The organism is Pseudoalteromonas luteoviolacea (genome assembly GCF_001750165.1).
Classification (GTDB): domain Bacteria; phylum Pseudomonadota; class Gammaproteobacteria; order Enterobacterales; family Alteromonadaceae; genus Pseudoalteromonas; species Pseudoalteromonas luteoviolacea_G.
In genome coordinates this window covers 2,288,775-2,346,445 of the sequence record NZ_CP015411.1, presented here as the reverse complement: position 1 = coordinate 2,346,445, position 57,671 = coordinate 2,288,775, and the positions used below count along the sequence as shown (strand labels likewise).

Here is a 57,671-nt window from a genome sequence, read left to right as displayed (position 1 = left end):
TCTTGCGCCATATCATTCTCTTTTTTCATGATTAAAGTCGAAATGGCATTCATAGTATTAAACATAAAGTGTGGATTTAACTGATACCTTAACATTTGCAGCTGTGCATCTTTTGCCGCAGTTTGGGCTCTAAGCAACATTTCATGCTCTTTTTGCAAACGCGCGTTGTAAAGCATAATAAAAAATATCGCTGTCCACACAAACATGGTAGAAACAGAGAACAAAAACCAGCCACCGAATTCAAGCATATTAAGTTCTTGATACCATACTTGGTTGTAAACAATGGTTTTGTATGAAGCCAGTTTAATGACATTAAACACCAGACCTAAAATAGCCGCGCTGACAAAGCTCGTTATCAACGTACGCTTGAGTGGCCAATGTACAATGCGCCTAATGATAGACCACTGTAAAAATGACAAAATAAAACCAAAACCCACCTCAACAGCCAGATTCAATAATTGGCCCGCTAAGTTAAAGTTACTGTCATCAAACTGTGGATGAATAATCGAGATAAACACAACGACGGTATAACCGAGCCAGCCTAAGATCTGTAAAGACCAAAATTGATGGCTTTGCTTTGAAAAAGCTTGCAGTGAAATGGTTAATTCTGACTGGGTTTGCGCATTCATTATTGTTGTACGTTATAAACTTATCCTGCTTGAGTATAAGCGCACATGTCAGGGGAACCCAAATCAGCAACAAATGTTATTGAGCATGCTCAGTTTATTCTTTGGAAAAAGAGATTATTTTTAACCCATTGAATTTATATGGTTTTACAAGGATGGGAAAAGCATCGTGACTCAAAAAAACAAAAACGCCCTCGGCCATATGACCGAGGGCGTTAAAAGTCGTTATTGCTTTTTAAAAGCTAGGGCAAATTAAGCTGATTGCTTACGCTGCGCTTCTTTTTGCGCTTGTTTTTGCTCTTTGCGTTGACGAAGTGCTTCTTGCGCTTCATGACCGATATGGCCTTCACCACGCTCTTTTGCCAGTTCCATTTGCTTTTGGCGCTCTGCAAAACGTGCTTTTTGCTCTTCAGTCACATTATCGAAGCAGTGGTGGCAAGAAACCCCTTCCATATACTGCTCTAATTGCATTTCTTCTTCAGTAATAGGCATACGACATGCATGACATTGCTCGTAAGAGCCTTTGTTTAGGTCATGGTCGACCGCAACACGGTTATCAAATACGAAACACTCACCTTCCCACATTGTCTCTTCTTTTGGCACGTCTTCTAAATACTTAAGAATACCGCCTTCTAGGTGATAAACCTCTTCAAAACCCTGCTCTTTCATGTAAGCAGTTGATTTTTCGCAGCGAATACCACCAGTACAGAACATGGCTACTTTTTTGTTTTTCTTAGGATCTAGGTTTTTTTCTGCCCATTCTGGGAATTCACGGAAAGTTTTAGTTTTTGGGTCAACCGCATTTTTGAACGTGCCGATTTCAATTTCGTAATCGTTACGTGTATCAACAAGTACTACTTCTGGGTCTGAGATAAGTGCATTCCAATCTTCAGGCTTAACATAAGTACCTACCACTTTTTTCGGGTCGATACCGTGTACACCCATGGTCACGATCTCTTTTTTCAACTTCACTTTAGTCCGGTAGAACGGACATGTTTCGTCGAAAGACTCTTTGTAAACGATGTTGTCTAAACCTGGTTGTTTGTCTAGCCATGCTAGTAATGCATCAATGCCTTCACGCTGCGCAGCAACGGTACCGTTAATACCTTCTTCTGCTAGAAGTAGCGTACCACGCACTTCATTTTCTTCCATTACTTGCAATAAAGGTTGGCGGATCTGCTCAAAGTTAGGCAATGAAACGAACTTATACATTGCACAAACAACATAAGGTTTAGTCATAATAATTCTCTTTTATAAGCTTTAAAACAACCTACACTTAAACACGACGCGTAGGCACAAACCGAATCGTAAATCCGGCGCTGAGGCGTGTATTTTACGGATTTATGAAACAAATGCAAAACACGCAGAATCAAGTGCTGAGATTTTGTTCCAAGTGATTAAAACAAAAGCAAAAACAGTTTTAACCCTATATTTATATAGTGCCTTTGTCTGGCACTTTGCTATAATGGCGCGTTTTTTAGAATAATGATTGGAGAAAGTAACTTTGAGATTTTCCGAACTCGGCCTTGACCTACGCTTTGAGAAGCAATTACAACATCAAGGAATTAATGAGCCAACAGAGATCCAAGCTCATGCTATCCCTACCGCACTTGCAGGCCACGATGTTTTTGCCCAGTCAAAAACCGGTTCAGGAAAGACCTTGGCGTTTTTATTACCTGCTGTTCAGCGTGTAATGAAACAAAAAGCGCTGAGTAAACGCGACCCACGTGTACTCATTGTTGCCCCTACCCGAGAGCTTGCTAACCAAGTATTTTCACAGTGCCGTCTATTAATCGCAGGTACTGCGATGACAGCCACTAAGGTACTCGGTGGCGAGAACTTTAATGATCAGGTTAAAGCGCTACGTAAAAACCCGCACTTTGTGATTGGTACACCGGGTCGTATTACTGACCACCTAGAGCAGCAATCTCTGCGCTTGTCTGGCCTTGAGCTACTTATTTTTGATGAAGCAGACCGAATGCTTGATTTGGGCTTTGACAAGCAGCTTAATGCGATTAACAGCCAAGCTGACCACCGCCTTCGTCAAACTATGTTGTTCTCAGCGACCTTAGAGCACGCGCAAGTTGAGATTACCGCCAAAGCACTTTTAAAGTCTCCAAAAAAGATTTTATTAAGTGGCAGTAACGAAAAACACGGTGACATTCAACAAGCGTTGTATTTCGCAGACCACCTTGATCACAAAGAAGCACTACTTAAGCACTTTGTACAACAAGACGAAGTTGGCCAGTGCATCATCTTTACCGCGACTCGCCAAGACACTACGCGTTTAAGTGAGCTGTTAAATGAGATGGACATCAAAGCAATTGGCCTTGCAGGAGATTTAGCGCAAAACAAGCGCCTAGATATCATGGATGCATTTAGCCGTGGCATTTATAAAGTGTTAGTGACTACCGATGTCGCTTCACGTGGTCTTGACCTATTAAACGTGACACACGTAATCAACTTTGACTTGCCAAAGCAAGCGGAAGAATACGTTCACCGTATCGGTCGTACTGGACGTGCAGGGTTCAAAGGCACTGCAGCATCACTGGTTGGTCCAAAAGATTGGAAGAGCTATAAAGCAATTGCACAGTACTTAAAAGAAGAACTGACTTTCCACACAGTAGAAGGTTTAGAAGGTAAATTTAAAGGCTTTAAAGAAAAGCCGAAAAAGCCAGCTTATAAAGGTAAGAAGCCGCAAAAAGCGAACAAGCCAGAACAAAAACGTAAGTTTACTAAAAAGCCTAAAGCACCGAAAAAGCCGATTGCAGCACCATTTGATGTGGATGGTCATGCACCACTTCGCAGAAAACCAAAGCCAACTGAGGAATAAACCATGCTAGGAACTAAGCAATTTTTAATGATTGAAGAGATCTGTGCAGAAGGCGCATACCTCGACGGTAAAGAACTGGGTGATGTATTTTTACCTTTGGATGAAAAACCTGAATATTTAGAAGAAGGCGATAACGTCGAAGTCTTTATTTACTCAGATAACCAAGGTCATGCCTGTGCAACTACCAAAGATCCTATCGCACAAGTCGGTGAATTTGCCTTACTTCGTGTCAAGCAAATCAACAAAGTTGGTGCATTTATGGACTTGGGTATTGCAAAAGATGTACTTGCGCCATACAACGAGCAAAAGCCAAAAATGCGTGAAGGCTATAGCTACCTTGTAAAGCTTTATTTGGACAATGCCAGCAAGCGTTTGTGCGCTTCAAGTAACCTCAATAAGTTTGTTAATAAAACACCAGCGAATTACGAGAAAAACCAAGAAGTCGATTTAATCGTGGCTGCTAAAACAGATCTTGGCTATAAGGTGGTTATTAATGAAACGCACTTTGGCATGGTGTTCTTTAATACGGTATTTAAGCGTATGTACATCGGCCAGCGTATGAAAGGCTTTATTAAGCAAGTACGCGAAGGCGACAAAATTGATGTATTACTTGAAAAGCCGGGGATCGAAAAGATTTCAGGCCTTGGTGAGCAAATTCTTGCCAAGCTAGAAGAAAACAACGGCTTTTTACCTTTAGGTGACAAGTCAGACCCTCAGCTTATCAAGCAAGCTTTCTCAACCAGTAAAGCTAACTTTAAAAAAGCCATTGGTGGCTTATTCAAGCAAGGCAAGATTGATATCGAAGCGAACTCTATTTCACTTCGAAAATAGTCTTTATGGTGACTTAAACTCGGTTTGAGTCACCTCTTCTATCTCGTTTATTACTTTAATAAAATCATAATGTTGTACTGATATCCATGTTTGGTAATAGTACTCTGTTGGTTTAACGCCCGGTAGGCAATAAAGATTAACTTTTGCTCTATACGCCTCGCCAACAACTTCTACTTGTTTATCCAAAAAGAACACTTCTGGGCTTTGTCCATGCAGTTCAGTAAGCTGTTTTATTTCCTCTAAATCCAGTACGATTGCAACACTGCGCCTATCACGATAATCATCTTCAGTATTTAAAAATACAACATTTCCTCGCCTTGCGGCAGACTTAACTTTAAAACGATATACGCCATAAATAGAGTTTGGTGCGGCTGCTTCTGTTTTGGCTATCAAGTCCATCGTTTTAGGTGCATCGTAGACATTGCTTGGCATGCAAGCCTCGATAAATAAAATACTGAATAAAAAAAGTGCTTTCACTCATATCCCTTGCATTAATAATCTTTAAGGGCACAGTAAGTCGCTTTTGTGTCGCGCCGCCTTTATATTTATAGCAATTACATGAATTTTAAAAAGCGGCATTTAATCATAAGTTTATCACTTTAAGGATTTTGCCAAGTAGTATTTTGGCAGAAGTCGGCTTTACGACATAATCGACCGCACCGTGTTGGATACAAGACTGGATCATTTCCTTATCTGAGTGGCTCGTCAGCATCATCACTGGCACATTTTTTACCCCATCCACTTCTTTAATTGCTTGTAAGGCAGCGAAACCATCCATAATAGGCATATCGATATCCAGTAAAATTAAACTGGGCTCCATAACCTTCGCTTTCATGACTGCTTCTACGCCATTGTTAGCAAGCTCAACTTTAAACCCTCTGCGCTCGAGAATATTTGATATGATTTTTTGAATAACAGGCTGATCGTCAGCAACAATCACCGTTGTTTTTTTAGATACCAGTTGTGGTTTTGCACAATCCAAAGACTCAGCTAACGCATTAAGCATCTGAACACTATTATTTTTATAGTGCTCAAGGTGATCTCTCACTGCTTGCAATGAAAAAGAGTCAACAGATGAACGCTGAACAGATTCGGGTAAGGCCCTGACAATGCGGGTGAACGCTTTTTCCCACTCCGCAGGAGGAACATGGGCAAGTAATGTATCTAAAGGAGACGTGATATGCTCGAATTCTTTCGCACTTTCACCAGCTTGTTTAGCAACGTTTTGTTGTAACGCTTCTATTGATTCGATGCTTGATTTTATATTGTCTCCCATTTCTTTATTCTCAGACTCAACTTCTAACAAATCAACCTGTGACTCTAAGTGCTGTGATAATCTAATAAGGGTCAGCTTTATCTTGTTAATGTCATATATCGGCTTGAACGTTTCATATGTATAAAACACCTCTTTTTCACATAATTTAAAAGCATTTTCTCTTTGCACTTTATCACAAAACAAAATATCGAAATTTGGGCACTTCACTACAGCTTGAAACACATCTAATTTCTTAAGTTTATTAATAGAGTTGAGCGCATCTTTTGGTGATTCAAATGCATGTGCAAAAATGAGGCTTTTATGCTCTTGCTCAAGGATGCCGATTAACTTGGCTTCTTCTTTTTCAATATGTGCAAAGTGCACAGTTTCAAACAGACTATTTAAAATAGGGGCAAGCATATCAACAACTTCTGTCGATTGGTGTAACAAGAGCAATGTCGTCCTTAGGATTTTCATATTATTCTCCTTTTAATTTTTCATATTTGGCCACATTCTTGATAGCACTCACCACAGTGGATTCCAAAGATGCTGAATAAGGGTGTTTTTGTATACCAATAGAAAATTTGATGTGTGAGTCTGTCATATCTTGCGCGAAACTATGAACAAGCTTATCGAACTGCTCTTGTGTTTTATCAGCGACAAGTAGAGTAAAGATATTTTCTCCCAACCTAGCAATAAAGCCGTAGTTACTTAAATTTGTTTGAATAATTGAAACCAGTAACGGAATATCTTTTTGTTCCACAATACCATCTTTGCCAGCCCCAATGATGTCTAGCGCAATGATATAGACAGGTGTGCCTATGGCTCGTATGTCACTTTCTTCTTTTTCTATATACAGAGACCAGCCTAAGCGATTTAAAAACCCTGTTGCGCTGTCAGTAAGCTGTTTAGGTAAATGCCCAACCTGTTGCCTAGATGCCAATACTGTTCGTAATTCAACCTGTAGCAAACTAGATAAAAGCTTGGAGATCAATTCAACCGTTTGAGGGGCTTCTGCAGGTTGATTGAATACAGGTTCAGTATCGATCGCACACAAAGTACCAAACAGCTCTCCATTGGCATATAAAATTGGTATCCCAACATAAGACTGTATGTTTTGCGCATGAAAAATCGGTGCCGTCTTATACGCCTCAACATCTTCAACAATACCAGCCCAACGAGGCCCTTGTCCTTTTACCATTCGACTACAAAGGGAGTCAGACCATACTAACGTTGTTAATTCCTGTATCTGATATTTGTCACCATCTACGTGCAAGATGATCCACTCTTGCTCGTGCTTTCTGGTCATCATCCAGATACCATACCCATATCTTTTTTTAAGATATCTAAGCGTACTTCGACTCGCTTCTTCAAAATTATTAAAGGGGATTTGGTCTAACGTTTCAACATCAATCATGTGCCTACCCAACTAAATGATGTTTTCTTTTACTAGCTGCTGCTCTAATTCACCCATCATTTCATGTACATCAACTAAGGTCGATTCAAGATATTTTAGGTCATTACTATTCTTTTCTATTGATTTTAATAACTCACTTAGGCCAAGGGCACCACTCGATGCCGCCGCCCCTTTGGCCCCATGCGCTAAGCTTTTTACATTATCCAAGTTGTTTGTTGCTACGGCTTCTTTAATGGTCTCAATGTCTTTAGAAACACTCTCCCAAAACATAGAGAGCACCGCTCGTGTCATTTCCTCATCATTGCAACCAATCACATTCCAAAGGTGCTCATAATCAATCAGTTTGCATGGCTCTGAGCTAATAATTTCGTTTATCTCTGGCTCCTCTGTGGCTTCTTGTCTAAGCGCCATGCCCCTTAAACGAAGGGCTAACGTATTACGCAGCGTTTTCAGCTCTACCGGTTTGGCAATGTAGTCATCCATCCCAGCTTCTAAACAGTGTTCAGCCTCTCCCACCAAAGCATTAGCAGTAACGGCAACAATTGTGGTTCTTGGCCTATTAAGCTCAGTTTCTAGCCTACGAATTTCAGAAGTGAGCTCAAATCCATCCATTTTAGGCATATGGCAATCCGTTAATAATAATGAGAAGTGCCCAGACTCCCATTTTCTTAAAGCTTCAAGGCCATTTGATGTCATTTCAAATTTATATCCCAATGTTGTTAACTGCTGAGACAGCACCAATTGATTGGTCGGCTGGTCTTCTGCACATAGAATCACACAATCAGCAAACTCAGGATGTATATCCTCATTCATATCTTCATCATGGCCGTAGAAGCTTTCACTCCAGTCGAATTCAGGGCTTTCTTGTCCTGAGAGTATTGCAAGCCCAGTAATAAATTCACTAGCCTTTAGTGGGTGAGAGCCAACAATATAAATCTCCGCATCTTTGACACCTTTTGGTTTGGTATGGTTATCCTCTAACACCAACCATTTTTGACCGCTGTTAGCCGTTATCTCTACCAATTCATCACATATTGTTATTACTTTGTCATCCACCCAGCTATTAGAGTGCTCTTTGCTATTTTTACGGATAGTTGCACCTTGAAGGGACTGTATTAAATGCTCACAGGTTTGTTCTAACGCTGCGTTTTTAAATTTCAACTCAAAAACAACACCATTGAAATTGTAGTCATCAAACTCGTTAGACAAGCTATCAGCTTCAGCTGGGATCCGAATAGAGAACTGGCTACCGATACCGATCTTGCTCTCGACATCAATCTGTCCACCCATTAAGTTTACGAATGAATTAGTGATACTTAAACCTAGTCCCGTCCCACCATACTTGCGTGTTGTCGAGCTATCAGCTTGCGTAAATGGTTTAAACAATTTGCCAATTTGCTCATTGGTCATCCCAATGCCGTTATCTTTTACAACAATTTCCAGCTCACAAGCCTTATGATTATAAGCAACGCCAACAGATACGTTGCCAATTGCATCATCCCGCTGCGAAAACTTAACCGCGTTACCAAGCAGGTTCAGTAAAATTTGTCTGGTTCTAACAGGGTCTAGTCGAATAAATTCCGGCGTCTTGTAGTCATAAAGTAAAAACAAATTAACGCCTTTTTGATTGGCATTCACCCAAAGTGCTTCAAGTGTTTTTTCAATTAAATTCAACACATTCACTTCGGTGGACTCTAACTCCATTTGGCCAGACTCAATTTTTGAGAAATCAAGAATGTCATTAATGATTTCAAGCAATGAAAACGAAGAGTCTCGTATTGTGCTTATCATGGTGTTTTGTTCGCTGGTCAGTTGAGTTTCTTTAAGCAAATCAACCATCCCTATCACACCATTCATTGGCGTTCGTATTTCATGGCTCATCGTTGCCAAAAACCTAGACTTTGCCTCATTAGCTCGCATAGCTGCTGCGGTTTCTTTTTCTAGCGCTTTATTAATGAGCCTTTCATCGGTAATGTCTAAATTGATACCAAATAATATCTCCCGACCTGTTTCCTCATCTTTATTAATATCCGCCGCAGCTTTTACCCAATGAGTGCCTCCGGTCAACTTATTAACAATTCTATATTCCGCGTTAAGTACGCTCTTTTCTGAAATAGCACGCAGATATGCTCCTTTGGTTTTCTCAGCATCTTCTGGGTGAAATACCTCTTGCCACTGCTCAAAATCCATCAACTGTTCTGGGTCAATGCCATGTAAATCAAACATGTTGTTGTCCCACTTTAATTCTTTTGTTTGGATATTCAACGACCAGTTACAGATTCCACCCGCATCAGAAGCTATCCTCATTCCTCTCAGTAAATCGTCTCTGATTACCTTCGCAGCGCGTAGCTCTTCTTCAATGGCTTTTCTTGACGTTATATCTTCAACTACAGCAATCATATACTTGGCGACGTTATCTGCATCAGATACCAATGATACTGACGTCGTTGCCCAAAATGCTTTGCCTGAATTATTGACGTATCGTTTATCTAGCGTGAATGATCGCTGTTTGCCTTCTACCAAATCTTGAACAAGCGTTTTGCTTTGTGAACGGTCTTCTGGGTGGGTCAAATCTTTATAATTTAACGATAAGATTTCAGACTCGGAAAGCTCAAAGATATCGCACATTTTCTCGTTGACTTCGATAAACCGTCCATCCAAAGCAACTCGACAAATGCCAACGGCGGCTTGACTGAACGCTGCGTGGTAAATGACCTCTCTTTCTTCTAGTTCATTCTTCAATTCAATCTCACGCGCTTTGGTTTCTTCTTGAACGGTAATGTCTTTAACAATACCGACAAAGACTTGCGTGTCACCAATCCAAGTTTCTCCCACTGAGACCTCTATCGGAAAAGTGCGTCCACTTTTATGTAGTCCCATCACCTCCCGAGGAGAGCCGATTAACTTTTTATTGCCGGTTAAAATATATTTACTAATAAATTCATCATGTTGGTTTGCGTATTCGGGAGGCATTAAAATGGACAAGTTTTCCCCGAGAAGCTCCTCCCTAACTCGCCCAAATATCACTTCAAGAGAACGATTTACATCTAGAATAATACCCGCTTTGTCTATGACCACTGTGCCATCTAATGCAGTATCAAATACTGTCCTTAAACGGTTTTCTGACTCTCTCGCTTCTTGCGTTCTCTTTTCAATTTCACGTTCAAGGCTTACTTTTACTTCATCCTCAGCCGTTTTTAATTCTGTAATATCAGTCTGTACACCAATGTAGTGGCTCAACACTCCCTGGTCATTAAATACAGGGTCTACTCGTAAGTTATTGTAAAATAGAGTGCCATCTTTTTTATAATTACGGATCACCACCGAGCAAGAACGCTGGTTTTTAATCGCTTTATGGAGTACTTCAATTTCGGGTTGCTCTGTATCTTCACCTTGTAAGAACCGGCAGTTTTTCCCCAAAATCTCTTCTGATGTATAACCTGTCAATTCTTCAAATGCTTTATTCGAATATATGACAGGCAGGTCCACTTGACGAGCATCCGTCACTATGATGCCGGTTGCCGTTGAGTCAATTGCCCTGCTTTGTATATCAAGTTGAAAACGCTGCTCATCTGTTTCTCGACTCAGCTTATCCCTATCAACAACAATACGTTTTAGATTTTTCAGTTCAGAAGCCATTAACGCTATTTCATCTTTACCATATACTTCTGGTAATTTGATATTTTTCTCGCCTTTAGCCAGCTTTTGTATTGCGAATGAAAGCTCCCTCAGTGGCCTCCCCATTTGCTTTGATAATAAAAAAGCCACCACTAAAATAATTGACAATAAAACCGCAGCAATTAAAAAAGAACGCTGAAATAATGCCTCAGACTCTACAAATGCCTCGTCAACTGAAAGCCTAATAAGCGCAGACCAGCCTAATCCTGAATAATCATAGGCCCCAGCAGTGTGTGCGTAACCAGTAACTTGCTCTACTTGCTTTCTAAAGTGCGTAGATATGTTGGAACCACTTAACCCTGATACCGCTAATCTGGCGCCTTCCACGCCATTTTGAGCGAGGTTAAGATTATCAAGTACATTAAAGTCTCTTTGATAATTAGCTTCATTTTGCCCAACAGGATCATAGTCAACAATGATGCGCCCTTCACTATCTAAAATGGTTAATTCAGCACTAACAAAGCCTCGTTCAGATAAAATTGTGTATGTCTCCGCGACTATATTTTCAACGGCTGCAAAATCAACGACATTAACCCACAGCCCTATCACTTCTTGTTGTGAGTTTTTCAACGTTGTGGCAAATATCATGTCGTATGAATTGTCATTTTTGTCAATCAGGAACTTATTTGGTCCAATAACAAAACTGCTCTGAGGCTGCTCAGGTGTTAGCGTTTTGCCATTTAGCGCATCTATAAACCACTTTTTTTCTCGTATTTCAGCCGGTGAGAGTATTGAACTGGTTAGGACTTTTCCGTAACGGTTTTTAGAATTGGTAACAAGTACCTCGCCATTTGGACTCATCACTATGATCCGACGATAAACTTTATAGTTTTGTACAAAATTATTGAGGTTTTCTATGATTCTAGGGTCACTGATAACCTGCTTCAGGTTATCTTTACTGTCTAGGCCTAGTGAAAGTGGAAAGGCTTGTGCGTCATGATAACGCTCAAATAAGTTTCTTTCTATCAAACGAATTAAGAGTATTGCCTCACGCTCAATGTTGCTTAATGTCGTTTCCTGTAATATTGCTCTGCCTTTCCAAGATACTGATACAACCGCTGCAAGCATGATGATACCGAACGCAAAAAAGAGTAACGGGAGTTTTTGGGAGAGTTTCACGTATCTTCCTTTTCTTGACGCTCTAGTTCACGACTTTCAAGAGCCAATACATCCTCTAGTTTCAAGGGCTTTGAATATAAAAAGCCTTGACCAATATCGCATCCAAGGGCTTTCACAAAAGCCTCGACCTCTTTATTTTCGATACCTTCTGCTACAACCGTTAATCCCATTGCTTTTGCCATCTGAATGCTCTGTTCGACAATGGCTGCAGACTTCGGATTAGAAATACAATCAACAATAAACCGTTGGTCTACTTTTAATTCATTAAATGGCAGTGAATGCAGCTGCGCGATTGATGAGTAGCCTGTACCGAAATCATCAATTGATAGTTTAAAGTTCAGCATTCTAAGCCTAAGAATTTGAGAGTCAGCTTTCGTTTTATCGTTGTTTAACGCCGTTTCTGTGAGTTCACAAATAACTAACTCAGGCTCTATGGCATATTTATCAACCTGTTCTTTTAACCAACTCGGAAAGCTCTCTTCTTCGAGCACTTTCCCCGAGATATTCACGGCAATGGTCAAACCTTCAAAATAACTAGCATTTATAGAAATATCCTTAAAGGCAGCTTCAATGATTGTCTTTGTCAACGCAGTGACAAGTTCTAGAGATTGCTCTGCAACGGGGATAAAACGAGCTGGCGAAATAATTTTATTTTCGGTCGTTACAATTCTCGCTAACACCTCAAAACCACTGATACGCATTGCACGTAAATCTAGTTGAGGCTGATAGAAAGGCACTAAATCGCCTGATTCTATGTACCCGACGAGTTGAGACCTGGATATTGGATCATTACCTCGGTTTGTAGCCGAAGTATGAACAATGTTAACACCTCTAAGTAATTGCTTAACCGTTGCATATTCTATCGGCTTACCAATACACCCAATTATGTTTAAGTTATATACTTTGGCGAGATTGGAGGTGGAATTTAAAATATCGGGGTCGGCATCGCTGATGACAATAACCGCACCAGTAAAAGACATTTCACCAAGGTGCCTCAGTACCTCAAACCCATCTGCAATTGGCATATTTAAATCGCAAAAAATGATCGAAAATACCTCTTGCTCGATGCACTTTTTAGCTTCAAGTCCATTGGCAGCGCTTGTTATATGAGTAAACCCGATATTTTTTAAACAGACACCCAAAGTAAAACGAATGACTTGTTGATCATCAATTATTAGTATTTTACTGTTTGTTTGCTCCACCTACACCTCCAGCAAGCTGCTTGAAAGTCCAATTAGAATTCACCATAATCAGATGCTTGAAACTTTATCCAAGTGTAGTAGTAAACTCAGTATTACGCTCTAGCACGCACTTAAGTCACACATGATTTAAGCCTTTTCACTTCAAACAATTTTTCGAGTGTTCAGTCATAAAGCTTTGCTCTAACGAGTATAATGTGTGTATCTTGTTTAGCCGCATTGCTATTGTTTATTGAAAAAAGCAAAACTGACATCCCTTCACTTTTTTCGCATCGTACATCGCCTTGTCTGCAGCATGAATGAGCATCTCAGCAGATAATTCGTCTATATCATGTGATGTTGCGATACCAATACTAAGCGTCACATTTAAACTCTGATTCACCCCATTCACATTGACGATAAAAGGTGAATCAAAATGATTTAACTTGTTATTTGCCACTGCAGAGAGTTCAGATTTTTCATTGTACTTTTGGATAATAATTGCAAACTCATCGCCACCAATGCGGGCAATAAAGTCAGTCGCTCTTATGCTTTTCTTTAACCTTGACCCTACTTGCTTTAAGAGCTCATCGCCAGCTAAATGCCCGTGCATATCATTCACCGTTTTAAAGTCATCTAAGTCAATAAATAACAATGCAAAGTTTTCATTGTATCTAATGAACAAGTTGACATGCTCTTTGAGTTTTTCGTCAAAGGCGCGTCGGTTATTTAGTAATGTTAAAGTGTCTTTAGTGGTGCTCGCTTTTATTTCTTTTAATAGCTGATGTCGCTCTACGGAAAACGTAACCGCTCGACTCAAAAGCCAAGGTGAAAGCTCAGATTTAGGTAAATAATCTTGTGCGCCTTCACGGATAGCTTGCTCCCCAAGCACGCTATCATCAGTGCCAGTAATCACTATAAATGGAAAATCCCCCAACAACTCTCGAGCACTTTGCAGCGTTGCCAGACCAAAACTCTCATCAAGCCCCAAATCAAGTAAAACCGCATCAAAACTACTTTTATTTTTTACCGATTCGATCTCGGCAATGTCACGTATGTGCTCAACATTGAAAAAGTGCTGACTATCCTTTTGCAATAACTGCATAGCAATATAAGCATCATCCAATTCATTCTCTATCAATAAGACACGAAACGAGCTTTTAGCTAACATCATATTCTTACTCCGAATAGGTCATGTTAAACAGGCATTGAATTGTGATTAAACCAGTAATCTGATAAAGACTGCAGCAATGCAGTTAGCTCATTGATACTACTGGGCTTAGATAAATAAGATTTGGCACCCAATTGGTAAGACTCTTTGATATCTTGAGCGTTTACAGACGTTGTATAAATCAAAACTATGAGGTTATGTAAGACACCGAGTTCAGCTATTTTTTTCAGTAGCTCTAGACCGCCCATATCAGGCATATTTAAGTCCAACAAAATAACACTACCATTACAGCGATGAGTGCCAAGATACGTCAGGAACTCATTAGCATCAAAAAAAGACGTTATTTCAGGTGCAGACGTCAACTTTGAGCAGGCTTGCTCAAAAAAGTAAATTTCATCAGGGTCATCGTCTATTAGAATCAATTTACGCATGTTTCCACCTCTTGAGCACAATTGTAAAACACAAACCACCGTCATCGCTTTGCGGTTCACATGAGATATGACCGCCATGAACTTTGATTATCTGATGCACAATTGCTAAGCCGATGCCACTTCCGTTTTGGTGGTTTTTATTTGGCAATCGATAAAATGGCTCAAAAATACTCTTACATTTGTCTCGAGCAACTCCAATACCATTGTCACGATAAATCAAATGAACTTCTGTATCAGTATAGCTCACATCAATTGACACAATGGGTTCTAGTCCTTTTTTAGCAAACTTAATACTATTAGAAATTAAGTTTTGTAAAACCTGTTTGATTAAACCCGGATCGGCGTAAATAGAATGGCCTTCACCCGTAAGCGTGATCTCCAACCCAGCCTCTTGAATGGAAATTGACAGCTCTTCTTTAAGTTCGCTGACTAAATCACCCACTGCAAAAGACGAACATGTAAGTTCATCAGAATTAATTCTGGATAATCTTAACAAGTCATTGATCATCTCTCGCATACGGTGAGAAGCCGCCTGCAACCTATCGAGCTCAAACTTGCTCTGCTCATCCAACTCTTGTATCGTCAGCCTTTCCGTTAAAGACTGAGAAAAAGCAGTGATTTTACGCAGTGGCTCCTGTAGATCATGACTGGCAGCAAAAGCAAAGCGTTCAAGGTTTTTATTCGATGCACGAACTTGAGCGAGTAAATCTATCCGCTCTGTTACATCAATAAAAGTGCCTAACATTAACAAAGGCTCGCCATGCTCATCATATTTAACAACCGAATCAGCCGAATAACACCAAACCCAATGCCCGAGTTTATGTTTGAAGCGATACTCGAGTGTTTTTAGCCCTTTGTCATGGCTTTGAATTACATCATTCAAATGCTCATTGATTTTGCTCAAATCCGACGGGTGGAAAAGCTCAGATATGTCTTCAAATGCATTTAGTTCATCCAATGAATACCCTAATATATCCGTATAGCGATTATTTATTTCGATGTTTCTTTGTAATTTGAAATCATAAATGTACAAGCCACACACAGCGTTATCGATAAGGTTATTCAAAAAAACTTCTTTATCCGCTAGCTTCAATTCAGCCTGTTTTTGTTCTGTGATGTCGACTGCAATGCCAATAATGTGTGAAATATGCCCATCATTAGATCTTACTGGATATAAGCCTGTTTGAAACCAAAGAGATGTGTCAAGCTTTAATTCTTCTGTGTAAAACGTAGGCGCGCCACATTGGTAACACTCTCGATAGTTGGTTCTGATTTTTTCAACCAACTCTTTGGGAAACACCTTATCTTGGAGCTCAGTGAGCGTTTTGTTCTCTACTTGCTCTCTTGTGGTATTACTGTGTTTTAAGGCTGTATCGTTATAAATAACAAACCTAAATTCATCTTCAGACAATACCTCCAACGCCCAAATAGCATGATTAGAGCCATTATAAATTGCACTTAAAAAGCTATTTTTTTCAGCTTCCGAGGCTTCTATATCCTTTATTCTTTGCACATTTCGTAATGAACCACTCATTACCAAGGGTTCACCATTTTGGTCAAATTGAGTATCCCCTATCGCCTCAAACCACCCATATTTACCCTCTGCATTTTTACCCAAGTATTCAACGCGATATTGCTTTTTAGACTTAAAATGTTCCGCAATCGCTTGAGATACCTTTTCTTTATATTGCGGGTGAATATGATCGAACCAAGTTTCATAATTAGCAGGTAAAAGAGGGTTTGCACCAATAAGCTGATACAGCCTCTTCGACCAAATGCTCGTATTGTCTTTAACATTCCACTCCCAGATACCATCCTGCGTCGCGTTAATAGTGCGTTCTAAACGAGCATGAGATTCAACCAATGCCGATTCAATCTCTTCAATGTCCCCCACTCGTTTAAGTGTCAGAATAATAGCGAGTTGATCTGCTCTAGATTCACGCACTAGGTTTACCTCTACTGGGACACTGCCCTGCGCAGAAAGTAATGTAGCAAGAAATTTTTTCTCAGAGCTTTTCGGCTTTTCTTGAGGAAGAAACTCCTCCGAAAGCTGGTTTTCATCTGAGTCTAAAATTTCTTGAATAGTCATCGGAATTTCAACATTCCACTTTGAGAAGAATTCGCTTCTAAATTGTTTGTTATATAGTTTGATCGTACCATCAGCTTCTAATAACAAGGTACTAATGGGCAAGGCATTGAGTGTAAATTGAAACAAACTTTGCTTTTGCAGCTCACTGAACAGCATTGTCTTCTCCATTTCAGTTTGCCGCAAACTATCTTTAACCCCCTGATACTGACTGATGCTGGGGATTTCTCTGACCATTGGGAGAAGACGAAACAAATAAATTGCTGTAGCGATTGAGACGAACGCTGTTGCTGCTTTAGTTATACCGTGAAGTCCATACACTCCTTGCCAAATTGTCCAAATACCCATCAAGTGAGTTATGCCGCAGCACAATATAAATAAGCTAAACAATATGAACACAGACTTGTTAACAATATCTGGACGTAACCGTATAAAGACGAGTAACCCGATAGGAATTGAAAAGTAGGCAGTGGCTATGATGATGTCTGAAATAACGTGTGTAAATAAGATATGCTCTTGCCATAGATAGCAGTGGCCGTGCGGCATATAATCCGAGCGAAAAAAAGAGTTTCCTAGCTGAGTGTTCATACTCACACTTATTTGAAGTCATTGTTTCCAAAGTGTAGTACAGTCTTAAATGATGCGTTAAATCATTCTAACGAGTTAGCCTAATGTCATAAAAATGATTTTTTTGGTGTGAAGGTATGACTAACTTAAATGAACATAAACTATAAAACCCCCTTTCAAAACTTAAGGGGGTAGATAGTTGTCTATAAGCTAATGAACGACGATTACAATGCAAACCCTTCAATAAATTCTGCTGCTATTTTATCGGCAAAATGAATGGGTAATGCACCAGCAAGGTTTGTTAGCACAACCACAGACACGTTATCTTTTGGGTAATACACCATGGTTACCGCGTTACCACCACTGGCACTGACCGCTGGGTGATTTTCTCTGTCTATCACTTGCCAGCCAATGGCATAACCATTTTGCAGGCTATCAAAACCCCTGATAGTGCCATCGTTTAGCACAACCGGCCTCCAAAGCCCATCCAAGTTTTTAGTCAGTTTTTTGTTTGTTAGCGCAATCAGGTAATTGGCCAATTCTGTCGCAGTTGAATTCATGCCTGCCGCGGTTCTCATCATGTATGAAAACTGACCCTGAATATTTATAAAGCGTTTATTTTGACCATCATAAACGTATTGCTGAGCCTGATCTTTAATCACTGGCGTCATATACTCAAAACCAGCGTCAGCGGTTAAAGTCATCTTAGCGCGTTTTAGCTGATGCTCTGTTATGAACTCAATAAAGTTACCATCAACGTATTTATCAATGATTTTACCGATTATCACATAACCCGTTTGGTTATAAGAAAATTGGCTATTCACTTCAGACGCCATAGGTAATGTTTGCACTTTATCCCAAGACGCTTTTGGGTTGCCTCTCACAATTAAGTCTATGTTGTGCCCGCTTAAAATCCTTGGTAAACCAGAGGTGTGGGCCATCAGATGTTTAATTTGAATATTTTGCCACGATTTGGGTAAATCAGGTAAGTGTTTACCAATTTCATCATCAATTGACAATATGCCTTGCTCTTCCAATTGCATTAAGGCAACACCTGTGAAGGCTTTGGTCATTGAGTTTATCGAAAAAATAGAGCTATTCTTAACTGGCACGTCATGTTGTAAGTTTGCCACACCATAGCTTTGAGCTTTTACTATTTTATTGTTCTTTACCACTGCGAGTTGCAACCCTGGAATATTGCGTTTCTCCATGGTGCTTTTTATTAGATCGTCAACGGAGTTAGCATGTGCAGCCAGTGTCGTGCTAGCAATTATTGTGTAGAGTGCGGCAAATCTGGCCGATTTGAAAACCGATGTCATCATCCGTATGTTGTCCTTGTTTTTAATACATATTCACAAGGAGGATACAATAAATAACATTTTACAGTAAGTGAAACGTGCCTATTTATTCCATAAATAAGAATAAAATAGTGAAAACGACCATACCCTTAATTTAGAATGGCCGTTTTTTGTGCGTTATTAATCTTAACAACGTCAAGCTAATTGCTTTTATTTTGCAATGTCTCAATCTCTTTCCAAATAGCCTCAGCTTCAGCTGTTAACATGGCATAGCCCTTAATGTCTCCATTTCTTTGCGCATGCATACCTTGCTCAAGCTTTTTGTCGTAGGCCTTTCTGAGTTTTTTTACTGGGTCAGGTTTTAAAAATCCAAACATACCTTTATCTCGTGTTAGTCTTTTCTCACTAAACGAATTGAGTAACGGTATGGATCAGTTGTGCTTTTTAATTCACTAAGATATTTAAATCAAACTACTGCGTTTCTGACCAGACAGCGAATTCATTACCGCTTGGCTCTACAAAGTGAAAGCGACAGCCGCCTGGAAATTCAAAGATAGGTTTTACAACTTCACCGCCATTTTCAACTACCTTTGCCTGTGTTGCCTTAATATCACGACTGTAAAATACCAATAGCGCGCCACCACTTGCAACTTGGCTGGACATATCAGCTTTATAAAAGCCCCCATCTAACCCTTGGTTTGTAAAAGCAGTATATTCAGGGCCGTAATCGACGAACTCCCAACCAAAAACCTGAGTAAAGAAAGCTTTTGTCGCTTGCAAATCATTTGCAGCAAACTCCACATAATTGAGTTTTTCGTGTTGATTCATGATTGTTTCCCCCCAAGTTTGACTAATTTTTTTTACTGAAGATTACGACAAGCCATTGTCATTAATTACCCGTGCCCGGCCTGTTTTTTTTGGGAGTTGATCTCCACCACTGCCACCAGATACACGCTTTAACAGATCATCACATGTTATCACTCTCATTGTATTTTTTATCATTTCACGCTCCTTATCTATTAATATTACAATTTGTGAGGTTATCAAATCTCAGCGCTAACATGCCACCACTTCGGCTTTTTTGATACGTAAGAATGTGAGGTTGGCCTAAGGGCGACTCTTTTAGGTGAATCAAAAGTGCCAAGCACCAAAGCAACCACAGGGTCGTCATCTATGGCCCCTAATGTATTACCACACACATCACAAAAGCTACGAGATGAATACTCTGAAGAGCGCCAAGTTTTCGGTATACCGCCCAACCCCACCCAGTTAACGTCATTTTTATCAAACTCCACCCATACTTGAGTTAATGAACCGCTATGACGCTGACACATTTTACACGAGCAAGTGTGTGGATTGCGTGCTTCACCTTTTGCGACAAATCGAATGTTTCCGCACAAGCAACCGCCGTTATACTCTATAGCCACGAAATGAATCCTTATTATTGTGTAGATGAATAGTAGAAGTGAAATAAAACCATACACTTATATTCATTTCAAAAAATTGCTATGAGCTGCGAGTAAAGAGAAACTGGGAAGGAGTTGCTGCTGTAACCGTCCGTCACTTTTCTATCGATTGCTATCTCCTATATTGGTTTGAACAACTCAACGATGTATGCGTTGTAGACTTTAAGCATACCATCATAAAATGATAACACATTGTTTTTATTATATAATAAAGAACAAGCTATAACACTAAATCTACCTAAAATCTGTAGGTGTGATGTCTGAATATTTGAACAAAAGTTTACAAAAATCGTACTGCAACAACGATAAAAAAACAGTACAAATTTAACTCACCCCCCTACATTTTAACTTAAATTATAAGGAAGATTTTATGCAAACACTCATAGGTTTATTACTCACGGTGTTCAGTTTTACTGTATTCGCTAACTACGAGCCATTCACTTATAAACACGAACCATTAGCACATACATTCAGCCCCAATATACTGGCTGAGAGCAAAAACGTTTGGGTTGCACTGCCGACCGGCTACCATGCCCCTGAAAATCAACATAAACGCTACCCTGTGGTATACATAACAGATGGTGCGGTGTATCAATTTATTACCGCAGAAAGCATGTGGTTTGCAAACATGGTTGGCTATATTCCGCAAGCTATTTTAGTGGCAATTGATACGGTAGAGCACAGAACGCGAGACTTAACGCCATCGGTACCCAACGACGGCCACAGCACGGACCTAACAACCGGAAAAAGTGCGATTTTTCAGGATTTTATTAAACAAGAAGTCGTTTCTTTTATCGATCAAAACTACCGAACTAATGACTTTCGGGTTCTTGCTGGTCACTCATTAGGTGGACTATTTACCATGACAGCGGTACTTAACCCACAAATCCAAGACACCTTCAAATCGTATATCGCACTCGACCCGTCCATGTGGTGGGACAATGCAGCAACCGTAAACCAGTTAGAGCAGTCATTCGGCCTATTAAATAGCAAAGCATTTAATATTTATGTTGCAGCTGCCCACAATCAAAACGATGCTGCAAATGATACAGCAGACTATCTGGCTCACATTCAAGCCATCGCCAGAACTGGGCACATGCTTTACGCATCGGATAAGACGACTGGGACTTATGATGTTTTCCAAGATGAAACTCATATGTCTATGTTGCATCAAGGTCTCTATAAAGGGTTAAGAGCAGCATTTAAGTGCTATCCTGCAACGTGTGACAAGTCAATTCAGGCAAGCAATTAGTATCAAGTAGTAGATATCCCATTCAATACTGACAAACTAGACACCCACCATAGAAGCTTTTGTCACTTGTTATTTAGCTTCTATGGTCCTGTCTTTTCAAAGTAAATACAGGCAACAATTTGTGTGCAACTGAACGCAGTTTAGAGTAAGCAATTTAAAGCACAGGCATATTAAAAACGCGCTCACTCGGTGCCAATGTCGTTCAAAAACTTTAAATAACTGCCTACCTTCTCTGAAGCTTGTTTAAAAGACAAGTAACAAGGTTACTAAATAGACACTTTTCACTACTGACCTCAACACATCATAACCTCATGTATTTTATAAATTAATTATCATTTCATAGCCAATTCAGACGAACAAAAAATTCAAAAAAACAAAACAACATAAAATATATTGTATACAATTTATTTTCATTGATGTAAGTTAAGAAACGTTTATTACATGTAAACACGTATTACACCAATAAACAAAATATCCTAAACAACTGAAATATAAAAACTAAACCACAATCAAGAGGAATGGTAACTATACCTTTTGTTAACTTTTACAGAAATCAGATAAGCAATAAACCCAAAAGTTAGCAATAAAACTAGATGACAGGAGAACAACATGTATTTGTCTAACTCGACGCGTTTGTCGTCAGCTAAACATTCAAAAAAGCTTAACTGCATCACCGCCGCACTACTTTGCGTATCTGCAAGCTCATTCGCAGGTAAAGAAGTAGAAGATAGTAAACTACATGCAGCTTTAGCCACTCAACACACACATAAACATGCAGGTGAAATCTGCGGTACCGACCACAACAGTCAAAACTGGTCAGCAATTCAAAAAGAAAACGCACAGCAAGCAAAGTTAAGCACCAGCTTTTCATCTCAAATATTGACTACCCTCGCCGCGCAAGACGACTTCGCTGCACAAAATGGCAATGGCGTTGCTGGTCGATATTACATACCTGTTGTCGTACACATCTATGGGGACAGGTACAACTGTGACACAGGGACTTACTGCCTTACGGAGCAGAAAGTGATTGATGGACTCAACAAGTCTAATCAAGATTTTTTAGGCCTCATCACAGATGACGGCCCCATTGCCCCAGAATTCCAAGCAATACGACAAAACCTGAATATTGAATTTGTGCTAGCCAAAACCGATCCAAAGGGTCAGCCAACGACAGGAATTATCCGTTATCCAGAAAAAGCAGGTTATGGTAAAGGCAGCGGCGTTGATGAGCAAATCGCTGCTGATGCGTGGGATAACTTTAAGTATATGAATATCTATGTTCAGCAAGACTTATACGATGATGGTAAGACCAATAATTCTGGTGTGGCTTGGTATCCGCAGTTAAGCATGTCACAAAATGGGCTTTCCCGTGTTGTATACAATGGCGACTACATTGGTGCCAATACTAATGAAAACTTTCGCTCCGTACTAACCCATGAATTTGGCCATTGGCTAAACTTACCGCATACATTTGATGGCGGATGTACTATTCACTCTGAGCCATTTTGTAACGCGACTGGAGATGGCACCTGTGACACCCCACAGATGAGTAGCAGCATATTGCAAGACAACGCAAAAAACTGTTTAGGTCAAGCCACCAATACCGAAAACTTTATGCACTACTCCGATAATTATGCGATGTTTACCAAGGATCAAGTCGATCGTATGACCGCCGCACTCCATGGCCCTGCCCGTGCAACACTTTGGTCAAACGCCAACCTTATCGCCACAGGTTTAGGAGAATATACCAGTAATGCTGACCACCCTTGGGATGGTTCATCAGGTGCAGTCGTGCCGCCAAAAGGAGAGGTTCTCCAATCCTTTACTAACTTATCTGGTGAAAAAGGTAAAATAGACAACTTCGAGATTCAGGTACCTGAGGGCACTCAAGCTGTCGCTTTTTACCTTGACGGATACGATGAAGACCCTGATATGTATGTGTCAAAAGGCAAAACGCCTATTAAAACGGGCGATAATTGGGAGGCGGATTTCATCTCTTTTCGAAGTGCAGGCTCTCCTGAACTAGTTACTCTGTCAGCGCCATCGAGTGTCGAAAATTATCATACAGCTATCGATGCTTATAGTGCTTATTCCAATGCGACACTGAGTATCATTGCAGGCACTGATAATACGCTGTGTTCAGGCTGCGAGCGTATTTTTTTAGCTGAAATAAAAGACTTGAAGTCAGCAAAAGGCGCTGAACCAAAAGCCTATCAATTTGAGATCCCAGCTGATGCTGTGCGCACGATTGCAGTAATGAATGGTGGGTATCAAGGCGACCCTGATTTGTACGCTAGTATGAATGCAGTTCCAACCAAAGAAATTTTTGATTGTGGGCCATTCAGCGCACCAAGACTGAGCGAATACTGCGAATTATCAGCAGGTGGTGGCACACTGAATCTATTGATTGACCCATTTTTAGAATACAGTGACGCTTCACTTGTTGTTTATTATGAAAGAGCCGCAAACTCCGATTTTCCGGTCGCACAGGCAAATGGTCCCTACTCTGGCTTACTTGACAACCCAATCAGCTTTAGTAGCGCAGGATCATTTGATGCAAATGGCAATATCACAACTTATTTATGGGAGTTTGGAGATGGTAACACATCAACAGAAGCAAACCCGACGCATGCTTACCATAGTGCTAATACGTTCTCAGTTAAATTAACCGTGACCGATAATGACGGTAACACCGCAAGTGATATTGCAACCGCTGTAGTTAGAGCACAAAACCTTGCACCGATAGCTGTTGCGAACGGTCCATATACTGGTGAAGCTGGCAAAGATATTCAATTCAGTAGTGCAAATTCATCTGATCCAGATGGCAATATTGCCAGTTACCTCTGGCAATTCGGTGACGGCCAATCAAGTACTGAAGCAAACCCAGCTCACAGCTACACGGAAGCTGGAGATTACACAGCAACCTTAACTGTCACCGATAACGATGGTCTAAACCATAGCGCCCAAGCGAGCGTTAGCGTAAACAGCATCAGCTATTGCGAAGCAACAGGTAACACCAGGTATGAATGGATAGCCAAGGTGCAATCAGGCGCATTTAGCAACGCTTCACAAGCAAATGGCTATAGCGATTTTACCTCACAAGTAATTGAGCTAACCGAAGGTGATAATCAGTTTATCTTAACCCCAGGGGGCAACTACACAGAGCACTGGGCTGCGTGGATAGACTTTAATGAAAACGGACAATTTGAACAATCAGAACAAGTACTCAATAATCTATCAGGCAAAGGCACTGTCACTGGCATTGCCACTATCCCGAGCGGTAATGTAGGTAAGTCTGTTCGAATGCGTATTGCTATGAAATACAATGATGAGGCCACTTCTGCTTGTGGCAATATCGGCGATGGCGAAGTTGAAGACTATACAGTAACGATCAAGTCAAATGACGCAATCCAACCGCTCCCTAATGCTTGCGCAGCTCAATCGCCGATTTCTGGTGGTCGGTTAGAAGCCGGAAAAGCCACTTGTCTTGGTGGCGACGGCGCACTTTGGTTAAGTATCGGTGGTGTCGATTCAGCACGCAACATCGCCATTACTACCGCACATGGTCAAAGTAATTTACACATCTTATATAAAAATGGCGGCTGGCCAAGTGATAATGACAAAGACGCAGAGTCTAACTCAGGCACCATGTCTGAATGCATTACCATCCCCGCTGGCAATCAATATTGGTCCTACTTGAAAGTGTCTGGAGACACTAAAGACACCAGTATTATCGTTGATTTTAATAGCGAACAATGCAGACAACCATAAGTTAACTATTCAAACCTTTACACCAAAAGCATCACCTCGCGTTGATGCTTTTTATCTCTCTTCAAATTTTAGATGATTTTGGTACTTGAACTATACTCTAAGTTCGTGACCAACCACCTTTAGCCGATGTGTATGTCTTCTTCACCCAGTCATGACACAATTTGTCTGCCGATAACATTTATAAACGACTTGTCTAAATCGAATGATTTACATGAAACATTAACTTTAATTTCATATTGGCTTCCGAAAATTATTGAATCTGATAGAGCCAGTGTGTGCCTGAACAATGGATCTGACGAAACATTAGAAGTATTTGCACTGTGTGGTAACAACGCAATCGAAGCTCATACCGTGCTACCTATTAGTAACACTATGGTAGGTCGAGTTTATTCAAATAAGCAATTGGAGTTAAACAATAATCTTGCACAAAGCAAAGAACTCGATTGCCAAATTTTACACAAAGGTGGTCTGAATTCATGCATTGACGCTCCACTCCAGCACTCAGGTACATGCGTTGGCACTCTGAATATAGGTAGCTTTGAGTCCGATGTGTACAGCCCAGAGGATTGTGCCCAATTAGAATGTATTGCCAACTGGTTGGCCAATTACATTCACGCTCAAATGGAAATTACCGAGCAAAAAAAACGTGCCGAGACAGATCCGCTTACCAAAGTAAACAATCGGCACTGCTTGAATACGGTCGGGAATGAACTGCTAAAACGCTGGGAAACAGATCAACAACCATTTTCGATGATCATGATTGATATCGACCATTTTAAACAGTTGAATGACAACTATGGTCATCATGTAGGCGACCAAGTACTGGTAACCTTTAGCCAAGTCATTAATCAGGTCATTCGTAAATCTGAGCACTTTATGCGCATTGGCGGAGATGAGTTTATTGTTTTACTAGAGGGAAACGTAGAGCTTGCAACAAAACTTGCTGAACGCATTAGAGTTGCTATCAAAGACATGGCTGTCCAACATAACGACGACAGCCTCATCATTACAGCCAGCTGTGGCGTGACATCGGTGCAAAGCCAAGATAACTCTTTAGAATGTTTATATAACCGTGCCGACAAAGCATTGTATCAATCAAAAGAAAATGGCCGGAATCAAACTACAGCGATTTGAACATTTTTGAGGGTATGGAAATATAGATATAACTTCCAAAAAACATAGAATCCTTGTGATAGTACCTTCCTACTGATTTCTCTGCTTTTAATATAAAGCTGCTGCGGCTTGTTGAAAATCATACTCTTGATCGGTTTTCTTAACTAATGATCATTATTGTATATAAAAGCATACCTGGATGAATTACATAACAAGGCGACAATACCGCCTTGTTAGAATTGATTTCAATTGATTAATGTTTTCTTGTAATTCTAATCATACTGATTTTATCGTGCCCACTTAAGCAAGAACCCCCTTCCGTTCTAACAATAACTCTTGGAGAATTTACACCATATGAATAAGCCTCTAGCGCTTTTTCATACATTAATTTCCCTCCCTCTTGCTCAAGGCTCCAAGAAATCCACCCATTCCATTGGCAATTATTTTTAGATGACCAATTACCACATGGTTGTATGAAAGCAATATTATTTGTTTGAACTTGTACGGAGCATACAGAAATGTTGTGATCAGCGGATAGAGCATTAAAACTCACAAATGCAGCTAAAACAGGTAAAAACCTTTTCATTTATTAATCCTTTATATTTTTTATAAAAAAATTAAAATCTAAATACTATTTCTTATAAACTAAATGCCTTGTTTATTAACGGTTTTTAGTAATTCTCATCATATGGATTTTATCGTACCCACCAAAACAAGAATTTCCATCTGTTCTAACAATTACACGAGGAGCATGTATATTGCCAAAAGTAAGCGCTTTTTGAGCTGTTTCATGGAGTAATTTACCACCTTCACTATCTAAGCTCCATGCAATCCATCCATTCCACGTACAATTATTTTTCGAACTCCAATTGCCACAAGGTTGAATTAAAGCAAGATTATTTGAGTGGGTTTGAACAGAACAGACTTGGATTACATGATCGCCGGAAAAAGCGCTAAAACTCAAAAAAGCAGCAGCCACTGGTAAGATAGATTTCATTTTACATTCCTTTTTTATTAATTAAAATCTACAAAAACTATAAAAGCCAACAACAACAAAGTAAAGAAAAATAATAATTTCAGAAAAAACACAATGAAAATATTAGCATTATAAATTTATATTTATAAATAAAAAAAGAAAGATAAAAACAAAAAAATAAAAAACAAAAACCATTGCCCTCTGCCTTCATAAGAACATATAAAATAATTTATATATAATATATTTACTATGCTTGGCATTTACAGATAGGCTTTGGGCGTTAATCGTCTGATAAATGTTATTTTCAAGATATTGTTTGCGCTTTTGGCTTGCTGACAACATGAAAAGCTCAACCTCGAAATACTGGTGTAAGTTTTGCTGCACATAGGATTGGATTGGATTGGATTGGCAAAGCGTGTAATTATTTGTAATAGATAAAACCAATGGAGTGGCTATAGTTTTATCTCTTTTCACAAGAGCAAACGCTTAATCTTTGTTGCATTCCATAGCAATAGTTACTGGGCCAAAGCATTGAGCTAAGATTTTTAAGTAAGGATATTGATTATGCCAAAGTACTACATTTATCCGGCCATCGGCATTGCACGTGTCGGCAATTCAGAATCAAAATTTTTTGTCGGCCCCGAGGTACCCCATCAAGAAGTGAACCCAAATTATACCGGAGATAATTTTGGTAGTTGCTATGAAGCAGGCAGTTTGCAAAATTTACCTAGTTCATCATTAGACTTTAAAGATACTGAGGGTAAGGTTAAGCGTCAAGCCGCACGTTTTAGAATATTTGAAGTGAGTGACTGTGGGAATAATGTTAGGGAAATCAATGACAAACACGCCAAAATTGAGTGGCGTGTTAACCTGGCTAACCGCAAATCAATCAATTATCAATTCGAAAATGCCATGGATCTTGGCAAATTATCTAAAGACTGCAAACTGCGTAATGACTTTATAACGAATTTAGATGAACGAAAAAAGAAACTGCTCATTCAGCCTAGCCAATGCAATATCCAAGGGTGTAATCAGTCTGACAAACCTGCTTACCAGTTCAATGATGGAACTTTTTTTGCGGGCACAAGCTACGAAACGCAAGTATATTTGGGTGAATTAAGAACAGACAGTGAAGGCCGCTTACTGGTACTAGGTGGGCTTGGACACTCGGCCAGCTACAATAATAGCCCCATTACTACTTTTGCTAATAACGAGACATGGCATGATGATATCAGTGATGGCACTGTTCGTGCTACGGTAACGATAGACAACAAGTCGATTGAGGCTGAGCCTGCTATGGTAGCTGTTACCCCACCAAACTTTGCACCGGGTATGCCGGGTGTGATCACTATGTATGACGTGGTTAGCGACTTGCTATTAGATTCTGATACCGAGACTGAATTTTACCGCGACATCTACCCAATACTATCAAGCTTAGTTGAAAATCAAGGCGTTAACGAAGGCTATTTTATGGCATTTGGCGATTATTCTCCTGCTAATTTCACTCAGCCGGACATACTAGAAAAGCTTGAGTCTAAATCCGAGGACTATAAATCATTTAGAACTGCCGTATTTGACTTATTTAGAGTTATACCTGACATAACTGCAACGCGCAGAGCTGAGAAAGTTGAGCAGCTACTGCAAGATCCCGCAGTTCAAGATGTAAATAAACAGGTATTAGAGCCTATTTTTGACGAGGCTGTAAAGCAAACGCAAACAGCGGTTCAAGCAGATAAGCTACCACCTATATTCGGTGATGGTTATGGGGATTATGCTGACTCCCCACTGATAGGTCTGAGTTTAACAAATACCCAATATAAGCATTTAAAAAACTGGGCAGATGGCAATTTTGAAATCGGAGAAAACCTCAGAAAGGCGCCAAACAATACAAATTGTGCAATCACAGATCCACTACAGGTGATCAGTGACCAAAAAGAATGGCCGCACACTCTAACCAAAACCAACCTGCAACAATGTTTGGGCGGTCCATTTCACCCAGGAATTGAATTGACTTGGTTTTTACGCCGTAAATCAATGTGGAATACAACGGATCCGTTCGACCCAATGCGTCTTAATATTGTTGAATGTGACGATGATGTCCAAGATTATTATGGTCCAATTTTAACACCGGAGGTTGCGCTCAAGGACATGTTTAATGTCAGTGGCCCTGGTACGTTAACCCGATTTATGGGCGTACCATGGCAATCAGATGAAGGCAGCTGTCAATCGAACGAAAGTTACGATCCTGCTCAATACCTACCAACAATGACATTCTGGTCTGCACGGGTACCCAATCAAGTACTAAGTCAACGCTCGTTTGAGCAAATGCAAAACGAGGCAATAGGACTTGGACAAAGAGCGAAAAGTTACAGTTATAGACAGGACTGGCTGCGCTTTTTACGAGAAGGAGGTGAAAAGGCACGGGTTAATATGGTGAAGTACTGGGATAAAATTGGCATCGTAGTGAAAAAGCCAACCACGACTCTAAAAGCTGATCACAACAATGTCGACCACATTTGGGTCGAAACCCAAGTAAATGAACGCTTTTTAGCGAATGATACTAGCTATCGTCAACTACTAAATCTAGAAAACCTTGTGTACTTTGAAGGTAATGACCTTATGCTAGGTAAAAATGCAGCGACAAATGAACAACTTGACCTGCTAGATAAAGAAGACGAGCAAGCCAATGAACACGGACTTACTCGTAGGAAAATCACGATACGCCAAGACCAAAACTAATCATGCAAAGTCTACACTACAACGTAGCTATCATTGGTGCAGGTGTTGCGGGTTTAACCGCAGCACTTGTGCTAGCTAAACAAGGGTTAAAAGTGGTTGTTTTTGACAGTCAGGGCCCAGAAAAGCGTAGCTTTGGTGAGTGTGTTCACGGCAATATTGCACCTATTTTGGCGAAATTAGACTTATTGGAGCAGTTTGAACAAGCAGGCCACTTCGCTTTACAAGGATACCAGATCGAATGGGATGGAGCTGGAGAATATGAACGTCACCTACTTGCCAGTCCGCACGGCACGGGATGGATTTTAAACCGCAGTGAATTTGATAAAACGCTGTTGTTACAGGCGCAACAAGCGGGTGTTGAGGTATTTTGGCATGCCAGATTACATGACCTCAAATGGCAAGGCAAAAAATGGGATTTAGTTATTAAGCACAATGATGGCACACATTCAACCGTTACTGCCGATTTTGCAGTCGACGCATCTGGGCGTGCAAGAGTATTGACCCGCAAACTCGGGGTTTCCGAAAAGAAAGCCGATACATTGATTGCGTGTTGTAGTTATTTAGCTCATAAAACGCCACATTCTATGTTTGCAAAAAAAGCAATCATTCAAAGTGATCCTCATGGCTGGTGGTACTTAGTTCCTTTTTCATCTACCCAGTCAAGCTTGTGCTATTTCACAGATACGGACTTGGCGACTCCCAAATCACCGAATGTGTTACTCGAAATGGCGAAAGAGCACACTGCCCTAGCCCAATATCTGATGACTTGTGAGCCAGATAAAACGACTCCATTTAAGATTGTACCAGCGTACTCATCAAGCATCGATCGCTATTTTGGCAAAAGATGGTTAGCACTCGGAGATGCAGCTTGTAGTTACGATCCGTTGTCTTCATATGGGGTGACATCAGCATTGGGTAGCGCGTTTTATGGTGCAAGTGCAATGCTTAAGTATTTTAATGGAGAGCCTGAATACTTAGGTGTGTATGAGCAGTTAATGCAGGCCCGTTTTTTAGATTTCTTAACACGAAAAAATACCGAGTATAGTAAGGTATCACACTATCAATCTGCTTTTTGGCAACGAAGACAAGTCGCTTAGTTGCCAAAAAGCAATTAATTTGGTGCTACTACATTGATGTTTTGAGGTTATTGATTCCAGGCAGTTATGTTAGAACCAGATCTAAAATCACATGCCCTAAATCAGCAAGGGTGTCATGACGTTGATGTCCTATCAATCCATACCCTACCCCGTGATTCATGATCCATTTCCGACCTGTTCTGACTCGGTTTGTGCGTTTAAAGAGGTGTATTGATTTCCTTCAATTAAAATTGCGGATTTCTAAATTCAAATGAGCATCACGTTTATTGTTTTTACCTAAAGTCACAGATTAAATCGGAGGGAAAGATGAGTAATTTATCAGGGGGGCAAGAATATAGATAGAGGCTTAGATTTATTATGGCCAAATGTGAAAACAGCTTAGATATTAGATTACAAAGTTCAATTCGCACTTACATATTGGTAATTTCTATTGGGGTTATAAATTAGGTTAGAGATTGGCGAAACATCACCGATTTTATACAGATTTAGGTCTGGGATGATTTTATTTACACAATCGCCCAACCAGAAGTCAAATTAGCTTCAAAACCAACAAGTCCACAGCCTGTAACCACTAAAATCAAAGCCGCATACCAAGAGAACTTAATATCTGAACTTGCCTTCATCAGCGCCTTATTCTTTAGTTTGACACACTCATTGCCGAAAATTATCGGGGAAAAGTCATCAAGTTGAGCCTCATAAAACGCTTGAAAAGATGGCTTCCCCCAAGAAATCCAGTTTGCTTTTTCCTGCTTTAACCTAGCTCGATAAAAAACATTACAAAAATAATAGTTCAAAGCGATAACAGCCGCGAGTATCACTAAAATACAGATAGCGATGATATCAAACACAATGAGCACCGATTAAGTCGTTATGATACAAGAGTAATGCAGAAAACAATCAAGCGCTAAGAACCAAGCAATGCACTAACCGAATTCAACCAACCCTTTTCGATGCTCAAATGACTTACCCGTTGCTTTATCTTCTCCGCATAAAAAAGCACGTCTTACGCAGCGTGATACACAGTGATAGTACTTGGTATCCACCAAGCTAACTTGTCTCTTCCTTGCTATTGCCATAAAAAAAGCCATCCATACTTTAACATTCATTAAGGCATAGATTACCTAAAGCGCAGCCATCATTGAGTGATTAACCGTTCAGAATCAAAGCTCATTATTCACCATGACACACATCAGCCTCATTCTTACGCGCAAATAACTTTTAAGCAAAAGTGAAGTGAATATGTACTCAAGAATAGGTTTTATCGGCAAGTTAAAGTTCTAGTAAAATGTTCACTTTATCAAACGCCTGTGCAAAACCACCTACTTTAACCTCGCTCACCAGTCCCCCTTCTAATTTAATAGACGCAGAGATTTCAGACCCACACCCCATCACTCGGCCTTGCTCAAATAGATAGTCAATTGTCGTGTTTGACTCGGTATTGGTGTGCTTAGTTAAATAACACGCAAGCGCACCACTTGCGCTGCCGGTAGCTGACTCTTCTGGAATACCAAAAAGAGGTGCAAAATTTCTACAGCTGGCTGTGTAATTCGAGCTTGCATCGTTCAATTCAAATACATGGGCTCCAACCAAATTATGCTTTTTGCAAAATTCAGTCATCAAGGCTTCGTTGAGTTTAACTTTATCAAGATAGCCTCTCGGTACGGGTACAATCATATCCGCAAGTCCTGTAGTGACAGCTTCAATAGGTAACTTTGACGCGGCCAATACGTCCGCATCTAGCCCTATTAACTGCGATATGTCTTGGTAAGAAAAACTATCTAAAAATTCAGGTAAACGTTGCTGCATCACGACTTTTCCGTTGGCCTCAATACGCACTTCTAGTATACCCGCTTTGGTTCTTTGCACTGATTTTCCAGTGCCAACGATCCTCTGCTCAAACATCACTGAAAATGCAGCCAGTGTTGCATGTCCGCAGAAGTCGACCTCTCCAGTCGTTGTATAAAAAGTCAGCTCAAAATCCACCTCTTTATCACGAGTCACAAAGGCCGTTTCTGAAAAACCAACAACTTGGGCAATATGTAATTTTTCAGCATCTGATAAATGCTCTGCATTTAAGACAACACCGGCTGGGTTGCCGCCCAAGCCACCTAATACGAATGAATTGACCAAATACGCTTCTACTTGTTTCAAACTGAACGACTCCAAGATTTTTAGCTATGATTATATTGAAATTTACAAAATGAGCACGCTCACTATTTAACGCCGTATGTTAGTTTTGCGCTTTCAATTTGTTCGGCTTCAGTAATGTTAGGAAACAGCTTGTAGCTAGGTGCTACGATAGGTTTAACCTTCTTGACCGTGATATGAATAACGCCCGCGACCGGATATTTATCCCCCGTTATAGGCTCTATTTCTTTAAATAGTACAGGAAAGTGACTATCATTTTTAGCAACATAGTTTGCTTTACCATAGAGTTGAAAGCCCTTTTGCGTAAACACATCCACACAACTTACGCACACATTATCGTTATGTTTTATATTGCGCACGCTGTTCGCTGAAGCGATATTCGCAATGAGCAGTTCATTGTCTTTATAGCTAACAAACACCTCTTTGGGAGACACACTTGGGCCCCCGTCTTTATCAACAGTTGCCAACCAGCACAATACGCTCTGCTGAATTGATGACTTAACTTCTTCTGTAAACATGATCATTCCTTTTAATAAAAACGAGTTACACAGCAAATCTCGTAAACTTATCTTACTACTTGTCCTGCTCTAATATAATTGCACGTAGAGCAGGTCTGACAACATTCAAAATCAATACAAGTATAATAAGTGCGCCCGCAGCTAGTCTCACCACCCTAAAAAACCAAGGCTGCTCCCATAACTCTGCTTTAACTTGCTCACGAGAATTTTGCTCTAAAAATGCGTGGTAAGCCTCATCTAAGTCACTATATTTAGTAATTTTTGGATAATCAATCACGATACCCACCTTAGCCAAAGAGACGCGAGCATGTTCCGTTTTTGCTTGGTCAACGTACAGCATTTGGCTTTTAACATCGGCATAATATGCGATGCGCTCTTGATCAAGTACATCTGAAATTAGCACTGCATCGACCAAACGCATATCTTGAACAAGCGGTCTGAATATTGGACTGTCCTGCCTTGCCCACACAATCGTCAATATGGCAAATATAATTGAAACCGCGATAACAAATAACAGCTTATTTTGTCTTGTTATGTACTTCACTTTCTTACTCTTTTCTTATTATTAAATAATCTATTTTAAAGCTGCCATAAGCCTTGCTCATTACCACCTAAAATATATATCGCGAATTGGCCTTTACCCGGTATTTCCGTCGGTGGCATTGCTATTTGAGCGCCTTGTTTTTGCACTTTACAGACTGCTTTATCAAACCAGCCAATACGGGCGAATTATCGGTGCCTCCGTCTCTCTAAGTGACGCTCGAATGCCCACGCAACTACCATCGTCAAGCTTGCAAGTTTTTGCACCACCAAGCAGCGGTTCAGCTTCAGAGAAGGTTTTTTGATATGTTTTTTCGTAAACTTTTACCACTGAGTCAACATCTTCAGAGACGATTTCTAAGTAATGAACTTTAATGAGCTTCCTCCAAGCATGTTTACTTGAGTATTTAAGTTAAGTTTAGATAAAGCCTCAACATATCTTTATGCTGTATACCGTTTTCAAAAATTGGCTTAGAGTAATTTTGTAAAAAATGGTTTTTAACTACACACTCAACTCTAAACCCCAATCTTTGATAATAGGTGAGTTGATAGCCAAAAGTCCCTGTACCAAGCTCAACACGCTCAATTTTTTTAGACTTTAATTGAGCAATCACATATCTCAATAATTGAGTTCCAAGCCCCTTACCCTGCCGATTGGGCACTACTGACATATTATAAATTTCAGCGTGTCTGCAATTTACTTCACTAACCACACATGCCCCAACAATCTGTTGCTAGTCGACGGCCACAAAACACCACGCACCTTGTAAATAGGACAATATGTTGTCTTTGCTCGGATCGGCTTCAAGCAGCAATTCAATAGGCACATCAATACTTTTAACTTCCTTATACTCCAATTTACACACCTTACTATTTATGAAGAAGACGAGGCTTCACACATTCACTTTGTTCTTTTTCAAGTGCACGTTTTTGTTTTTCTTTTACTTCTGCCCAACTACCCCCTTGCTCAATCGCTGATACTCGTTGCTCATACTTATTCACGGCACGCTTAACTACAGAGCCCATATCTATCCCAGCCTCTTTTTCCAGAGCGAGGATTATGTTATGGCATTTTCTTTGTTTTGGGATCTCTTCTAGTACTTCAGTGACTTCATCTTGCAAGGCGGATAAATAAGTATTTGAACCTGAATACCAGCTATTCGTTTGGTCAAAAATGAACTTTCGCTGTGCAATTGCTAGTAAGTTTTCTAAATCTGGCATCTTTATCTCACCTCAGGCTTTGAACTTTAAGCGTATGATGTTTGGCGACTAAAAGCTAAATCGGCATTGAACGGACGACAATACCTATGCTTATTGCTTAGAAGCATACCACCCGACCATTTGATTTAACCTAACTCCGCCATTATTTACATATTGGCAATTTTTCTATTTTAGGTAAAGCACAAAAAATTAAAACAAATAAGGACATAAAAACCTGAACTTATAATTATGTTTACAAATTTTTCTCTCATTCGGCTTATTGCCTACTATTTTCTTGCAATGATTCTAATGTCATTGCCAGTAGCGTTATTAGTTTATTCAAACACGTCCGATTCATTCTTGAACCTATCCAATGCCCATACCAAAGTGCTTCTTGATATAACATCATGTGTACTTATAGTCGCGCTAATTCTGCGTTTTCTTAAGCCTAAGCAAAGGCGTGTAGCCTTTTCAAATACAGCATCAAAAACTGAGTACGCCTATATGATAGTATTCGCTTTGGGGCTACTCTGTATGTATTTTGCCACTGCAGACATCTTGCATTTGTATTCGCACATCGACTTTAAGTTGGTTGACGACAATTTGGTAGATACCAACATCTCACCGCAAGACGATCATTTTATTTTCTACATGTGTGTACTATTTGTCAGCTTAGTGATCGTGGTGCCTATTTTTGCAGAAGTCGTATATCGAGGTGTATTGCTAGATAGGCTGTGTTTAAAGCTTTTCCCGCTGTGGGCCATTGCTTTAAGCTCGCTGTTATTTGGTTCTATCTATAATAACTTTATTGGCAGTCTCATTTTGGGTATTGTTTTATGCCTGATAAGATTTAAGTTTCGAACACTTGCCGCCCCTATTTTTATCCATATGCTGCATAACTTGCTTGTATACTGCCTTATTTTCACCTCTTATTTTGTGAGTTTAAGCTACATTCCAATCATCTCTGGCTTAGTGAGCGATCCCAGTATCGCAACCATTACGATATTGCTCAATATTGCTACGCTGATTATTGGCACATTTTGTTATTATGTCCTTCGCGACATCCCTAAAAGCAAGTTTAAAAAGCGTACTTGCTCTTTGCATAAAACACCTCTATAACAAACAACTTAATAAGAGCAACTACATACAAACGGTTCCGGTTGGAGCTACTCTTTATCTAGCTCTACAGCGACCCAACATTAAATTTATAATAACCTACCCAACACGCTACCCTAGATTTTAAATTCTCGCTATGATGGCAGCTGCATATGCTTAATAATTACAAATGCCAAGGACTTAAGGAATTTTTATGCAAAGTACCAATACCCTCATTTCTGAGCAATTTAGTCAATTACAACCCTACAAAGCTGGCTTAACAACCGAAGCGATACAAGAACTATATGGCCTTGAACAAGTACACAAGTTTGCCAGTAATGAATCCCCATTTCCGCCTTCAGAATTGGCAATGCAAGCAGTCTCTGAGGCAATGCATAGTAGTAATCGCTACCCTGATTATCAAAAGCTTCGTTCAATTATTGGCGAGCAGTTTCAACTGTCTGCAAGCAACGTGATACTCGGGTGTGGTTCAATCAATATTCTCGATATCATTTTTCACGCTTTTAACAGAAAAGGCAGCAACGCTGTTTTTACAACATGTAGCTACTTCGCATACCCACTGCTTGCGCAAAAATCAGGCATTGACGTAAAGCTTGCACACACTGACGAAAATCTAGGCCATGTCGCACACAATTTGTTAGCTCAGTGCGACGAAAACACCAGCTTATTGGTTATTGACAACCCAAGTAATTTTTCCGGCAGTGCGCTCGATGCCAAAGAGTTAGAGTACATCCTTGGCAATGTCCCAAAGCATACTTTGGTTGTGCTTGATCAAGCGTATGAAGAGTTTACTGATGCAGCTCCCTTATCCATTAACAGCCAAACGTTTACAGAACACCCAAATCTAATTGTGACGCGGACATTTTCCAAAGCATATAGCTTGGCAGCACTGCGTATTGGTTATGCACTTGCTAACTCGGAAATAATAGATTGGTTAAACCGAGGGCAACAGCCTTTCCCAATATCAAACTTAGGCATTGCTGCCGCAATTGCCTCTTTGCAAGACAGTGCATATAGTCAATTTGTTATCGACAGTGTCAAGCAGGGGCGCAAAGTTCTCAGTGAGGGTTTAAGCAATTTAGGGTTATTATGTTATCCAAGTAACTCAAATTTTGTTTTGGCTGAATTCGGTGAAAATGCATCGGATATATTCAAGCAACTGCTGGAGCACGGCTTCATTACACGTCAAATGCAGGTCTATGATAGACCTGATCTAATACGAATTTCAGTAGGAAATGATGCCGAGAATGACAAGTTACTCAACAAACTGTCAGAGATTTTGAATGTATAGTGCCAATGGCTCACCCAGTCATATTTAAGATATTGGTTGAGCCAAAAGTTGAAAATTATAAGTTTGTCACCACCTGACGCGCACCAAGTCCCGATCCATAAACAATGGCATTCAGTAGCAATCGATTAGTGGCAAGTGTAGAGCCCCTAAATACCGGTTGACCAGAGAATAAAATGATTTGCCCGTTGCCTTTTCGTTCACGAGTCAAATAGGCTGAATTTGCAAGACGCTTGCTGGCTTCAGGCCATAACAAGCCACTCATACGTAATGTCAGCTCTTGCTTTTCGGGTAATGTCGCCCATCCCACTTTACGCGAAACGGGTTTATCTTTTGCTTCCTTGACGTGTTTTTTCCACGCGCTGGCGTCCATTTCTTGATAGCTACCAAACCTAACCGCGGTTTCTACGCGTCCTTTACTCATCAAAATAGGATCTCTTGCTGTTAAAACAGGGATCACAGGCGGCGCACCAAAAGTAAGCCAATGTTTTTGATCTGTTCTTGCAGCAACAATCGCACCAGAGGTTCTGAATTGGGCAAGCCACTCATCTTGCTTTTTCAGTTGTTTCTCTGACAGCGGCTTTGCAGCAGCATCCCAAGGGTATTTGACTTTATCAACAGCGTCATGTTGCCAAATATTGCTAATTTCTGGGTAGTTATCTTGCTGTGCTAACCATTCTCTTTGCAATGCGATATCGTATTGCTCAATCTCTTTGAATGCGTCTTTTATCTGCCTGACTTGGCTTAACTTTGCTTTTGGGTTGGTCAACTGAGGAACAGAGCCATCAATCGCAATGAGTGTGCCGCCGGACTCAACCCAATTGTTAATAGCAGATAATTCACTCTTTCCTAATTTACTGCGCCAAGTTGAAGGTAAAACGAGCGTGTTGTATCGTCTTAGATCTGTCCAATTAAAGTAATCGCTATCAATATGTGAGTGACGAATACCTAAGTTGCTGTCTATGCTGTGCCAAATTGCACCAAAGTCCAGTGAACTTACACCACTGCCATTTAAAATCGCAATTCTCGGTTGCGCCAATACTTTAAAGTGAGAACCACCAAAATCAGGTAAATCACCTTCTCCGTGCCCACCAGCAACTGCGTGCGTAGTAACATGCATTTCTTTGGCTGTTTTTTCTACTACTGCATCTAAATCGCCAGCGAAAAACTCATTATCATAGCGCGAGACAATAATGGAACCACGGCTTATATTCACATCATCCAGCACAGTTTCTTTATCAATAATACGTGTTGTCACGCCGCGTTCCATCAGCCGGGCCGCAAAGCCAACCGATGCATCGTCTTGACCGTCAATGACATAAGCCAAAGCGTTCTCTTTTTTAATGATTGGCGGGCGCTGCTCAGGAGCTGTATAAGGGCGAATATCTTCGTTAATGTCTTTTTTAACAGTCAGTGCTTCAAGGCCGTACATCATGGAGATATTCCACGCCGTCGCGTCATACATTAAGCTTGAACCATTTCGCAATAGGCGCTGACGCTCTTCAACTAATACCTCATCCGTAATTTTTGCATCAAACTCCAACATAGCTGACACTAATCGACCTTGCGGTTGGCGATTACGGATCAGTAGCGTGCCAGCTGGCAGTTCTGTTTTAACTTGCTCACCGAGCTGGTTTTTAGCCTTGCTCACTTTAATCGGCTTAGTGCTTTGGTGTAGTTCAAAGCCTTGCAGCTGCATTAAATTGACAAACTTGGCCATACGCTGATGGTTTTCAGTTGGTAAAATAGCAAAAGTTTGATCAGCAAACGGGCTGTCTTTTGAGATGAGCTGACGCTTATCTTTGACAAAGTCTCGATAAATATCTTTGGAGTGTTTTGCTAAGGTTTTAATGTTGGCAATGCTACTAACCAGTTGCTTGTCAACTCCTTCTGCATAACTCACTATACGACCATTAGGCTGCATTACGCCGTCTTCTTTGATCCGTGCTTGCTCGTATAGAATATGAATGGTGCCTCTAAAAGCAGCATAACTTGAATAGCCTGGATATAAGTTTTCTAGCCACTCACCCATATAATATGGCCAGTTTTCTTTATCTAACGCATCAGCTTGGTCTTGTTCAAACACTGTGCCCCATTTTCTGATATGAGATGATAGATTTTTGTTTACCGGCTCTCTTGCCAAACCAAATAAATATGAATCCATCGATCCCATTTCATGGGCATCTATCATTAACTGCGGGTTCCATTCATTAATCGATTTGACGATTCCCTGAGTTTCTGGGTGTACACCCAATGTAAAGTCACGGTTTAAATCAAAGAAATAATGATTACTTCGCCCTGTGGCCCATGCATCTGTATGCAATGTGGACTGCGTGTCAACATTCGGGGCTACGCCACGACGCTGCTGAAGCTGCTTGGTAAAGCGAGCACGACCGTCTGGGTTCATCAACGGGTCGATAATGATCACGCTTTTATCAAGTAACGTTTCAATATCTTGCTCTTGCGATGCAATGAGTTGATATATGGCGGCAAGTGCCGCGTCACTGCCCGATGCCTCGTTGCCATGAATGGTATAAGCCAACCACGATACCGCAGGTAGGCGATCAATAATGCGCTTTTCTTCAGAGCTGGATAGATTGACTGGGTTTGCAAGTCGCGCTAAGTCTGACTTGATTTGATCAGTGTTAGCCAAGTTTTTTGCTGACGAGATGACCACATAATGTAAAGGTCGCCCTTCGTGAGATTGCGCATATTCAATAACTTGCATTCTGTCACTGACTTTTTGCCATGCCGCCAGTGCCTCTGTAATTTGAGCCGGTGTTGCAGCGCGCTGCCCAACAGGGAAACCTAATATACTTTCAGGTGTGGGAATAGACGAGCTCAACTTGCCTTCAATTAAGGGTTTGTTGTAATTCAGCCCTTGTAGCTCGGTTGGTAAGCGCTTGACGCCATCAGCGGCGTTTGCACTCATTGCCAGAGCGCTTGCAATGGCAATAGACAATGCCTTATATGAATTGCGCATATACATTGTTGATTTCCTTATTATTGTAATAAAAAAGCGGCTGACATATTTTAAAACTGTCAGCTTTTTAGACACTATCACTGGCTATTTTTGCGGTCAAACAGTGGACGATAAAGCGAAGAAATATAAGACAAAACTCGGTCTTGATAGCAAGCGTTTTAATAACTGGTACAGACCTACCAGTTCAAACCATCATTTGCTGTGAGTGGATTCAGTCAATGCTAAACTCTTTCAATACGTCTAAATCCACATACTCAAGTACTTTTTCATGCGTTGCACTGAGCTTAACTGGTGGTGCAAACCCAGCTATATACGCTTCTTTCCACCTAAGAGAACACAAACACCAGCCATCACCTGGCTTTAAACCCGGAAACTGATACTGAGGCGCAGGTGTGCTTAAATCATTGCCTCTTGTTTTGGTAAAAGCCAAAAACTCTTCAGTGACGATGGCGCACACCACATGTGTGCCGTGGTCCATGTCATTGGTATTGCAATATCCGTCACGCATAAACCCGGTTAACGGATCGATACAGCACACCTCTAAATCCCCACCTAATACATTTTTAGCTTTTTCTAGCGCCATTATTGCGACTCCATTTAGTTCGACGGTCAATCACGAAAGTTACATGATGGTACGAGCTACACCTAAATAGAGATTACTTTTAAAGTGATTAAAATCAGCCTTGTACAACAATACAAATAACTTATTTAATCGATCATTCGTCATTAAGAAGTGCTTTTCACAAGAAGTGGGCTTGGAAATTCAAGCACTGCTGATGCATGTACTCCCATAAGAAACTTAAAGAAAAACACTAGCCTAACTTGAAGCCACCGACTGCCTCGCGCAACTTTTTAGCACTTGCCATGGTTTGATCTGCTATCTCTTCGTTTTCAACGGCGGTATCAAAGTTATGGCGTGTACCTTCGGACATTTGTGTCAAGTTACCGCTGATATCTTCTGTGACTTTACTTTGTTGCTCTGTCGCAGTGGCAGTTTGCACTGCAACATCCGATACACGCGCCGATGCTTGCGCAATTTTGTCCAAGGACTCCAAAGTCTGAGAAGAGCACTCCACCGTGGAGCTCGTTGACTCATTGCCTTTTTCAATGGATGAGACTGCCTGTTCGACACCTTGTTGTAAATTCGAAATCATTTCTTGAATATTTTCGGTCGATTGCTGTGTTTTACTTGCCAGAGTTCTTACTTCATCAGCAACCACTGCAAAACCTCGGCCCTGATCCCCCGCTCTTGCGGCCTCAATGGCAGCGTTTAACGCCAGTAGGTTGGTTTGCTCTGCAATACCGCGAATAACATCTAAAACAGAAGCAATATTTGTTGAATCTTCGGCAACTTTAGAGATTGTATCTGACGCATGTGCAACTACCTCTGATAACTGCGTTATTTGGCTCACCGTCTGGTTAGTCACGCTTGTCCCCTCTTCTGTGAGCTCATTCACATGAGATAAATCTTGTGCAGTTAAACTGGCGTTTTTAGCTACTTCCTTAATTGCATAGGACATTTCATTCACGGCAGTCACAATCACTTCAATGGCTTGTAATTGGTTAGAACACGTATCGTGAATATCTTTAGAGCCGCGCTCCAGTGACTCGACTCCCTTAACAACCGACATAGACTCATCAACAATGGTGCGAATGAGATCACAGAGACCTGCAACAAACTTGTCAAATTCATTGGCCACATCGCCTAATTCATCATCGCGGTCTGAATTAATGCGTTTGGTTAAATCCCCGTCACCATGACTCATCTCTTTCAATTGCTTTGCAAGGTCATTTAAGGCATTTGCCATTTTTTTAGGCGCTATCACCCCAATGGCAATAATAATCGCAACCACTATGGCGCTGATCACCCAAATCACGGTCAAAGTGCTGTTTACTTCACTGATAGATTGGTTACTCACCTCACCACTTATCCTATCCGCGGCCTCGCCTGCCAAATTAAAATACTCTCTAAGATCGTTAAAGCTTTGTGTTGCTATCCCTTCGCTTTGAATAATGGCTGCGCTTTTATCACCTTGACGTATTAAATCAAACACCTTTTGCGAGTCGCTGAGCCAAGCCCTGTACTGGTTATCAAAACCCCGAAGCGGTGACAGCGCACTGGGGTAATCTTGCATCAAGTCACGGTATTTGTTCATACGATCAAGCGCTTGTTGCGCGTTTTCTTGATAATCAGCATACAAGCTGTTGTAGCTGCTATCCAAGTTGGTGCTATACAAAGTGTGCTGCTCCGCTGATAGCGCTTGATATAAATCTCTGTCTGCATTAATAACGGCTGAGATTGCAGGGTTGAATTTATTGCCAACTTCACTGAGGCTTTTTTCAGTTTTAGATATAAGGAACAGGTTGATAGATACAACCGCAATAAAAAACACAGAGATGGCAAAAAACAGGGACGAGTATTTAACTTGCAGGCTTTTGAAGTTCATTGATAGTCACTATTTGCTTGTTACTTATTACAAATATAGTTAGAAATAGCGAGTTTTCAGGGGAAATTGGTGTTGAGTTTTCTTGACCAACAAGCTTACAGCTAATTAGCCATGCAACTAAGTTTGGTGTTTTAGCAAAATATCCTTAGATTAACATTCAACTCTCTCACGCCTCTGGTTCATTACCACATTTATCAAATAGTATTTTCTATATGCACCAGAGCCATCATGCTGCACATCATATTGATGTACCAAAAATCACATGCATTTTACATACTTACAATACTTTGCAAAATATACATATTGTTATCTCTATGAACCTTATTTCTAGACTTATGGTATCACAGGGCTACAAATGACGACTTACCCATAAGACAAAGCCTTGTTGTACATGTACAACAAGGCTTATAGCCGGCTACAACACGCGTTGACGACCCAAACAGGATTTCCAAAACGTAAACTACCTTCGCCTGTATTTAAGCCCACTTTATCAGCACCATTTTCACTAATGATGCTTCTGACCTTTAATTTGGCTATGCTACTCACTTTTAATGCAATAATTAAATTTTTAAATTGCAATCATAATCTTTAGTTTATCAAAATCATAAAAGTCTAAAACCCGCCCCTTTGAGAGTTTTTGCTTTCTACCCAATAAAGTTATGAGTTTACTCAAACTCACTTTCCATTACAGCATTCTTTATATAAAGGGCTTAAGCCTTGCCATCGCTTGTATCCTCCCTCATGTTAGCGGCCTTTATTGATGCGTAAGCACTCATGTAGCTCGGCCCTTTCCAAACCGCCAAACACACTACAATAAAAAATAAAATACAATACACATTCACTCCCAAATTAGTTAAATTTTCAATTAGTTCAGTTATAGTTGAAAGTATCATTATACTTATCTCCTCTATTTTAATATTTTCGATCCTTGACAAGGTCACTCCGCAAAGGATGTTAATCACCCGCCCCAGTGCGGTTTTTTATTGTCTGTTCATTTTAAATTTTACTTTTACGCAAATCCCCATGTGTTGACTATGTAGTGCTATTTAGAGGTAGTTATTCAATTAACTCTCACTCGCTTATAACGGTATGTTAGCGGATTTTATTTTTTTGGTTCCCAAGAAAAAATATTTTTTCCAGCTTGGCGACACTTTCCATTTCGGAAAGTTAAATTAGCAGCATCAAATTGTTCATGAACAATCCGATAAAACGATCATACCGATTTTTTCAGGGGCAAAAGGCGACTGAAAAAAAAGTAGTAAAAGCTGTTCTAAATCTAAGTTTGATGACAAGCAAGATTGCCTGCTTTAGGAAGGGAGGTCTTTTAATCTGGATTAAAGGATTTAGAATCAGTGCCACATACCAGTGTACATTTGATTTGAAAGCTCTTGAGCTCTATTCGGTACTTGCTTAGCCCAGCGACTGTCCATCATTTCAATAGCGGCCTGCTCATAATCACCAGCTTCCACATACGAAAGCGTCTTTTTGAAGTTCATTAAGCCTGTAACACCCAGATTAAAAGCCATGTTTACTAGCACGGCTTGGCGCTGTTCATTGGGTAAGGCGAAATATGGAAGCTCATTTGATAGCTGATGAGAGATTCTTTTAACTCTGCACTGCAATAAAAGCGCAGCTTCTTCTTTGGTGATACCACTCTCTAAGTTAAAGCCATAACCAATGGTCCATTTGTCTTTGGTGCATTTGTACATCTGCGAGCGAAATCCCTCATGTACTTTTAATTGCGATATTAAATCCATAAATTCCACCCACAAAAAAGCCCGACCTAAACAAATAGATCGGGCTGTAAATTCTGATTCTTTAAACAAAAAACCCGCTTAGTCAGACTGGGCGGATTTATTCAATACGGGAAATAGTAGCTATTTATTGGGGGGTTTGCAAATCCTTATTTGGGCTTTCTAATGGCATCGCTATCCCAGCATCTGCAAATATCTCTTTTTGTTTATTATACCAGTAATCTAAAACATCAAGCGGCTCCTTGAGTCCTAAAGATTTAGGAATTGATAGTTGCGCACTTTAGTTCTCATGCGCATTAATTTGCGCACTTTGCAACTAGACCTATTATAATTCAAAAAATTTCAGACACAAAAAATGCGCAGTTAAGTTGCGCGTTGTCACTAGGTATTAAAGTGGATTTAAGCCACTTCTCTCATTTTCTGATGTACATTCTTAATAATGTCACTCTCCCACCTACTTATAATAAGCATAATCACTTTTGATACTTCATCATGCCTTTGTGTATAGCTTTTGTGATCTATGCCTATTGCGCTGCATCTAGCTTTATTGGATAACTCCTTCTTTAACCATGGAATGAAAATCGTAAAAATACTCCTCAGTTTTTAATATAAAGAAGGCAAATATTCAAAGGGAAGCTCATACTCTCCTACCCAAATCATTTCGAGTGATAAAACTTTTTGGTCATACCTTGGCTTTTTGGCGCCACCAAGCGGTAGCCTAGTTTTTCATAAAATTTAGGTTCATCAGCGATCATGGATACATACGAGCCTTCAAGTGCAACCGATGTTAGGTATCTATCAATGTACTCCATCACTTGTCGGCCTAAGCCTTGCCCTTGGTATTGCGGGTCAACTGCGACATCTACAATCTCAAAATTACATGCGCCATCGCCCACCACTCGGCCCATACCGATGAGCTTGCTATCGTGACGAATAGACACACCATATAACGTATTCGGTAAGCCAATTTCTGCGGCTTTTAAAGATTTCGCTGATAAGCCAGCCGTCACGCGCATATCACAGTATTCTTGGGGCGTAGGTACATATTCTTCAATTGTATAATTCATAATCACTCCTCGGTAAAACTGAAATGATTATACATATAACTGTATAAATAAACAGTATTATAATTTATTAGCCTATATCCAGCACTGAAGATTAAAATATAGGCTTAGTCACGTTGCCAGTTCAGTGATGTGCCACATTTCACCTGAAGGCCCCCAAAGGTAGATAATTTTACCCCAGTGCGCTTCTTTGATGGGTTCATACTTTACCTCTGTATTTTGTACATTTTGGATAGAATTAAGCGCTGCTTGAATATCTGGCACAATGAGCTGAAACATCAGGTTGGTCTCTCCTTCTATATCGGCAGCCTGATATAAAAAGAAGCTACATGTATCGTTGCTTATTATGATCATCTCATCATTGGTATCATCACTTTCAAACCCTAGCGCCTCATAAAACACTTTTGAAGCGTTCAAATTGTTTACGGGAATGAATGGCCGAATGTCGTGTGAATTCATCATTTTCCTTAATAAGTTAGCTATTACCACAAAATTAAACGATGGATTTGCTTAACACATAATTTAAATGCTGCTCTTTATTTAGCACAAAATAGGTCTCTCCGATCTCCTCAAAGCCATGGCGCTTATAAAAAGCCCGTGCTCTGGCATTTTTGTGGTTTACCGTCAGCCACAGACTTCGATGACCCAAGTTTTTACAGTCATTGATAGCCGCCACTAGCAACTTAGACCCCAGCCCCTGCCCAGTAAATGGCTCCTGAATATAGAGCCTATCAAGTTCAGGGGCTTTCGTTTCAGTGATGGGGCAAGTGCTAGAAAAATCCAACGAGACCAGCCCTGTGAGATTGCCATCATGCTCTGAGACAATATATTTGTAATCGTCTGCATTGAGTTGTTTTGCGATATTTTGAGAAGTAAACTCGCTTAGAACGTATCCTGAAATGGCCGTATTAATCCCCTCAGTAGAATAGTTATGCAACCAAACTTGTGCAGACAATGCTGCAATATTCGCGCTGTCATTTAACGTTGCGACTCTATACATAATGCATATTCCTTGATTTCCTACCAATGCCACACCTGACGTCTAAACCGTTATCCTGGGCTTGATTCAGGATCCATTTTATTCTGTGACTACTATATGGTTTCCAGAGCAAGTCCGAAATGACATAGAGAGAATCTGCTCTAGATTAATAGAAGTGACATAATGTTGATTTCCTATTAAGTACGCATTTGCTTTGTCTATACCAATAACTTATGAGCAGTCCGATGGCAATTGGGCTTCTGAGCAAATATTACTTAGGTATTTCGTGCACCTCGCCTACCCACACGCCATCGTTTCTTTGAGCTATCACCAAAGCATCCTGCGCCTCTCCAGCTTGTGCAAGTAAACCACCTTTGTACCATATCGCACTTTTACCTGCTGCGGGCAAACCTCCGCTTGGTTTGTTAAAATTCGCTATGGCAACCAAAATTTTATATTCATCAGCATAACCTGCCCACATTTTCGAATCTTTCGCGTATCCGTCAGGTGTCACCAAAACACCCGCAGCATAGATTGACGCCCCAAGCTCCACACAAGTCTTCGCATGTATTGAGTTAACCGTGTCTGCACATATTGCATTAGCTATCGTCTCTTGCTCGAGTTGAACTATTCGATATTGATCGCCGCTGCTAAAATACACATCTTCTCCTTCATGAAGATATATTTTTTCGTAAGTCTCCGTTTGGCCCGTGTTATGTATAATAAACAAGCCTATTTTCTCTGAACCTTTTGATTGGATTGGCGCACCAACACCAACCGTTATGTTGTATTTTACAGCTGCGTCAATAAGCGGTCCTAAACGTTCATCATTAGGTTTGAAAACGAGCTCTTTAGCCAGTTCCATTTCGTAACCCGTTAACGACAGCTCAGGAAAAATTAGGTAATTCACTCCGTGTAAACTGGCTTGTTCAATATACCTGACATGATTATCAATATTCGCATTTACATCCCCTTTCACCGAACTACTTTGCGCTACAGCTATTTTCATAATAACAACTCAACTTAAACCAATTTAATTTTCCCACGAAGTAATACTGCATGTTGTTGTATAACTTATCAATAACAGATTATCTTGAAGCACTTTAACCGACGACTTTAATATTTTTAGGCTAATTTCTTCAATAAGGAGGTAAATATACTCTCTACATTGAACAGCTCACTGTGCTATTTCATCTTCCGCTTCTTTGTAATACACGCGCGAACACAGAGCGCGAGCGCAATTGTATTGCAACATCACTCAAAAATTGCTTGCTAGGCCAATTTAATTTCCTAACAAGCACTTGAGCATTAATTAAGGCTGTTTAAATAATCTTGGTGCCAATAGGACGGGATACGTTTGAGCATCTCATCACGAGAGAAAGACACCTCTTCAAATTCATTTTGTAACTGTGTCGCCAAATCACCAACCAATAAACCATTCGCAAACATATTAAATGTCTCGCCTTCTATGTCATTAGATGAATCGTTTATACGCGTTAATTTGAGATTATAAACAGGCTTGTCATAAGCTATTTTGTTGACTTTTTCGACTATATCCAGTCCAGACTCTGTCATTATCGACTGCCCCAAATTAACTTTGCTCGACCATATGGACTGCCCAGATCCAGTCACAACTGGATGCGACTCAGTCAGCAGCAGTGTGGCACCTTTTCGTGTTGTGATCTCGATCATAGGCAATATCTCTGTTCCTACGGAAATATCTGAGATGATTAATGGTATTTTATGCTCAGGAGAGAATTGGCTACTACCAATTACAATCTCTCCCACTTTTAACTTTTCAATGGGCTTTTTATCGCCATTAAACATGGTGATCTGAGACTCGCCCGCTAAACAAGAATACACAATTTGCAATGGTGGTTGATAAGTATCAAGATATGATCCAGGAACATCAAAACTCCCGGTAACTGCAGATATATCTCGAGTAATTTTACGCGGGCCTCTCATATATTCTATTGCTAACGATAAATGGACAAACCAATTTGCGTTTTGTTGACGATAGTAAAGGTATGAATTGCCAAAGGTCCCTTTATCCGCTGGAATATCCCACGAAATCTCAGTGCTCTCGCGTCCGTCTATGCCTTGAATATATTTTAATGAAAGGTATTCTGAAAATTCCTTATTTAGGTCTGAAAACTCAGTATTACCAAATAAGTATGTGCCACCGCCTTCTAGGGTTTGTATATAGGAATTCGTCGGATATGGTAATATGGTTGGTTGGTGTTTAACAGGGTTATAATTCAGCCATAAATTATTGCCAGGCATTTCAATAACATCAAACGATGTCCAATCACGACGATATATTTTCTTGACCTTCCCAAAGATGGTATAACTGCCTTTCATGGGTAAACGGAGTTTTAAATCTGCCACCGGTGTATCGTAAGGGTAGTCACTCACGTAATCACAATCTGAATGATGACGATTTAAACAGACGTTAATTTTACCATCAAGCATGCCAGCCCCTGAGCTCGATGTGTTATCAATTGGATGTTGAATTGAGACCTGACTATATAATACCTTATTTGAGCCGCTTTGTAGTGCTGCAATACTCTCATAAGCATGCTCAGATTGTATTTGTTTATAGAAAGTCTTTCTCTCACCATGATTATCCAAAAATGTTGTTAACACAGACGTAGTAACAATCAAATCTGATTGTTTAATTTTCTCTTTAATGCCTTTTAGTGGCACTTTTGCTGAAATGATTTTTCGTTTTTGTTCTGCACCATCACTGAAAAACTCTTTCGTTTGATAATCTATGATGATTTCTCCATGTGCATTGGTAACCTGAATATCCAATAATATGTACTCAGCTAACTCATTTTGAGAGTACATTGCTGCTGTCGTTAAAAACAGCTCTCCTGTTTTCTCATCTTCATCAATAGCAAATCCAAAATTATTAAAGTGAAAACAATCACGCACTGGTGAAGCTTGGCACGAACTGCTCGATAACATATCTATTGGTAGCGCCTCTGAACCAAGCTCAAGAACATTCATTTCGCTAAGTAATTTATATAAAAAAGGCCGCGTTTTTTGATTCAATCCTGCTCGCATATAACGGGATTTGAGAGAAGTTACTGTGCTATTGTCCAGCAAAGCAAGCGACTGAATAGAAAGTGTATTTTGTTTGCTCTGAGTACTTGCAAGCGTTGTTAATGTTGTTAGACCCAATGTAAAACATAGTGTCCCTATTACAAATTTCATGTTTATTCCTTTATTGTTTATCTCATTTATTTAAACAAGTTTTTACCCAATCACTGATAGATCAAGGCCATTCATCATTGATAAGCACTGATGATATGAATATATTTATACAGGAATATAAAATTATCCAAATAGACCTAAAGGGCAAATAAACATGTTAAATAAACAATCACACTTATACAAAAGAAAAAAACTAATCTTGATATCAATTGAGGGATGTAATGGAATGTTCAAAAAGGTGGTAAATCCCACCTTTTGCTTTATTCAACTATCTAAATTTAGCAAAGTTAAATCCGTGCTCAGATAAGAGAGTTATATTCTCTTATTATTTTCTCTAGATGAGAGGTAACTTCTGGAAATAGAAATATGTCATGACCACCTGAAATAATTTTCAATTCACTCTTTTCATTATATTTATCAAGTGCTTTTTTATACTCTTTAGTCAGGCTTGGGGGTGTAATTTGATCCGCATCACCAACCATCAATGTAATTTTCGTCGATGATTGAATGTTTTTAACTAAATCTATCGGTGAACTTACGTCAATATCACCTTTGAATTGGTTCCAACCTCTTCTGTCAAATAGATATTTACGCCAGGCATTAATATCGCAAGGGCAAGAAACAATAAAAGCATGGTCCATTAACGCTGGGAACTGAGCTGCGATTTTTGCTGTAATGGCACCACCACCAGAATGTCCTGCGACGATGACTTTGTGAGCACGATGACGTTTCTTAAGTTCTTTTATAGCATCAGCCACTTGCTTTACACGTTCATCATTGTAGTTTTCGCCGTTTGTTTGCCCTCTGACGCCGTCGGACGTTTGATTCATTGCATCAGTATATCCGGGTCGCAGCAACCCGACTGCAACTAAGTTCTCACTTTGCTCAGCTAACCGCGATGCAAAAAAGTATTGATAACTTGGTCCTGAAAATGGTGAGTCGCCATGTAATGCCACTAACAAAACAGGAGCGTTTGTTGCTTTATCAGCGGTATATGTTTGTATTTTTGTACATACGCCACCAACATTGACCTGAAATTTACTATTTTCGCAATCTGCATATGACAAGCCAGAATAGAAAACCAGCCCAAGTAAAGCACTTCTTACAAACTTCATTTACACTCATTTTACGTATTATTTTATAGATTAATAATAAAGCATAAATTTGCATAAAAAAATTAATTAACTTTAAATAAGGAGATTAGATTTTTAACCATGCAAAAATACAATTTTAAAAGGAGATTTAAAAGGTGATAAAGGCCATAAAATATACTATTTCATCATTCGCATTAATGAGCTATATACTCATATTTCCATCTCAAGCGTCTGAAACTTTAACTAGCAGCCAAATACAACAAGCAGCGAAAAGTAAAACACCAGAAGCAATAGTGCTATTTAGAGAACTTCTTAGTTTGCCTAATGACACACATAACCCCGATGACATAAAGAAATTATCTCAATGGCTAATCAAAGCATTTAACCAAAGAGGCTTTAACGCGCATACACTTGATATGCCAGGTAGTCCAATTGTTTATGCTGAGCGCATTAACCCCGAAGCTAAAAAAACCATGCTGGTATATCTTCAAGCAGATGGCCAACCTGTTGATCCCTCTGCATGGCAACAGCCTAACCCCTACCAAGCCGTTTTAAAAACGAAAACAGATGACGGAAAATGGGAGATTGTTCCATGGTCACTACTCAACAACCCGATAGATCCGAATTTACGAATATTTGCGAGGTCCGCATCAGATTCTAAGGGGCCAATCGCTCAATTTCTTGTTGCATTAGATATACTTAATGAACAAAAAGTGAAGTTAGATTACAACTTAAAAGTTATCATGGACACCGAGGAAGAAATTGGTTCGCCGCACCTGCCTGCAGCTATTGTTGCGCACAAAGATAAGTTAAAAGCAGATTTACTACTTATTTTTGATGGTCCACCGCACAATTCAAATCAGCCAACGGTTTCGCTGGGTGCCCGAGGAATAGCAACAATACAACTTACTACTTTTGGAGCTTATAAACCCCAACATAGTGGCCATTATGGTAACTATGCACCAAACCCAGCCTTGCACCTAAGTCAAATTTTAGGTTCGATGAAATCACAAAATGGTAAAGTGATAATTCCGGGTTTTTATGATGGGGTCAATCTTGATGATAAATTAAAAGCCCTCCTTGAAAAAGTGCCCGATGACGAGCACAAACTTAAAGGGCAACTGGGCTTCTCCAGCCATGACAAAGTCGGTAACTCACTTCAAGAATCTATCCAGTACCCTTCATTAAATATTCGCGGTCTTAAAAGTGGTTGGGTCGAACAGCAAGCCAGAACGATTGTTCCCAGCTCAGCCATCGCAGAGCTTGATATACGACTAGTAAAAGAATCAAATCCAGACAAACTGATACAGCTAGTAAAGCAACATATCGAGGGGCTTGGGTATTATGTTATTGACCGAATACCAACTCATAGTGAACGTATGAAATACCCATATATCGTAAGAATGAAATCAAGATCAGTCTATGGTTCGTTCCGAAGTGAGCCAGATTCATTAGCAGGAAAAGTCGCAATTCAAGGGATGACGAACCTGTATGGTAAAACACCTATCGTGTTGAGATCTGGTGGGGGCTCAATACCAATTGCCCCTATTGTAGATACATTACATATTCCAGCCGCCATCGTGCCCAGTGTCAATATGGACAACAACCAACACAGCCCCAATGAAAACTTGCGCCTTGGTAACTTTATAGATGGAATTGCAATTATTACCTCAGTAATGAATCAAAAACTATAAAATGTGCAGCCAACTTAATGGCTGCTCAAACGTCCTTGCAATGTGCCCTAGACTTGAGCTTGATTCGGCTAATTCCAATTAGCACTGATACGATAAGCAACGTATACAAAGCCATTTTAGTAGCCCAGGTCGATGACAAGGCGGATTCAAACAGCCGCAGATAATCATTGATAAAAAACGTACCTAGACTGACAAAAAAGGCAGTCATTTTAAAACACCAAATTTGGCCAAATTTAACCATATATATGGAAGTCGCCAATACACATATCGACAGATAATAAGCCAAAACAGACATAGCACCAGGGACAAAACTTGGTAAAAGTAATAAAAATGATCCCATAACAATGGTGGCACTAAAAAACCTTATAACGCTATATTTAACTCCCACTAAATCTCCTTGAATACATTAGTTCCAACAGGGTTATAAACAGATAACACGATGAAGTAAGAAAATTAAAAATCGTTCCCAATTGTAAATAACACAATATTATCTACCATCTAACGTTATTTTCCCTGCGAGTCCAATTAACATCACTCCCGACACCCCTTCTAATATACGAGTGTAGCGAGTTGATTTTGCTTTACTAAAAACCCAACCACCCGCAACGGCATATACCAGGTTGCACAACGTTGCTAAACAACAAAAAGTAAGGCCATAAATCAGTAAAGACCAAGTCACATTTTCACTATTTTGATCTATAAATTGAGGTAAAAAAGAGAGGAAAAAAAGCGCTACTTTCGGATTTAACACACTAACAACAATGCCTTGAACAAAAACATTTCCCTTGTACTCTTGTTTAGACTTAGCACCTATGTTTGACTGACCTAGGTACATTGACATCAAACATTTGATTCCCAAATAGCACAAGTATGCAGCACCAAAAAACTTAATTACGGTAAATAAAAGCGCTGAGCTTAAAATAATAGCAGACAAGCCCAGACATGCTGCCGCAGTATGAAATACATAGCCCACTCCCAACCCCATTGCAGCCTTTAAACCATCTTGAACTCTTCCCTTCATCGTGTTTGTGACGATATAAATTACGTCTGGGCCTGGGATCAAATTGATTGCTAAACAAGTTATCACGAATATAGATAAAGAACTAAAATCCATTTGTTGCTCCTATTTTCACTATTCAATATAAATTCAATACAAGATACTATATTAAAATATGAAATTCCAAAAACTATAATTTTAATAAACACTCTCAGCGTCACTTTCAAAAAATAAGCTTACTTATAACTACTGCTTAACCAGTTGATTTTAAGACTATGGTATGTTCATATAAGGATACTTTATGGAATTAAGTACCTATTATGATGTTTCGTACGCTTACCTTGCTTATAATAGCAAGCACCTCTTGTCTTTCTGTTTCAGCTCAAACAAACACAAGCCCAATAAAACACAAACAAATAATTAGGTCTGCTGAAAACCCACAATTTGAAACAGAAAACCCCAGGTATGTGACTAACACGCCCACAAATGAGCTTTTGGTCGTAAGTGGTGATAGCAATGCATTAACAGTCTTTAAGCCAGATACCCAAACAGGCTTCCTATATTCACAAAGCTTTTCAAAACAGCATAATGATAAATTAGCACTTGAAGGCGCTTCTGATATTTCTTACGAAAGTAACAATGGCATTGCTATTGTGTCGTCTTTTTACAGCGGCTCATTATCAACATTTAAACGTAACGCCAAAGGCTTTTTTACACATATAGAAACACTCAGCGATCACATAGACATAAAGCAGGCATTTCGCAACTATGAAAAAGTCACCGATAAAGATACCTTAAAGCTTCTTGGCGCTTGGGATTCGCTTATTTCAAAAGACAATAAAACCTTGTATGTAGCCAGTTATCAAAGTAACTCTGTGAGTAAGTTCGAAGTGCAAAGCTCAGGGAAACTTAACCACCTAGGCCAATTAATGTCAAACTATGACTGGGGGAAGCCAACTTCAATCGTTCAATCTAACGACACCAATTGGCTGTATGTAAACGGTTTCGAGCAAAGTAAAATATCCGTTTTACACAAGGGAGAAACTGGAAAATATACGTTAAGTCAAACTATTGTAAATGGTAAAGATCAGATCCAGACCATGCAAAACCCGCAACAAATTGCATCAACACCTAATAATCAGTACTTATTTGTTGCAGCTTCCAAAAGTAATGCCCTCAATGTGTTCAAAAGAAACACCTCAAAACAGTTTGAACTGATTCAATCTATAAACCAGCAGCAAACTAATGGTCTATCTGGTGCATGTTGCGTCGTCTATTCAGATAAACATAACTTGGTTTTTGCTGCAGGCGAAGCTGATAAAGGTCTTTTACTATTTAAGCAATCACCTAAAAATGGCCAGCTTATCTTGATTGACCACATCAAACACAGTAACACCTATGATATAAAAGGCGTTTCTTCAATCTCCTTATCCCAAGATCAGCAATCCTTATATGTGTCTACGGGTAAAAATAATGAAATCTTTATTTTTGAGTTACCTTAAAGGCACTTCACCCTGCCCTAAAGGAACTAGCATGTATTACTTACATGCTTACTAAGTTAACCTTTGTTCACATCAGTTCTATTTACTCGTCTGACTCTTCATTCTTGATCCAGCTCAATCTCCCTAAATCATAAGGTGTATCGGGGCTTTGCGCTGCATCGTAAATTTCATCAATTTGCTTATTTTCAAAACCTCGTTGTATCGAAGAAAGGCGCATTTGGATCCACATTTCGACAGAATCCGACTTTTCAAATAAAGCGGGGTTATCCTCAACGGTTTGATTGATTGCTTGCCATACTTCTGATTGAATTTGAGGTGGATGCTCATGTACATGTTCAATAACATCCTCCATCCAAGTGACACCTTGCTGTTCATAAGCATCAAGTAAGCTAGTATAGATCTCACGGCGTTCGGATTCAGTCTCCATTTTATCCGTAAATAATACCTTCCCACCTTCTGAGCTCTTATAAGCACTGGTGTACTCATCAACATCTACAAGCCTATTCACATAAGAAAATATATTGTTTTCACTGTTTTTATCAACTTCATCAAGCATATTGAGAAAAGCAGTTCGATCATTATTTTTTACATGATTCGCCATATCTAAGATTCCACGGCTTTGTTCAAAATTACTCTCTTTTAAATGCTGATTAATTGATTTAACTTCCCCCTGTGAGTAACGGTTTGCAGTCAATAGCTCGATATACTGATGTGTAACCTTGCCAAAATGTAACTTTTGATTCGCAAGAGTTTTATAATTGGCAGCCTCAGAGAATGACCAAAATGTCATATCTTTCTGGTCTTTGTGATAAGAGGATGTTAGATAAAAGCCAAAGTCACTATCTTTACTTTCCTGTTCAGAGAGCGCCTTCAATGTGCTCACAGTGTCTTGTATGTCATCTTCAGACATTGAGTTAAGTGCAGAGATTAACTCTTGTGCTTTTTCCTTATTAGCTCCCACCCCAAGAACACTATTTAAGTTAAATGAATTAGATAGAACATCCACAAATTGGGACAATGTTTCATCATCCATTTTATCCATCACTGAAAGTAAATCTTTTGACGGAATATGAGTACGAAGCACATCTGCCTGCTCTTTCGTTAAACGATCTTCATGTGTAAGAAAAGCATCAATATCTTCTAGACTCGACAAGTTACCGTAACGATATTCTGGAGGCTGAGCTTTACTTCTGCTCCCTTCTGCGAAATTAATTAATTGGACTTTATATTTTTCAGCGCGTGAATAAGGATTATATGTTTCAACAGAAGATGTTAAAGAAGCAGAAAATTGCACTTGTGAAAATTGCTCTAGTTCCTCAGTTTTTTCAATTACAGGGGTAGAGCCACCAAGTTTTGAATTAGATAGATTAAAGTTAAGAGTAGGACTTATTTCCATTGTGATCTCCTTATACTCATTATGGATAAATTATCGGCTGGTATTGTGTATTCTTTAGAGTTATATTTTTCAATCACTCAGAAACATTTACAGCTCTTTGAATTATATTAATTGTAATTATATAAAATATTTTCAACTCAAATTATTACCGCCTTTGTCTTAAGCTCAATCTCAACACTTGCCAAGATGCACAACAAGAGTTATCGTTATGCAAACAAAGCCATCAATTAGTTAACTTAAATTAAAGATTAAGGAAGAATAATGAAACTAAATAAAACAAAACTAAAAAATCTAAGTCAATCTAAAGCACTTGTCAAAGAACAAACACCTAACGTTGCTGGTGGCTTTTGGGGAACAATTGGATGTGGACCAAATACTTATAATGATGGCACATGCCCGTCTAACTTACCTTATGAAACAGGCTGTGCGTGTCCTGACACTCACCCTATTCATTGTGCTTAATTAATAGCTACCTGCGTGCACCACAAACTAGAAGTGCACGCATTAAGAAAACAAAAAGCATTCACGCTTAATTTTTGTATATTAATTTACGAACATACTTGTTTAAGACATATTAAAATAAAGCTTACTCACTGCCTTAACTTGTAAAAACAACAAAGCGATTTCTAGATTTCCATGTAACATAAAAACACACCGAACCATATTTTAAGAATTTAACTAGATAAAAGCTCACCATAGGATGGTCTGTTTTTAGCTTTTTTTCACTCTACTGTGTTAAGTTAATAAAGCCAATCCCAGCATTGTTTTTATATATATTACTATAGGTAACTTTATTCCCCTCTCTTATCCTATAAATTAACTTCTAAC

General features: G+C 39.8%; 49 protein-coding genes (1 of these 49 only partly in view). 12 read left to right on the top strand and 37 right to left on the bottom strand.

The features are described 5' to 3' along the window. Both S4054249_RS10005 and S4054249_RS10000 read right to left on the bottom strand, forming a co-directional pair. Positions 1–629: the 5' portion of a sensor histidine kinase gene (locus tag S4054249_RS10005; protein ID WP_046357869.1), read on the bottom strand. Its footprint begins 478 nt before the window's first position; only the first 629 of its 1,107 coding nucleotides appear in the window; it begins with the start codon at positions 627–629; its stop codon lies beyond the left edge, outside the window. Between the two features lie 249 nt (positions 630–878). After that, entirely contained in the window at positions 879–1,865 is a 987-nt protein-coding gene (locus S4054249_RS10000; protein ID WP_046357870.1) for a rhodanese-related sulfurtransferase, read from the bottom strand. A gap of 265 nt (positions 1,866–2,130) precedes the next feature. Here S4054249_RS10000 and S4054249_RS09995 point away from each other — a divergent pair, with 265 nt between their 5' ends. Together S4054249_RS09995 and S4054249_RS09990 are read left to right on the top strand one after the other, a co-directional pair. Beyond that, positions 2,131–3,459, top strand: a complete 1,329-nt coding sequence (locus S4054249_RS09995) for a DEAD/DEAH box helicase (protein ID WP_046357871.1) — start codon at positions 2,131–2,133, stop codon at positions 3,457–3,459. Positions 3,460–3,462: 3 nt separating this feature from the next. Next, positions 3,463–4,290, top strand: a complete 828-nt coding sequence (locus tag S4054249_RS09990; RefSeq protein ID WP_046357872.1) for a CvfB family protein — start codon at positions 3,463–3,465, stop codon at positions 4,288–4,290. 3 nt (positions 4,291–4,293) lie between these two features. On the opposite strand, the gene S4054249_RS09985 is transcribed toward S4054249_RS09990, so the two are convergent. The 13 genes from S4054249_RS09985 to S4054249_RS09935 form a co-directional block, all read right to left on the bottom strand. Next, complete coding sequence (locus S4054249_RS09985) at positions 4,294–4,767, bottom strand: hypothetical protein (protein WP_052961118.1); 474 nt, start codon at positions 4,765–4,767, stop codon at positions 4,294–4,296. 106 nt (positions 4,768–4,873) lie between these two features. Beyond that, a complete protein-coding gene (locus tag S4054249_RS09980; protein ID WP_052961119.1) occupies positions 4,874–6,022 on the bottom strand; it encodes a response regulator in 1,149 nt (382 codons plus the stop codon). Between the two features lies 1 nt (position 6,023). Further along, positions 6,024–6,962, bottom strand: a complete 939-nt coding sequence (locus S4054249_RS09975) for a GAF domain-containing protein (RefSeq protein WP_052961120.1) — start codon at positions 6,960–6,962, stop codon at positions 6,024–6,026. Between the two features lie 12 nt (positions 6,963–6,974). Beyond that, the gene (locus tag S4054249_RS09970; protein WP_046357873.1) at positions 6,975–11,759 is read right to left on the bottom strand and encodes a PAS domain S-box protein; all 4,785 of its coding nucleotides are present in this window, start codon (positions 11,757–11,759) and stop codon (positions 6,975–6,977) included. After that, positions 11,756–12,961 (bottom strand): EAL domain-containing response regulator, encoded by a 1,206-nt coding sequence (locus S4054249_RS09965; protein ID WP_046357874.1) that lies wholly within the window; start codon positions 12,959–12,961, stop codon positions 11,756–11,758. Before S4054249_RS09965 ends, S4054249_RS09970 begins: the two co-directional genes overlap by 4 nt. Before the next feature lie 226 nt (positions 12,962–13,187). Beyond that, a complete protein-coding gene (locus S4054249_RS09960) occupies positions 13,188–14,111 on the bottom strand; it encodes a GGDEF domain-containing response regulator (RefSeq protein WP_052961121.1) in 924 nt (307 codons plus the stop codon). Positions 14,112–14,134: 23 nt separating this feature from the next. Beyond that, complete coding sequence (locus S4054249_RS09955) at positions 14,135–14,539, bottom strand: response regulator (RefSeq protein WP_046357875.1); 405 nt, start codon at positions 14,537–14,539, stop codon at positions 14,135–14,137. Then, positions 14,532–17,213, bottom strand: coding sequence for a PAS domain-containing sensor histidine kinase (locus S4054249_RS09950; protein WP_046357876.1), 2,682 nt, complete (start codon positions 17,211–17,213; stop codon positions 14,532–14,534). Before S4054249_RS09950 ends, S4054249_RS09955 begins: the two co-directional genes overlap by 8 nt. 203 nt (positions 17,214–17,416) lie before the next feature. After that, complete coding sequence (locus S4054249_RS09945; protein ID WP_052961122.1) at positions 17,417–18,514, bottom strand: serine hydrolase domain-containing protein; 1,098 nt, start codon at positions 18,512–18,514, stop codon at positions 17,417–17,419. Positions 18,515–18,690: 176 nt separating this feature from the next. Beyond that, the gene (locus S4054249_RS26300) at positions 18,691–18,867 is read right to left on the bottom strand and encodes a DUF6435 family protein (RefSeq protein WP_145925006.1); all 177 of its coding nucleotides are present in this window, start codon (positions 18,865–18,867) and stop codon (positions 18,691–18,693) included. A gap of 94 nt (positions 18,868–18,961) precedes the next feature. Next, positions 18,962–19,318, bottom strand: coding sequence for a VOC family protein (locus S4054249_RS09940; RefSeq protein ID WP_046357877.1), 357 nt, complete (start codon positions 19,316–19,318; stop codon positions 18,962–18,964). 42 nt (positions 19,319–19,360) lie between these two features. Then, entirely contained in the window at positions 19,361–19,492 is a 132-nt protein-coding gene (locus S4054249_RS27155; RefSeq protein ID WP_256370554.1) for a hypothetical protein, read from the bottom strand. Between the two features lie 41 nt (positions 19,493–19,533). After that, a complete protein-coding gene (locus S4054249_RS09935; protein ID WP_046357878.1) occupies positions 19,534–19,917 on the bottom strand; it encodes a GFA family protein in 384 nt (127 codons plus the stop codon). 409 nt (positions 19,918–20,326) lie between these two features. Here S4054249_RS09935 and S4054249_RS09930 point away from each other — a divergent pair, with 409 nt between their 5' ends. The 3 genes from S4054249_RS09930 (at position 20,327) to S4054249_RS09920 (ending at position 26,113) form a co-directional block, all read left to right on the top strand. Beyond that, positions 20,327–21,208 (top strand): alpha/beta hydrolase, encoded by an 882-nt coding sequence (locus tag S4054249_RS09930; RefSeq protein WP_046357879.1) that lies wholly within the window; start codon positions 20,327–20,329, stop codon positions 21,206–21,208. A 609-nt stretch (positions 21,209–21,817) separates the two neighbouring features. Continuing rightward, entirely contained in the window at positions 21,818–24,979 is a 3,162-nt protein-coding gene (locus tag S4054249_RS09925; protein ID WP_046357880.1) for a M43 family zinc metalloprotease, read from the top strand. Between the two features lie 132 nt (positions 24,980–25,111). Then, positions 25,112–26,113, top strand: coding sequence for a sensor domain-containing diguanylate cyclase (locus S4054249_RS09920; protein WP_046357881.1), 1,002 nt, complete (start codon positions 25,112–25,114; stop codon positions 26,111–26,113). A gap of 232 nt (positions 26,114–26,345) precedes the next feature. On the opposite strand, the gene S4054249_RS09915 is transcribed toward S4054249_RS09920, so the two are convergent. Further along, positions 26,346–26,678, bottom strand: a complete 333-nt coding sequence (locus S4054249_RS09915; RefSeq protein ID WP_046357882.1) for a hypothetical protein — start codon at positions 26,676–26,678, stop codon at positions 26,346–26,348. Between the two features lie 75 nt (positions 26,679–26,753). Continuing rightward, complete coding sequence (locus S4054249_RS09910) at positions 26,754–27,089, bottom strand: hypothetical protein (RefSeq protein WP_063881471.1); 336 nt, start codon at positions 27,087–27,089, stop codon at positions 26,754–26,756. Between the two features lie 543 nt (positions 27,090–27,632). On the opposite strand from S4054249_RS09910, the gene S4054249_RS09900 reads away from it, so the two are divergent. Together S4054249_RS09900 and S4054249_RS09895 are read left to right on the top strand one after the other, a co-directional pair. After that, positions 27,633–29,807: a LodA/GoxA family CTQ-dependent oxidase gene (locus S4054249_RS09900; protein WP_052960914.1), complete on the top strand. Its 2,175-nt coding sequence runs from the start codon at positions 27,633–27,635 to the stop codon at positions 29,805–29,807. 2 nt (positions 29,808–29,809) lie between these two features. Continuing rightward, positions 29,810–30,904 (top strand): NAD(P)/FAD-dependent oxidoreductase, encoded by a 1,095-nt coding sequence (locus tag S4054249_RS09895; protein ID WP_046355288.1) that lies wholly within the window; start codon positions 29,810–29,812, stop codon positions 30,902–30,904. A gap of 506 nt (positions 30,905–31,410) precedes the next feature. Here the strand turns inward: S4054249_RS09895 and S4054249_RS09890 are convergent. The 8 genes from S4054249_RS09890 to S4054249_RS09855 form a co-directional block, all read right to left on the bottom strand. Beyond that, a complete protein-coding gene (locus tag S4054249_RS09890; RefSeq protein ID WP_046355287.1) occupies positions 31,411–31,752 on the bottom strand; it encodes a hypothetical protein in 342 nt (113 codons plus the stop codon). Between the two features lie 75 nt (positions 31,753–31,827). Beyond that, on the bottom strand, positions 31,828–31,980 hold the full coding sequence (locus S4054249_RS26545) for a hypothetical protein (protein ID WP_155523260.1): 153 nt from the start codon (positions 31,978–31,980) through the stop codon (positions 31,828–31,830). Positions 31,981–32,173: 193 nt separating this feature from the next. Then, a complete protein-coding gene (locus S4054249_RS09880; protein WP_046355286.1) occupies positions 32,174–33,055 on the bottom strand; it encodes a PhzF family phenazine biosynthesis protein in 882 nt (293 codons plus the stop codon). Positions 33,056–33,117: 62 nt separating this feature from the next. Then, complete coding sequence (locus tag S4054249_RS09875; RefSeq protein WP_046355285.1) at positions 33,118–33,570, bottom strand: pyridoxamine 5'-phosphate oxidase family protein; 453 nt, start codon at positions 33,568–33,570, stop codon at positions 33,118–33,120. Between the two features lie 55 nt (positions 33,571–33,625). Next, positions 33,626–34,114, bottom strand: coding sequence for a hypothetical protein (locus S4054249_RS09870; RefSeq protein ID WP_046355284.1), 489 nt, complete (start codon positions 34,112–34,114; stop codon positions 33,626–33,628). 403 nt (positions 34,115–34,517) lie between these two features. Beyond that, on the bottom strand, positions 34,518–34,781 hold the full coding sequence (locus tag S4054249_RS26920; RefSeq protein WP_230851833.1) for a GNAT family N-acetyltransferase: 264 nt from the start codon (positions 34,779–34,781) through the stop codon (positions 34,518–34,520). Positions 34,782–34,844: 63 nt separating this feature from the next. Continuing rightward, on the bottom strand, positions 34,845–34,967 hold the full coding sequence (locus S4054249_RS27150; RefSeq protein ID WP_256370553.1) for a hypothetical protein: 123 nt from the start codon (positions 34,965–34,967) through the stop codon (positions 34,845–34,847). 13 nt (positions 34,968–34,980) lie between these two features. Then, complete coding sequence (locus tag S4054249_RS09855) at positions 34,981–35,331, bottom strand: hypothetical protein (protein ID WP_046355283.1); 351 nt, start codon at positions 35,329–35,331, stop codon at positions 34,981–34,983. A 513-nt stretch (positions 35,332–35,844) separates the two neighbouring features. Here S4054249_RS09855 and S4054249_RS09850 point away from each other — a divergent pair. Together S4054249_RS09850 and hisC are read left to right on the top strand one after the other, a co-directional pair. Next, the gene (locus tag S4054249_RS09850) at positions 35,845–36,429 is read left to right on the top strand and encodes a CPBP family intramembrane glutamic endopeptidase (RefSeq protein WP_052960913.1); all 585 of its coding nucleotides are present in this window, start codon (positions 35,845–35,847) and stop codon (positions 36,427–36,429) included. Positions 36,430–36,619: 190 nt separating this feature from the next. Next, positions 36,620–37,717, top strand: a complete 1,098-nt coding sequence (gene hisC / locus S4054249_RS09845) for a histidinol-phosphate transaminase (protein ID WP_046355282.1) — start codon at positions 36,620–36,622, stop codon at positions 37,715–37,717. 55 nt (positions 37,718–37,772) lie between these two features. Here hisC and S4054249_RS09840 read toward each other — a convergent pair whose 3' ends face one another. The 10 genes from S4054249_RS09840 to S4054249_RS09790 all read right to left on the bottom strand — a co-directional run bounded on the left by S4054249_RS09840 (position 37,773) and on the right by S4054249_RS09790 (position 51,275). Continuing rightward, positions 37,773–40,703 carry a M14 family metallopeptidase gene (locus S4054249_RS09840; protein ID WP_052960912.1) on the bottom strand — a complete coding sequence of 977 codons (2,931 nt, stop codon included), beginning with the start codon at positions 40,701–40,703 and terminating at the stop codon, positions 37,773–37,775. 205 nt (positions 40,704–40,908) lie between these two features. Beyond that, the gene (locus tag S4054249_RS09835; protein WP_046355281.1) at positions 40,909–41,280 is read right to left on the bottom strand and encodes a DUF2237 family protein; all 372 of its coding nucleotides are present in this window, start codon (positions 41,278–41,280) and stop codon (positions 40,909–40,911) included. Positions 41,281–41,509: 229 nt separating this feature from the next. Further along, the gene (locus tag S4054249_RS09830) at positions 41,510–43,144 is read right to left on the bottom strand and encodes a methyl-accepting chemotaxis protein (protein WP_046355280.1); all 1,635 of its coding nucleotides are present in this window, start codon (positions 43,142–43,144) and stop codon (positions 41,510–41,512) included. A 1,349-nt stretch (positions 43,145–44,493) separates the two neighbouring features. Further along, positions 44,494–44,901, bottom strand: coding sequence for a glycoside hydrolase family protein (locus S4054249_RS09820; protein WP_046355278.1), 408 nt, complete (start codon positions 44,899–44,901; stop codon positions 44,494–44,496). Positions 44,902–45,554: 653 nt separating this feature from the next. Continuing rightward, positions 45,555–45,965, bottom strand: coding sequence for a GNAT family N-acetyltransferase (locus S4054249_RS09815; RefSeq protein ID WP_046355277.1), 411 nt, complete (start codon positions 45,963–45,965; stop codon positions 45,555–45,557). A gap of 108 nt (positions 45,966–46,073) precedes the next feature. Beyond that, complete coding sequence (locus S4054249_RS09810; protein ID WP_235611269.1) at positions 46,074–46,424, bottom strand: lactoylglutathione lyase; 351 nt, start codon at positions 46,422–46,424, stop codon at positions 46,074–46,076. 31 nt (positions 46,425–46,455) lie between these two features. After that, positions 46,456–46,962 (bottom strand): GNAT family N-acetyltransferase, encoded by a 507-nt coding sequence (locus S4054249_RS09805; protein WP_046355275.1) that lies wholly within the window; start codon positions 46,960–46,962, stop codon positions 46,456–46,458. Positions 46,963–47,212: 250 nt separating this feature from the next. Next, entirely contained in the window at positions 47,213–47,950 is a 738-nt protein-coding gene (locus S4054249_RS09800) for a carbon-nitrogen hydrolase family protein (protein ID WP_046355274.1), read from the bottom strand. A gap of 299 nt (positions 47,951–48,249) precedes the next feature. Next, the gene (locus tag S4054249_RS09795) at positions 48,250–50,160 is read right to left on the bottom strand and encodes a Hint domain-containing protein (protein ID WP_046355273.1); all 1,911 of its coding nucleotides are present in this window, start codon (positions 50,158–50,160) and stop codon (positions 48,250–48,252) included. Positions 50,161–50,459: 299 nt separating this feature from the next. Beyond that, positions 50,460–51,275 carry an alpha/beta hydrolase family protein gene (locus tag S4054249_RS09790; protein ID WP_046355272.1) on the bottom strand — a complete coding sequence of 272 codons (816 nt, stop codon included), beginning with the start codon at positions 51,273–51,275 and terminating at the stop codon, positions 50,460–50,462. A 134-nt stretch (positions 51,276–51,409) separates the two neighbouring features. Here S4054249_RS09790 and S4054249_RS09785 point away from each other — a divergent pair, with 134 nt between their 5' ends. After that, positions 51,410–52,948 (top strand): M20/M25/M40 family metallo-hydrolase, encoded by a 1,539-nt coding sequence (locus tag S4054249_RS09785; protein ID WP_145925005.1) that lies wholly within the window; start codon positions 51,410–51,412, stop codon positions 52,946–52,948. A 487-nt stretch (positions 52,949–53,435) separates the two neighbouring features. Here S4054249_RS09785 and S4054249_RS09775 read toward each other — a convergent pair whose 3' ends face one another. Continuing rightward, on the bottom strand, positions 53,436–54,062 hold the full coding sequence (locus S4054249_RS09775; RefSeq protein ID WP_046355270.1) for a LysE family translocator: 627 nt from the start codon (positions 54,060–54,062) through the stop codon (positions 53,436–53,438). A 350-nt stretch (positions 54,063–54,412) separates the two neighbouring features. On the opposite strand from S4054249_RS09775, the gene S4054249_RS09770 reads away from it, so the two are divergent. Continuing rightward, positions 54,413–55,447, top strand: coding sequence for a beta-propeller fold lactonase family protein (locus tag S4054249_RS09770; RefSeq protein ID WP_167354837.1), 1,035 nt, complete (start codon positions 54,413–54,415; stop codon positions 55,445–55,447). Positions 55,448–55,529: 82 nt separating this feature from the next. Here the strand turns inward: S4054249_RS09770 and S4054249_RS09765 are convergent, their stop codons facing one another. Next, positions 55,530–56,843, bottom strand: coding sequence for a hypothetical protein (locus S4054249_RS09765; RefSeq protein ID WP_046355268.1), 1,314 nt, complete (start codon positions 56,841–56,843; stop codon positions 55,530–55,532). Between the two features lie 261 nt (positions 56,844–57,104). On the opposite strand from S4054249_RS09765, the gene S4054249_RS09760 reads away from it, so the two are divergent. Further along, positions 57,105–57,305, top strand: coding sequence for a hypothetical protein (locus S4054249_RS09760; protein WP_046355267.1), 201 nt, complete (start codon positions 57,105–57,107; stop codon positions 57,303–57,305). The last annotated feature ends 366 nt before the right edge of the window (positions 57,306–57,671 follow it).

Excerpts from the sequence above, each read along its gene's own strand:
- S4054249_RS09945 (WP_052961122.1), bottom strand. The coding sequence starts at position 18,514 with ATGATGACATCGGTTTTCAAATCGGCCAGATTTGCCGCACTCTACACA.
- S4054249_RS09950 (WP_046357876.1), bottom strand. The coding sequence starts at position 17,213 with ATGAACACTCAGCTAGGAAACTCTTTTTTTCGCTCGGATTATATGCCG.
- S4054249_RS26920 (WP_230851833.1), bottom strand. The coding sequence starts at position 34,781 with ATGTCAGTAGTGCCCAATCGGCAGGGTAAGGGGCTTGGAACTCAATTA.
- S4054249_RS09960 (WP_052961121.1), bottom strand. The coding sequence starts at position 14,111 with ATGATGTTAGCTAAAAGCTCGTTTCGTGTCTTATTGATAGAGAATGAA.
- S4054249_RS26300 (WP_145925006.1), bottom strand. The coding sequence starts at position 18,867 with ATGTTTGGATTTTTAAAACCTGACCCAGTAAAAAAACTCAGAAAGGCC.
- S4054249_RS09760 (WP_046355267.1), top strand. The coding sequence starts at position 57,105 with ATGAAACTAAATAAAACAAAACTAAAAAATCTAAGTCAATCTAAAGCA.
- S4054249_RS09900 (WP_052960914.1), top strand. The coding sequence starts at position 27,633 with ATGCCAAAGTACTACATTTATCCGGCCATCGGCATTGCACGTGTCGGC.
- S4054249_RS09975 (WP_052961120.1), bottom strand. The coding sequence starts at position 6,962 with ATGATTGATGTTGAAACGTTAGACCAAATCCCCTTTAATAATTTTGAA.
- S4054249_RS09920 (WP_046357881.1), top strand. The coding sequence starts at position 25,112 with ATGTCTTCTTCACCCAGTCATGACACAATTTGTCTGCCGATAACATTT.
- S4054249_RS09805 (WP_046355275.1), bottom strand. The coding sequence starts at position 46,962 with ATGTATAGAGTCGCAACGTTAAATGACAGCGCGAATATTGCAGCATTG.
- S4054249_RS09980 (WP_052961119.1), bottom strand. The coding sequence starts at position 6,022 with ATGAAAATCCTAAGGACGACATTGCTCTTGTTACACCAATCGACAGAA.
- S4054249_RS09930 (WP_046357879.1), top strand. The coding sequence starts at position 20,327 with ATGCAAACACTCATAGGTTTATTACTCACGGTGTTCAGTTTTACTGTA.
- S4054249_RS09940 (WP_046357877.1), bottom strand. The coding sequence starts at position 19,318 with ATGAATCAACACGAAAAACTCAATTATGTGGAGTTTGCTGCAAATGAT.
- S4054249_RS09790 (WP_046355272.1), bottom strand. The coding sequence starts at position 51,275 with ATGAAGTTTGTAAGAAGTGCTTTACTTGGGCTGGTTTTCTATTCTGGC.
- S4054249_RS09915 (WP_046357882.1), bottom strand. The coding sequence starts at position 26,678 with ATGAAAAGGTTTTTACCTGTTTTAGCTGCATTTGTGAGTTTTAATGCT.
- S4054249_RS09815 (WP_046355277.1), bottom strand. The coding sequence starts at position 45,965 with ATGAATTATACAATTGAAGAATATGTACCTACGCCCCAAGAATACTGT.
- S4054249_RS09820 (WP_046355278.1), bottom strand. The coding sequence starts at position 44,901 with ATGGATTTAATATCGCAATTAAAAGTACATGAGGGATTTCGCTCGCAG.
- S4054249_RS09810 (WP_235611269.1), bottom strand. The coding sequence starts at position 46,424 with ATGATGAATTCACACGACATTCGGCCATTCATTCCCGTAAACAATTTG.
- S4054249_RS09765 (WP_046355268.1), bottom strand. The coding sequence starts at position 56,843 with ATGGAAATAAGTCCTACTCTTAACTTTAATCTATCTAATTCAAAACTT.
- S4054249_RS09835 (WP_046355281.1), bottom strand. The coding sequence starts at position 41,280 with ATGGCGCTAGAAAAAGCTAAAAATGTATTAGGTGGGGATTTAGAGGTG.
- S4054249_RS09955 (WP_046357875.1), bottom strand. The coding sequence starts at position 14,539 with ATGCGTAAATTGATTCTAATAGACGATGACCCTGATGAAATTTACTTT.
- S4054249_RS09910 (WP_063881471.1), bottom strand. The coding sequence starts at position 27,089 with ATGAAATCTATCTTACCAGTGGCTGCTGCTTTTTTGAGTTTTAGCGCT.
- S4054249_RS09795 (WP_046355273.1), bottom strand. The coding sequence starts at position 50,160 with ATGAAATTTGTAATAGGGACACTATGTTTTACATTGGGTCTAACAACA.
- S4054249_RS27155 (WP_256370554.1), bottom strand. The coding sequence starts at position 19,492 with ATGATAAAAAATACAATGAGAGTGATAACATGTGATGATCTGTTAAAG.
- S4054249_RS09840 (WP_052960912.1), bottom strand. The coding sequence starts at position 40,703 with ATGTATATGCGCAATTCATATAAGGCATTGTCTATTGCCATTGCAAGC.
- S4054249_RS10000 (WP_046357870.1), bottom strand. The coding sequence starts at position 1,865 with ATGACTAAACCTTATGTTGTTTGTGCAATGTATAAGTTCGTTTCATTG.
- S4054249_RS09875 (WP_046355285.1), bottom strand. The coding sequence starts at position 33,570 with ATGTTTACAGAAGAAGTTAAGTCATCAATTCAGCAGAGCGTATTGTGC.
- S4054249_RS09850 (WP_052960913.1), top strand. The coding sequence starts at position 35,845 with ATGTATTTTGCCACTGCAGACATCTTGCATTTGTATTCGCACATCGAC.
- S4054249_RS09990 (WP_046357872.1), top strand. The coding sequence starts at position 3,463 with ATGCTAGGAACTAAGCAATTTTTAATGATTGAAGAGATCTGTGCAGAA.
- S4054249_RS09855 (WP_046355283.1), bottom strand. The coding sequence starts at position 35,331 with ATGCCAGATTTAGAAAACTTACTAGCAATTGCACAGCGAAAGTTCATT.
- hisC (WP_046355282.1), top strand. The coding sequence starts at position 36,620 with ATGCAAAGTACCAATACCCTCATTTCTGAGCAATTTAGTCAATTACAA.
- S4054249_RS09775 (WP_046355270.1), bottom strand. The coding sequence starts at position 54,062 with ATGGATTTTAGTTCTTTATCTATATTCGTGATAACTTGTTTAGCAATC.
- S4054249_RS26545 (WP_155523260.1), bottom strand. The coding sequence starts at position 31,980 with ATGGCAATAGCAAGGAAGAGACAAGTTAGCTTGGTGGATACCAAGTAC.
- S4054249_RS09830 (WP_046355280.1), bottom strand. The coding sequence starts at position 43,144 with ATGAACTTCAAAAGCCTGCAAGTTAAATACTCGTCCCTGTTTTTTGCC.
- S4054249_RS09895 (WP_046355288.1), top strand. The coding sequence starts at position 29,810 with ATGCAAAGTCTACACTACAACGTAGCTATCATTGGTGCAGGTGTTGCG.
- S4054249_RS09800 (WP_046355274.1), bottom strand. The coding sequence starts at position 47,950 with ATGAAAATAGCTGTAGCGCAAAGTAGTTCGGTGAAAGGGGATGTAAAT.
- S4054249_RS09925 (WP_046357880.1), top strand. The coding sequence starts at position 21,818 with ATGTATTTGTCTAACTCGACGCGTTTGTCGTCAGCTAAACATTCAAAA.